Origin of the sequence: Sphingomonas sp. (assembly GCF_017745215.1) — a bacterium.
Taxonomy (GTDB): Bacteria; Pseudomonadota; Alphaproteobacteria; order Sphingomonadales; family Sphingomonadaceae; genus Sphingomonas.
Window position 1 is genome coordinate 110121 of sequence record NZ_JAGHZV010000006.1, and the last position, 57671, is coordinate 167791.

Annotated in this window: 48 protein-coding genes and 1 tRNA gene (2 of these 49 cut by a window edge); 21 read left to right on the top strand and 28 right to left on the bottom strand. The window is 68.7% G+C overall.

Going from position 1 to position 57671, the window contains the following annotated elements:
• Both J7495_RS08050 and J7495_RS08055 read right to left on the bottom strand, forming a co-directional pair.
• A protein-coding gene (locus J7495_RS08050) for a hypothetical protein (protein ID WP_294055962.1) crosses the window boundary here: on the bottom strand, positions 1–335 show its 5' portion. 58 nt of this gene lie to the left of the window's left edge; 335 of the gene's 393 nt are visible here — the first part of the coding sequence; its start codon is at positions 333–335; its stop codon lies beyond the left edge, outside the window.
• On the bottom strand, positions 332–2311 hold the full coding sequence (locus J7495_RS08055) for a GGDEF domain-containing phosphodiesterase (protein ID WP_294055963.1): 1980 nt from the start codon (positions 2309–2311) through the stop codon (positions 332–334). The genes J7495_RS08050 and J7495_RS08055 overlap by 4 nt, the downstream gene beginning before the upstream one ends.
• Positions 2312–2388: 77 nt before the next feature.
• Between J7495_RS08055 and moaA the strand changes: the two genes are divergently transcribed.
• The 3 genes from moaA to J7495_RS08070 all read left to right on the top strand — a co-directional run bounded on the left by moaA (position 2389) and on the right by J7495_RS08070 (position 4296).
• Positions 2389–3387 (top strand): GTP 3',8-cyclase MoaA, encoded by a 999-nt coding sequence (gene moaA, locus J7495_RS08060; protein ID WP_294055964.1) that lies wholly within the window; start codon positions 2389–2391, stop codon positions 3385–3387.
• Positions 3384–4154 carry an NAD kinase gene (locus J7495_RS08065; RefSeq protein WP_294055965.1) on the top strand — a complete coding sequence of 257 codons (771 nt, stop codon included), beginning with the start codon at positions 3384–3386 and terminating at the stop codon, positions 4152–4154. The genes moaA and J7495_RS08065 overlap by 4 nt, the downstream gene beginning before the upstream one ends.
• A gap of 67 nt (positions 4155–4221) precedes the next feature.
• Positions 4222–4296: transfer RNA gene (locus J7495_RS08070), tRNA-Asn, on the top strand.
• Between the two features lie 36 nt (positions 4297–4332).
• Here the strand turns inward: J7495_RS08070 and J7495_RS08075 are convergent.
• Together J7495_RS08075 and J7495_RS08080 are read right to left on the bottom strand one after the other, a co-directional pair.
• Complete coding sequence (locus J7495_RS08075; protein ID WP_294056068.1) at positions 4333–4770, bottom strand: fructosamine kinase family protein; 438 nt, start codon at positions 4768–4770, stop codon at positions 4333–4335.
• Between the two features lie 513 nt (positions 4771–5283).
• Positions 5284–5934 carry an ATP-binding protein gene (locus J7495_RS08080; protein ID WP_294055966.1) on the bottom strand — a complete coding sequence of 217 codons (651 nt, stop codon included), beginning with the start codon at positions 5932–5934 and terminating at the stop codon, positions 5284–5286.
• A gap of 409 nt (positions 5935–6343) precedes the next feature.
• Here J7495_RS08080 and J7495_RS08085 point away from each other — a divergent pair, with 409 nt between their 5' ends.
• From J7495_RS08085 to J7495_RS08100, 4 genes are all read left to right on the top strand, one after another.
• Positions 6344–7408, top strand: coding sequence for an AraC family transcriptional regulator (locus J7495_RS08085; protein ID WP_294055967.1), 1065 nt, complete (start codon positions 6344–6346; stop codon positions 7406–7408).
• 125 nt (positions 7409–7533) lie between these two features.
• Complete coding sequence (locus J7495_RS08090) at positions 7534–8547, top strand: adenosine deaminase (RefSeq protein ID WP_294055968.1); 1014 nt, start codon at positions 7534–7536, stop codon at positions 8545–8547.
• A gap of 1 nt (position 8548) precedes the next feature.
• Positions 8549–9067: a phosphoribosyltransferase gene (locus J7495_RS08095; RefSeq protein ID WP_294055969.1), complete on the top strand. Its 519-nt coding sequence runs from the start codon at positions 8549–8551 to the stop codon at positions 9065–9067.
• A gap of 138 nt (positions 9068–9205) precedes the next feature.
• The gene (locus tag J7495_RS08100) at positions 9206–9775 is read left to right on the top strand and encodes a hypothetical protein (protein ID WP_294055970.1); all 570 of its coding nucleotides are present in this window, start codon (positions 9206–9208) and stop codon (positions 9773–9775) included.
• Positions 9776–9844: 69 nt separating this feature from the next.
• On the opposite strand, the gene secA is transcribed toward J7495_RS08100, so the two are convergent.
• The 4 genes from secA to J7495_RS08120 form a co-directional block, all read right to left on the bottom strand.
• Entirely contained in the window at positions 9845–12586 is a 2742-nt protein-coding gene (gene secA / locus J7495_RS08105; protein ID WP_294055971.1) for a preprotein translocase subunit SecA, read from the bottom strand.
• A gap of 131 nt (positions 12587–12717) precedes the next feature.
• Positions 12718–12975, bottom strand: coding sequence for a hypothetical protein (locus J7495_RS08110; RefSeq protein WP_294055972.1), 258 nt, complete (start codon positions 12973–12975; stop codon positions 12718–12720).
• A 99-nt stretch (positions 12976–13074) separates the two neighbouring features.
• Complete coding sequence (locus J7495_RS08115) at positions 13075–13935, bottom strand: energy transducer TonB (protein ID WP_294055973.1); 861 nt, start codon at positions 13933–13935, stop codon at positions 13075–13077.
• A gap of 55 nt (positions 13936–13990) precedes the next feature.
• Positions 13991–14785 (bottom strand): kinase, encoded by a 795-nt coding sequence (locus tag J7495_RS08120; RefSeq protein WP_294055974.1) that lies wholly within the window; start codon positions 14783–14785, stop codon positions 13991–13993.
• A gap of 23 nt (positions 14786–14808) precedes the next feature.
• Here J7495_RS08120 and argJ point away from each other — a divergent pair, with 23 nt between their 5' ends.
• The gene (gene argJ, locus J7495_RS08125; protein ID WP_294055975.1) at positions 14809–16071 is read left to right on the top strand and encodes a bifunctional glutamate N-acetyltransferase/amino-acid acetyltransferase ArgJ; all 1263 of its coding nucleotides are present in this window, start codon (positions 14809–14811) and stop codon (positions 16069–16071) included.
• Positions 16072–16080: 9 nt separating this feature from the next.
• On the opposite strand, the gene J7495_RS08130 is transcribed toward argJ, so the two are convergent.
• The 10 genes from J7495_RS08130 to J7495_RS08175 form a co-directional block, all read right to left on the bottom strand.
• Positions 16081–16911 (bottom strand): hypothetical protein, encoded by an 831-nt coding sequence (locus J7495_RS08130; protein WP_294055976.1) that lies wholly within the window; start codon positions 16909–16911, stop codon positions 16081–16083.
• Positions 16912–17138: 227 nt separating this feature from the next.
• A complete protein-coding gene (gene trxA, locus J7495_RS08135; RefSeq protein ID WP_294055977.1) occupies positions 17139–17459 on the bottom strand; it encodes a thioredoxin TrxA in 321 nt (106 codons plus the stop codon).
• A 56-nt stretch (positions 17460–17515) separates the two neighbouring features.
• A complete protein-coding gene (gene addA, locus J7495_RS08140; RefSeq protein WP_294055978.1) occupies positions 17516–20935 on the bottom strand; it encodes a double-strand break repair helicase AddA in 3420 nt (1139 codons plus the stop codon).
• On the bottom strand, positions 20922–23849 hold the full coding sequence (addB, locus tag J7495_RS08145) for a double-strand break repair protein AddB (RefSeq protein ID WP_294055979.1): 2928 nt from the start codon (positions 23847–23849) through the stop codon (positions 20922–20924). The genes addA and addB overlap by 14 nt, the downstream gene beginning before the upstream one ends.
• A gap of 125 nt (positions 23850–23974) precedes the next feature.
• Positions 23975–24673, bottom strand: coding sequence for a nucleotidyltransferase family protein (locus J7495_RS08150; protein ID WP_294056069.1), 699 nt, complete (start codon positions 24671–24673; stop codon positions 23975–23977).
• A 74-nt stretch (positions 24674–24747) separates the two neighbouring features.
• Positions 24748–25719, bottom strand: a complete 972-nt coding sequence (locus J7495_RS08155) for a phosphotransferase (RefSeq protein WP_294056070.1) — start codon at positions 25717–25719, stop codon at positions 24748–24750.
• Positions 25716–26171, bottom strand: coding sequence for a tRNA (adenosine(37)-N6)-threonylcarbamoyltransferase complex ATPase subunit type 1 TsaE (gene tsaE / locus J7495_RS08160; protein ID WP_294055980.1), 456 nt, complete (start codon positions 26169–26171; stop codon positions 25716–25718). Before tsaE ends, J7495_RS08155 begins: the two co-directional genes overlap by 4 nt.
• Entirely contained in the window at positions 26168–28516 is a 2349-nt protein-coding gene (locus J7495_RS08165) for a PAS domain-containing sensor histidine kinase (RefSeq protein ID WP_294055981.1), read from the bottom strand. Before J7495_RS08165 ends, tsaE begins: the two co-directional genes overlap by 4 nt.
• 87 nt (positions 28517–28603) lie before the next feature.
• Positions 28604–30409 carry a tetratricopeptide repeat-containing sulfotransferase family protein gene (locus J7495_RS08170; protein ID WP_294055982.1) on the bottom strand — a complete coding sequence of 602 codons (1806 nt, stop codon included), beginning with the start codon at positions 30407–30409 and terminating at the stop codon, positions 28604–28606.
• A gap of 169 nt (positions 30410–30578) precedes the next feature.
• Entirely contained in the window at positions 30579–33725 is a 3147-nt protein-coding gene (locus tag J7495_RS08175; RefSeq protein ID WP_294055983.1) for a TonB-dependent receptor, read from the bottom strand.
• A 753-nt stretch (positions 33726–34478) separates the two neighbouring features.
• Between J7495_RS08175 and J7495_RS08180 the strand changes: the two genes are divergently transcribed.
• Both J7495_RS08180 and J7495_RS08185 read left to right on the top strand, forming a co-directional pair.
• A complete protein-coding gene (locus J7495_RS08180; protein ID WP_294055984.1) occupies positions 34479–37550 on the top strand; it encodes a TonB-dependent receptor in 3072 nt (1023 codons plus the stop codon).
• A 107-nt stretch (positions 37551–37657) separates the two neighbouring features.
• Complete coding sequence (locus J7495_RS08185; RefSeq protein WP_294055985.1) at positions 37658–38443, top strand: hypothetical protein; 786 nt, start codon at positions 37658–37660, stop codon at positions 38441–38443.
• Here the strand turns inward: J7495_RS08185 and J7495_RS08190 are convergent.
• Positions 38434–39504, bottom strand: coding sequence for a TIGR03032 family protein (locus tag J7495_RS08190; protein ID WP_294055986.1), 1071 nt, complete (start codon positions 39502–39504; stop codon positions 38434–38436). The two genes, J7495_RS08185 and J7495_RS08190, sit on opposite strands and share 10 nt — an antisense overlap.
• Before the next feature lie 70 nt (positions 39505–39574).
• Positions 39575–42808, bottom strand: a complete 3234-nt coding sequence (locus J7495_RS08195; RefSeq protein ID WP_294055987.1) for a TonB-dependent receptor — start codon at positions 42806–42808, stop codon at positions 39575–39577.
• Between the two features lie 205 nt (positions 42809–43013).
• On the opposite strand from J7495_RS08195, the gene J7495_RS08200 reads away from it, so the two are divergent.
• Positions 43014–43568, top strand: coding sequence for a DUF922 domain-containing protein (locus J7495_RS08200; RefSeq protein ID WP_294055988.1), 555 nt, complete (start codon positions 43014–43016; stop codon positions 43566–43568).
• 105 nt (positions 43569–43673) lie between these two features.
• Here J7495_RS08200 and ahcY read toward each other — a convergent pair whose 3' ends face one another.
• Positions 43674–45077, bottom strand: coding sequence for an adenosylhomocysteinase (gene ahcY / locus J7495_RS08205; protein ID WP_294055989.1), 1404 nt, complete (start codon positions 45075–45077; stop codon positions 43674–43676).
• 221 nt (positions 45078–45298) lie between these two features.
• The gene (locus J7495_RS08210; RefSeq protein ID WP_294055990.1) at positions 45299–45472 is read right to left on the bottom strand and encodes a hypothetical protein; all 174 of its coding nucleotides are present in this window, start codon (positions 45470–45472) and stop codon (positions 45299–45301) included.
• 166 nt (positions 45473–45638) lie between these two features.
• Between J7495_RS08210 and J7495_RS08215 the strand changes: the two genes are divergently transcribed.
• The 4 genes from J7495_RS08215 (at position 45639) to J7495_RS08230 (ending at position 48595) form a co-directional block, all read left to right on the top strand.
• Positions 45639–46313: a response regulator transcription factor gene (locus J7495_RS08215; protein ID WP_294055991.1), complete on the top strand. Its 675-nt coding sequence runs from the start codon at positions 45639–45641 to the stop codon at positions 46311–46313.
• Positions 46310–47668: a HAMP domain-containing sensor histidine kinase gene (locus tag J7495_RS08220; RefSeq protein ID WP_294055992.1), complete on the top strand. Its 1359-nt coding sequence runs from the start codon at positions 46310–46312 to the stop codon at positions 47666–47668. The genes J7495_RS08215 and J7495_RS08220 overlap by 4 nt, the downstream gene beginning before the upstream one ends.
• Positions 47669–47780: 112 nt before the next feature.
• Entirely contained in the window at positions 47781–48257 is a 477-nt protein-coding gene (locus tag J7495_RS08225) for an SRPBCC family protein (protein WP_294055993.1), read from the top strand.
• Between the two features lie 2 nt (positions 48258–48259).
• Positions 48260–48595: a metalloregulator ArsR/SmtB family transcription factor gene (locus J7495_RS08230; protein ID WP_294055994.1), complete on the top strand. Its 336-nt coding sequence runs from the start codon at positions 48260–48262 to the stop codon at positions 48593–48595.
• 2 nt (positions 48596–48597) lie between these two features.
• On the opposite strand, the gene J7495_RS08235 is transcribed toward J7495_RS08230, so the two are convergent.
• Positions 48598–49158 carry a YqgE/AlgH family protein gene (locus J7495_RS08235; RefSeq protein ID WP_294055995.1) on the bottom strand — a complete coding sequence of 187 codons (561 nt, stop codon included), beginning with the start codon at positions 49156–49158 and terminating at the stop codon, positions 48598–48600.
• A gap of 94 nt (positions 49159–49252) precedes the next feature.
• Here J7495_RS08235 and J7495_RS08240 point away from each other — a divergent pair, with 94 nt between their 5' ends.
• The 4 genes from J7495_RS08240 to J7495_RS08255 all read left to right on the top strand — a co-directional run bounded on the left by J7495_RS08240 (position 49253) and on the right by J7495_RS08255 (position 52613).
• On the top strand, positions 49253–49735 hold the full coding sequence (locus tag J7495_RS08240; protein ID WP_294055996.1) for a peroxiredoxin: 483 nt from the start codon (positions 49253–49255) through the stop codon (positions 49733–49735).
• Between the two features lie 90 nt (positions 49736–49825).
• Positions 49826–50065, top strand: a complete 240-nt coding sequence (locus J7495_RS08245) for a hypothetical protein (RefSeq protein ID WP_294055997.1) — start codon at positions 49826–49828, stop codon at positions 50063–50065.
• 192 nt (positions 50066–50257) lie between these two features.
• Positions 50258–51700 (top strand): AMP nucleosidase, encoded by a 1443-nt coding sequence (locus J7495_RS08250; protein ID WP_294055998.1) that lies wholly within the window; start codon positions 50258–50260, stop codon positions 51698–51700.
• A 7-nt stretch (positions 51701–51707) separates the two neighbouring features.
• Positions 51708–52613 (top strand): ornithine cyclodeaminase family protein, encoded by a 906-nt coding sequence (locus tag J7495_RS08255; protein ID WP_294055999.1) that lies wholly within the window; start codon positions 51708–51710, stop codon positions 52611–52613.
• Positions 52614–52694: 81 nt separating this feature from the next.
• Here the strand turns inward: J7495_RS08255 and J7495_RS08260 are convergent, their stop codons facing one another.
• From J7495_RS08260 to J7495_RS08280, 5 genes are all read right to left on the bottom strand, one after another.
• Positions 52695–53264, bottom strand: a complete 570-nt coding sequence (locus tag J7495_RS08260) for a hypothetical protein (RefSeq protein WP_294056000.1) — start codon at positions 53262–53264, stop codon at positions 52695–52697.
• 18 nt (positions 53265–53282) lie between these two features.
• Entirely contained in the window at positions 53283–53975 is a 693-nt protein-coding gene (locus tag J7495_RS08265) for an SIMPL domain-containing protein (RefSeq protein WP_294056001.1), read from the bottom strand.
• Positions 53972–55819, bottom strand: a complete 1848-nt coding sequence (locus tag J7495_RS08270; RefSeq protein WP_294056002.1) for a M2 family metallopeptidase — start codon at positions 55817–55819, stop codon at positions 53972–53974. Before J7495_RS08270 ends, J7495_RS08265 begins: the two co-directional genes overlap by 4 nt.
• A gap of 62 nt (positions 55820–55881) precedes the next feature.
• The gene (locus J7495_RS08275) at positions 55882–56649 is read right to left on the bottom strand and encodes an alpha/beta fold hydrolase (RefSeq protein WP_294056003.1); all 768 of its coding nucleotides are present in this window, start codon (positions 56647–56649) and stop codon (positions 55882–55884) included.
• Positions 56630–57079, bottom strand: a complete 450-nt coding sequence (locus J7495_RS08280; protein WP_294056004.1) for a GFA family protein — start codon at positions 57077–57079, stop codon at positions 56630–56632. Before J7495_RS08280 ends, J7495_RS08275 begins: the two co-directional genes overlap by 20 nt.
• 89 nt (positions 57080–57168) lie before the next feature.
• Here J7495_RS08280 and J7495_RS08285 point away from each other — a divergent pair, with 89 nt between their 5' ends.
• Complete coding sequence (locus tag J7495_RS08285) at positions 57169–57618, top strand: MarR family transcriptional regulator (RefSeq protein ID WP_294056005.1); 450 nt, start codon at positions 57169–57171, stop codon at positions 57616–57618.
• A protein-coding gene (locus J7495_RS08290; protein ID WP_294056006.1) for an HlyD family secretion protein crosses the window boundary here: on the top strand, positions 57611–57671 show its 5' portion. 1022 nt of this gene lie beyond the right edge of the window; the window shows 61 of its 1083 coding nt (coding positions 1–61); it begins with the start codon at positions 57611–57613; the stop codon falls past the right edge of the window. Before J7495_RS08285 ends, J7495_RS08290 begins: the two co-directional genes overlap by 8 nt.

Here is a 57671-nt window from a genome sequence, read left to right on the forward strand (position 1 = left end):
TCGCGCTGCATCACGAAGCTGCCGGTGCTGCGCACGATCACCCATTGGCCGCTGATCTCGGTCGCGTCCTCGTTGACCGTGCCCGCGTAGAGCACGGCATGGACCAGCGCCGGTCCCTGATATTGCTTGACGAAGCGGATCGAGGAGCCGTCGCACCGCCCGGAGACGAGGGCGCGGCGGATCTCGGCATAGCCGGTCGTGTCGGGCTCGCTGATCACCCCGCTCAGCGCGCCTTCGCGGTCCTCGATCTGCGCGATGAAGCTGTTGGTCTCCGAGCGCGTCGTCGCGGCGTAGCGGCCGTACCAGACGCCGCTGAGGTCCCTGGGATCGCTCACCGCGTCGCCACCAGCCGCGCGAGCGTCATCCCGTCGACCGGCTCGGAGCAGAGATAGCCCTGGAAATATTGGCAGCCCTCCTTGGCGAGTAGGTCGAGCTGCGCCTCGGTCTCGACGCCTTCGGCCACCACCGCCAGCCCCAGCGAGCGCGCCATGTCGATCACGCCGCGGACCACCACGCGATCGCGCACGCTGCCGGCGATGTCCTGGCTCAGCCGCTTGTCGATCTTGAGATAGTCGAGCGGCAGCGCCTTCAGATAGGCGAGGCTCGAATAGCCGGTGCCGAAATCGTCGATCGCGACGCGGCAGCCGGCGGTGCGCAGCTCGGCGAGGAGGCGGGCGGCGTCGCCCAGGTCCTTCATGATCCCGCTCTCGGTGACTTCGACGGTGAGCCGCGCGCGCGGGAAGCCGCTCGCGTCGATCCGCCCGAGGAGACCATCGACGAAGTTGGTCCGGCCCACGTCGGCGGCAGTGACGTTGATCGAGAGCCTGAGCTTGATCAGCGCCGCGGGCCAGGACGCCGCGGTCGACAGCGCGACCGACTGGACATGGTCGCTGAGCGCGCCGGCGATCCCAGCATGGTCGGCGGCGGCGAAGAGCGTCTCGGGGCCGATCTCGCCGTAATCGCGGTGCCGCCAGCGCGCGAGCGCCTCGGCACCGACGATCGCGCCTGTCGCGATCGCGACCTGCGGCTGGAACACGACTTCGATCTCGTCGCGGTCGATCGCGCGGCGCAGGTCGGCGGCGAGGATGGCGACCGAGGGCCCTTCGGCCTCGGGGATCGGCACGTCGAACAGCGCTTCGCTCGCGCGGCGGAGAAGGCCAGTGGCGCCCTCGCCTGCATTGCTCAGCGCCGTCGCGATCCGCGCACCGAGCGGGAGCAGATCGCCTTCGACGACGAACGGCCGCGCCATCGCTTCCTCGAACGCCGCCTCGGCGCGCGCGAGGCCCTCGGCGTCGCAGCCGTCGCTCGCGACGAGGAATTCCGAGCCGCTCATCCGCGCGACCACCGCCGTCCGCCCCAGCGCCTCGCGCGCGATATCGGCGATCCGGCGCGACGCGGCGCGGAGCAGCCGGTCCCCCGCCTCGCGGCCGTATGCCGTGTTCACCGTCTCGAAGCCGAGCAGCCCGATCAGCACCGCGCCGACCTGTACGCCCTCCTCGAGCCGTCCGCCCAGCCAGCGCCGCGCGCTTGGCCCGTCGCGCGCGCCGGTGAGCGCGTCGTGCACCACCGCCTCGGCATCGGGCGCCGCGCCGAGCCGCTCGATCAGCGCGCTCAGCCGCCCGGTCACGGGGTCGCGCTGGAGATGCTGCACGACGCGGCCGATCCCCGGCAGGTCGTGCGCGAAGGCCGTGGTCGGCCGTTCCTCGCTCAGCCGGCGCACCGCCGCGCGCATCAGCTTGCGGTCGGCGCCATCGAGCCTGGCGAGCGCAGGACGAAGCGCCGGCGCCTCGGGCAGCTCGAGCTGCGCGGCGAGATCGGGGGTGAGCTGGAGCGAGCGCAGCGCGCTGTCGTAACGCCAGCCCAGCGCCTCGCCCTTGGTCTCGACGCCTTGCCGCCCCAGCCGCTCGGCATGGCGCTGGGCGAAGCGCATCGCCTGCGCGATCGTCGCCACCGACGCGGGGCTCGACAGGAAGTGCGTCGCCCCGGCATCGTGGAACTCGCGCAGGTGCAGCGTGTCGCTTTGCGAGACGAGGATGAGCAGCGCCGCCCGGCTCGCCTCGACCACGCCGCCGAGCGCGCGCGCCGCCATCAGCCCTTCGCTCAGCGCCCCGCGCGCATCGATCACCGCGACCTGCGCGCCGCTCGCGAGGAAGCGCCGCTCGACTCCTTCCGCGCGCCGCGCCGCGACCACGCCCCAACCCGCGCCGGCCGCCGCCGCCGCCATCTCGTCGCGCTGGCGGAAGGAGAGGACGAAAACGGGGGCCTGGGCCGGCGGTGCCTCGGTCTCGGGCTCCGGAGTCGCAAGGTTCATCGGCGTATCGATAACCGTAAGTTTGTGTCACCGCCATCCAGGCTTGTCAGGCGAAGCGGAAGTGCTAGGCCAGCCGCATGCACGGCTCGCCAGCCCTGATCGACAGCCATGGCCGCACGATCCGCTATCTGCGCATCTCGGTGACCGATCGCTGCGACCTGCGCTGCCGCTATTGCATGGCCGAGGCGATGAGCTTCCTGCCGCGCGATGCGCTGCTCGCGCTCGAGGAGATCGCCCTGATCGCCGAGCGCTTCATCGCACGGGGCGTCACCAAGATCCGCCTCACCGGCGGCGAGCCCCTGGTGCGCCGCGACCTGGGCGAGCTCGCGCGCCGGCTGGGCTCGCACCTCGGCAACGGGCTGGAGGAACTGACCCTCACCACCAACGCCACGCGCCTCGCCGACCATGCCGGGACGCTGGTCGCAGCGGGGATGCGCCGGATCAACGTGAGCCTCGACAGCCGCGATCCCGACACCTTCCGCCACATCACGCGCCACGGCGACGTGAGCCAGGTGCTCGCCGGCATCGCCGCCGCGCGCGCCGCGGGGCTGCGCGTCAAGATCAACATGGTCGCGCTCAAGGGGCTCAACGAAGCCGAGATCGCGCCGATGCTCGCCTGGTGCGCCGCCGAGGGCATGGACCTCACCCTCATCGAGACGATGCCGCTCGGCGCGATCGACGAGGATCGCGCCGACCGCTTCCTGCCGCTGACCGAGGTCTTCCCCGCGCTCGACGCGCAGTTCGATCTCGTCCGCGACACGCACCGCAGCGGCGGCCCGGCGCGCTACTGGCGCGTGAAGGGCAGCGAGACGCGGCTCGGGCTGATCTCGCCGCTCACCGCCAATTTCTGCGACGGCTGCAACCGCGTGCGCCTCACGACCGAGGGCAAGCTCTATATGTGCCTCGGCCATGACGACCAGGTCGACCTCAAGGCCGCGATCCGTGCGGGCGGGCTCGCCGCGGTCGACGAAGCGATCGACGAGGCGCTCCGCCTCAAGCCCGCGCGGCACGACTTCCGCATCGCCAGCGGCGCCGCGCCTGCCGTCCGCCGCCACATGAGCGTCACCGGCGGATGAGCGAGCTTCGCGCGCTGGTCGCTTCGCCCACGCCGCCCGCCCAGGCCGCGGCCGAGGAGCTGCGCGAGCGCTATTCGTGGGTGCCGATCGAGGAAGCCGAGGTCGTGGTCGCGCTGGGCGGCGACGGCTTCATGCTCCAGACGCTCCACGCGATGATCGACCGCGAGCGCACGCTCCCGGTGTTCGGGATGAACCTGGGCACGGTGGGCTTCCTGATGAACGACTGGGGGTTCGAGAAGCTCGACGAGCGGCTGGTGAAGGCGCGCCCGTTCCGCGTGAGCCCGCTGCGGATGAACGCGGTGACGATCGAAGGCGACAGCTTCCGCTCGCACGCGATCAACGAAGTCTCGTTCCTGCGCGAGACGCGCCAGACCGCGAAGCTCGAGATCGCGGTCAACGACCGCATCGTGCTGCCCGAACTGGTGTGCGACGGCATGCTGGTGGCGACGCCCGCGGGATCGACGGCGTACAACCTTTCGGTCCAGGGCCCGATCCTGCCGCTCGGCTCGGCGATGCTGGCGATGACGCCGATCAGCCCGTTCCGCCCGCGGCGCTGGCGCGGCGCGATCCTGCCCGACAAGGCGCGCATCGCGATTCGCGTGCTCGAGGCCGAGAAGCGCCCGGTGAGCGCCGTCGCCGATCAGCGCGAAGTGCGCGAAGTCGCCCAGGTCGACATCGCGATCGACCATGAGCACGACCTCACTTTGCTCTTCGACCCCGAGCATGCGCTCGACGACCGGATCACGATGGAGCAGTTCGTCGCTTAGCCCCTTAGGGAATTTGACGGGTTGCATCGCCGGAATTCGGGGCTATAGAGCCCCCCTCACCGGCTATTCCCTGATAGCTCAGCGGTAGAGCTCTCGACTGTTAATCGAGCGGCCGTTGGTTCGAATCCAACTCAGGGAGCCAGCCTTTCCGGCCGACGGGCGCATCGGCGCCACGGGCTCAGGCCCCCAGCGAATCGAGTGCGCCGAGCGTCGGGGCCAGGTAGCTCGCGCCGAACAGCCGGACGTGCACCAGCAGCGGCCAGAGCCGGTACACCGGCTGCCGCTCGCGCCAGCCGGGCGCGAGCCCCAGCGCATCGTGGAAGCGCGCGGGCGGATGGTCGAACAGGCCGAGCATCGCCACGTCGACTTCGCGGTCGCCATGGCAGCAGGCCGGGTCGATCAGCCCATTCACCCTCCCACCGGCGACGAGGATGTTGCCGCCCCAGAGGTCGCCGTGAAGCAGCGCCGGATACGGATCGCGCGGGAGATGCTCGGCGAGGCGGTCGGCGAGCGCTTCGACGCGGCGCGCGACGGGCGCGGGCAGGTGCGGCAGGTGACAGCGCAGGCGGTTGTCGGCCCAGAAGCGTGGCCAGTCGTTCGACCAGCCGTTGGGAATCGCGACGCGGCCGAAGCGATATCATGGTGCCAGCCATAGCGCTCGCCCACGGCGCCGTGCAGCCGGTTCAGCACCGAGGCGAGATCGTCCCAGGCGGAGGTGCCGTCCGCGGCCAGTTCCGCCATCACCAGCAGCCCCTCGCCCACGCCGAGCACGTCGGGCGCGGGCGCGCCCGTCGCGGCGATCGCGGCGAGCATCTCGCTCTCGGCCAGCACATCCGGACCCGGCTTGGCGATCACGCGCCGGCCATCGGCGAGCGTCAGTCGATAGACCGTGGAAAGGTCGCCGCCCGAAAGCGGCACGGCGCCGCGGACCTCGGTCGCGAGCAGCCTGGCGGCGGTGTCGGCAAGCGCCGAAGCGTTCATGCCTCTGGTTTAGGCCGGCGCCTCGACCAATCAATCGTCATCCCGGCGAAAGCCGGGACCCAGGGCCGCAAGCGATGTCCTCTGTAACTCTGGGTCCCGGCTTTCGCCGGGATGACGGGTCGGGATTGTCGCGCTTCCTTCCCTGACCTCAATCCTGCGCGCCCGGCAGCGCGAAGACGAAGTCGGCGCCGCGCTCCGCCACCGGCGTCTCGAGCCACAGCGCGCCGCCATGCGCCTCGACGATCGTGCGCGAGATCGGCAGGCCCAGCCCGCTGCCGCGCGGCTGGGTGGTGAACAGCGGCTCGAACAGCCGGTCGGCGATCTCCGCCGCGACGCCAGGGCCGCTGTCGGCCACGCGGACGAACACCATTTCGTCCTCGCGCCACGTCGCCACGCGGATGCGCTTTTCGGCCGCGCCGTCCATCGCCTGCACGGCGTTGCGCAGCAGGTTGGTGAGCACCGTCTCGATATGGATGCGGTCGGCGAGCACCGCCGCGGCATCGGGCTGGAGGTCGAGCTCCAGCGCCACGTCGCTCCCGGCGCCGATCGTGGTCCAGGCGGTCGAGATCATCGGCGCGAGCGGCTCCGCGCGCGTCTGCACCGCACCCGAGACGACGAAGTTGCGCATGCGGCGCACCAGATCGATCGAGCGGTTGTTCTGCCGCGCCGCGCTCTCCAGCGTGCCGGCGAGGTCCTCGAGCGCCTCGACGCAGCGGCGCACCGCTGCGATGCTCGTCTCGAGATAATTGCTCGCCGCCGTCAGCGGCTGGCTCAGCTCGTGCGCCATCGCCGAGGCCATGGCGCTCGCCGCGGTCAGCCGCGCGCGGGCCGCCGGATCGGCGTGGCAGAGAAACGAGTCATGCGCGTCCTGGGCTGCTTCAGCAGGATTGTTGCGACCGATATCCCCCTGGGGCCCCGATAATTGCTGTGCACGATTCGAAGGTCGATTGAAGGTCAATGCGTGTCTCCAACGGCGCGTCATGACGCAAAAAGCCCCGATTTTTCGGGTCGTTGAGTTGATCGATCTGAAATTCCCGCTATCTGCACGGTGCGGAATGTTACCGTTAACGGCCGCGCGCTCTACGCCTGCGTTAACCTTTTCTCTTTGCAAATCGCGACAAGGCCTTTGCAATTGACGTCGCGAGGCATAAATTCATTCCGCTGTCGCAAAGTCGACCGAGTCTTGCGGCGGCGGAGGAGCTGTTGCGTTGACCTGGGCGCGTGCCGCCACCCTGCGTACCTATGTCGAGCTCGCGCGCAACGTTGGGCTTGATCCCTATCGGATGCTCGCCAAGGTCGGGATCGACGCCTCGCAGCTCGCCGACCCTGAATCGCGGATCAGCGCCAAGGCGCTCGCCCAGCTGCTCGAGGACAGCGCGGTCACCGCCAAATGCCCCGAGTTCGGCGTGCTGCTCGCCGAGGGGCGCAGCTTCGCGTCGCTCGGGCCGCTCACGCTGTTGCTCGAGCACCAGCGCACGCTGCGCGACGCGATCGAGACATTCATCCGCTACCAGGGCATCCTCGGCGGCACCCTGCTCGCCAGCCTCGAGGAGCACCAGGACAGCGCGATCATGCGCATCCAGATCCTCTCGCAGCTCAGCTATCCGCCGCGCCAGTCGATGGAATATGTCGTCGCCAATTGCGCGCGGGCGCTGCGTTCGCTCGGTGGCGAGGCGTGGACGCCCGAGTCGGTGCATCTGATGCACCGCACCCCTGTCGATCCCGCGCCCTATCGTCGCGTGTTGGGCACGCGCGTCGAGTTCGAGAGCGGGTTCAACGGCCTCGTCTACACGCGCGAGGCGCTCGCCCGCGTCAATCCGAACGCCGATCCCGGCATGGCCGACTATGCCCGCGACTATGTCGAGACCTTCCTCCAGGACGTCGAGGCGCCGTCGGTGGTCGAGCGCGTGCGGCGCGCACTCTACATGCTGCTCTCCTCGGGTCGCGGCACGATCGACCAGGTCGCGCTCCACCTCGGGGTCGGCCCGCGCACGCTCCAGCGCCTCCTCGGCACCGAAGGCGAGAAATTCTCCACCGTGCTCAACTGCGTGCGCCGCGAGCTGGTGGTGCGCCACCTCAACAACCCCGCCCAGCCGCTCGGCACGATCGCCGAGTTGATGGGCTATTCGAACCTCAGCTCGTTCACGCGCTGGTTCACCGGCGAGTTCGGCGTGTCGCCCGGTGCGTGGCGCAACGGCGCGGGCGTGGCGGCGAGCGCGGTCGCACCACCCGCGCTCAACGACACCGGCGCGATTCCGCTGACGGCGGCGTGATGCCACTTCCCGTTCGCTGCCACCTTCCTTCTTCGTCATCCCGGCGAAAGCCGGGATGACGGTTGTAGGGGCCTGGATTGCCGATCCCGCCTTGCACCCATCCCGACGCCCTGCGATCATGGGCCATGAGCGACCTCGACGCCTTCATCACGGGCCTGCCCAAGGCCGAGCTCCACCTCCACATCGAAGGCAGCCTCGAGCCCGAGCAGATGTTCGAGTTCGCGCGGCGCAACGGCGTCGACATCCCGTTCAAGAGCGTCGAGGAGGTCCGCGCGGCCTATCAATTCTCGAACCTCCAGGACTTCCTCGACATCTATTACGCCGGCGCCAACGTGCTGCGCACCGAGGACGATTTCCGCGAGATGGCGCTGGCCTATTTCGACCGGGCGGCGGCCGACGGCGTCGTCCATGCCGAGATCTTCTTCGATCCCCAGACGCACACGCACCGCGGCATTCCCTTCGGCGTCGTCGCGAACGGCCTGCTCGCAGGCATGGCCGAGGCCGAGGCGAGGCACGGACTCACCTCGAAGCTGATCCTCTGCTTCCTGCGCCACCTCGACGAGGAGGATGCGTTCAGGACGCTCAACCAGGCGCAGCCGTGGATCGAGCAGATCGAAGGCGTCGGGCTCGATTCCTCCGAGGTCGGCCATCCGCCGTCGAAGTTCGAGCGCGTCTTCGCCGCCGCCGCCGCGATGGGGCTCAAGCGCGTCGCCCATGCCGGCGAGGAGGGCCCGCCGGAATACGTCCACGAAGCGCTGGACCTGCTCCAGGTCGACCGCATCGACCATGGCAACCGCAGCCTCGAGGATCCGGCGCTGGTCGCCCGGCTCGCGCGCAGCTCGATGACGCTCACCGTCTGCCCGCTCTCCAACGTCAAGCTGTGCAACGTGCCCTCGATCGACGCGCACCCGATCGACCGCATGCTGCGCCTGGGCCTGCGCGCGACGATCAACTCCGACGACCCCGCCTATTTCGGCGGCTATGTCGGCGAGAACTACCGCGCCGTGGCGCGCGGCCGCGGGCTCGGCCGCGACGACTTCGTCACGCTGGCGCGCAACAGCTTCCTCGGCTCCTTCCTTCCCGACGATGTCGTGGCGGCGCACCTCGGCCGGCTCGACGCCTATTGCGAGACGCATTGAGATGGCGATCAAGTTCACGCCCTTCACCCATGACGAGATGGTCGCCGGGGTCCATGCCGTCGCCGAGACGATGGATGCCGAGGGCTGGCGCCCCGACCTGCTCGTCGGCGTGGGGCGCGGCGGGCTCACCCCCGCGGTATTCCTCTCGCACCGCATGGGGCTGCCGCTCGTCTCGATCGACCATTCGACGCGGATCGCCCAGTTCGGCGAGGAGCTGGTCGCCGTGCTCGCCGCGCGCACCCGCGAGGGCCAGCACCTTCTCTTCGTCGAGGACATCAACGACAGCGGCAAGACGATCGGCGAGCTCCGCGCCGGCCTCGCCGCGCATGGCGCGGTGGCCGAGCACGTCCGCTTCTCGGTGCTGATCGACAACAGCCGCTCGCGCCAGCAGGTCGACTATCGCTTCCGCCGGATCGACCGTGACATCGACAAGGACTGGTTCGTCTTCCCCTGGGAAGCGATGGCCCCCAAGGAAACGCTCGCGGAGGAAGCGCTCGAAGTGCCCGAGCGACTCGGCTGACCGCACGTGCAGGGCGTTTCGTCGCGGCGCCCTCCGGAAAGCAGCTCCCGTTCAGCCAGTTGGCGCGATCTGGTATAATGGAGGCACTTCATGTCCACCCTTCTCCAGTCTCCCGGAGGAACCATGCGGAAAACAGTAATGAAACGCGGCGTCGCGATCGCCGCGCTGGTCGCAGCAGGGCTCGCGGTCGCGTCGTGCGCTACCCCGACTCCCTATCAGCCCGCCACCGGCACCGGCCAGTATCGCACCGGCTATTGGGACGAGCGGATCGACACCGACCATTTCCGCGTCACCTTCGCGGGCAACAGCCTGACCTCGCGCGAGACGGTCGAGCGCTACCTCCTCTACCGGTCGGCCGAGCTCGCCGTGCAGAACGGCTATGACTATTTCATCCTGGTCGACCGCGACACCGAGACCAAGACGAACACCTATACCGATCGCGGCTTCGGCGACGGGCCGTTCGGCTATTGGCACCCCTATTGGCGCTGGTATGCGCCGCGCTGGGGCTGGCGGAGCTACGACCCGTTCTTCGACGATCCCTTCTGGCGTGGCAGCGACTGGGACGTGCGGACGGTCCAGCGCTTCGAAGCGAGCGCGAACATCGCGGTGGGCAAGGGCGCCAAGCCCGGCGACAACCTGCGCGCCTTCGATGCGCACGAGGTGCTGACGCGGCTGGGGCCGAACATCGCGATGCCGGCGGCGCACTAGGACTTCTTCTCTCAGGCCCTCTCCCGCTTTTGCGGGAGAGGGCTTAGCGCATCGAACGCCTGGACCCTCTCAGGCCGTCAGCGCCCCGTGGCAGTGCTTGTACTTCTTGCCCGAGCCGCACGGGCACGGCTCGTTGCGGCTCACCCGGCCTTCCCATTCCGAAGGATCGGCACTCAGCTCGTCGCCGACCAGCTCGGGGATCTGCGGCGCGATCCGCGTCGTCACCAGCCCGGCGCTCGCCGCATCCCAGTCGCGCGTGTCGTCGTCGCCGGTCAGCGGGTCGATGTGCGAGGTCAGGAAGTCGGGCAGCTCGGGAAGCGGCGGCGGCGCGGCGACGCGGAACTGGGCGAAGGCCAGCGTGCGCGTCACATCCTCGCGGATATGCTCGAGCATGCGCTCGAACATCGCAAAGGCTTCCTGCTTATATTCGTTGATCGGCGTCTTCTGCGCATAGGCGCGCAGGTGGACGACCTGGCGCAGCGCGTCGAGCATCGCGAGATGCTCCTTCCAGTGATGGTCGAGGTTCTGGAGCAGGATCGACTTCTCGACCTGCGCCCAGGTCTCGGGATCGAGGTCCGCCGCCTTGGCCGCGACCATCGCGTCGGCCGTGTCGCGCAGGCGAGTCTCGACGATCTCGGGCTCGATCGATTCCTCGGTCTTCACCCATTCGTCGATCGGCGCCTCGATGTTGAGCGTCTCGAGCACGCGGGTCTTGAGCCCCTCGACGTCCCATTGCTCGGGGTAGCTGTTGGGCGGGCACCCCTCGCCGACGATCGCATTGACCGTCTCGGCGCGCATGTCGGCGACGACTTCGCCCACCGTCTCCGAATCCATGATGTCGGCGCGCTGCTCGTAGATTACCTTGCGCTGGTCGTTCATCACGTCGTCGTATTCGACGACCTGCTTGCGGATGTCGTAGTTGCGCGCCTCGACCTTGCGCTGCGCGGTCTCGATCGCCTTGCTCAGCCACTTCGAGCCGATCGCCTCGCCATCGGCGATGTTCGAGCGCATCATCTTGGCGAACAGCGTGTTCGAACCGAAGATGCGCAGCAGGTCGTCGTCGAGGCTCAGGTAGAAGCGGCTGAGGCCCGGGTCGCCCTGGCGGCCCGAGCGGCCGCGCAGCTGGTTGTCGATGCGGCGGCTCTCGTGGCGCTCGGTGCCGAGCACGAACAGGCCGCCGGCCTCGAGCACCTTCTGCTTCTCGATCGCGATCTCTTCCTTGATCCGCTCGATCGCCTTGTCGCGCTCGGGCCCCTCGGGCATCTCGCTCAGCTCGTCATGCAGGCGGAACTCGAAGTTGCCGCCCAGCTGGATGTCGGTGCCGCGACCCGCCATGTTGGTCGCGATCGTGACCGTCCCGAGCCGGCCGGCCTGCGCGACGATATGCGCTTCCTGCTCGTGGTAGCGGGCATTGAGCACCGAATGCGGCACCTTCTCCTTCTTGAGATAGTCGGAGAGCAGCTCGGACTTCTCGATCGAGACGGTGCCGACCAGTACCGGCTGGCCCTTGGCGGCGTGCTCCTTGATCTTCTTGGCGATCGCCGCGAACTTGTCCTCGATGTTCTTGTAGAACTCGTCCTCCTCGTCGACGCGCTTGACGGGGACGTTGGTGGGGATCGATACCACGTTCATCTTGTAGATGTCGTAGAATTCCGCCGCCTCGGTCGCCGCGGTGCCGGTCATGCCCGAAAGCTTGGGGTACATGCGGAAATAATTCTGGAAGGTGATGGAGGCGAGCGTCTGGTTCTCGGGCTCGATCTGCACGCCCTCCTTGGCCTCGACCGCCTGGTGGAGCCCTTCCGACCAGCGCCGGCCGTCCATCATGCGGCCGGTGAACTCATCGATGATGATGATCTTGCCGTCCTTCACGATATAGTCGATGTCGCGCTTGAACATCACGTTCGCGCGCAGCGCCTGGTTCAGGTGATGGACGACCTGGGTGTTCTCGAAATCGTAGAGGTTCGCGCCGATCAGCAGTCCGGCGGCCTCGAGCATGCGCTCCACCTTCTCGGTGCCGTCCTCGGTGAGGACGATGGTGCGCATCTTCTCGTCCATCTCATAGTCTTCGGGGACGAGCTGCTTCACGATCGCGTCGACGCCCATGTAGAGCTCCGACTTGTCGTCGGTCGGGCCCGAGATGATCAGCGGCGTGCGCGCCTCGTCGATCAGGATCGAGTCGACCTCGTCGACGATCGCGAAGTTGAAGGGGCGCTGCACCATCCGCGAGCGCTCGTACTTCATGTTGTCGCGCAGATAGTCGAAGCCGAACTCGTTGTTGGTGCCGTAGGTGATGTCGGCGCCATAGGAGGTGCGGCGCTCCTCCTCGTCGAGGTCGGGGATGATCACGCCGACGGTGAGGCCGAGGAACCTGTAGACCTGGCCCATCCACTCGGCGTCGCGCTTGGCGAGATAGTCGTTGACCGTCACGACATGGACGCCGTCGCCCGGCAGCGCGTTGAGGTACGTCGCCAGCGTCGCGACGAGTGTCTTGCCTTCGCCGGTGCGCATCTCGGCGATCTCGCCGCGGTGGAGCACGATGCCGCCCACCATCTGCACGTCGTAATGGCGCTGGCCGAGCACGCGCTTCGCCGCCTCGCGCACGGTGGCGAAGGCCTCGGGCAGGAGGTTGTCGAGCTTCTCGCCGTTCGCCAGCTGCTCGCGGAACTTCGCGGTCTGGCCGCGCAGCTCGTCGTCGCTCATCGCCGAGATCGTCGGCTCGAAGCTGTTGATCCGCGCCACGATGCTGCCGAGCGAGCGCACGTAACGATCGTTCGAGGAACCGAAAAGGGTCTTGGCAATGCCGCCGAACATGGGAATTCCTGTCTGTCGATTGCGTTGGATGAACCGGCGCGCCGGCCGTTCAACGGTTCGCGCGCCTGCCTGTGCCATCACGGCACCAAAGGATCGGCCGGCGCCCGGAAGGCGTCAGCCTCGCGCGAAGCCTATTCGAGCCGGCGCTCGGGCGCGGCGCGCCCCTGGCCGACCGGCAGCGCCTCGGGCCGCGGCGTCGCCGCCCGCGCCACGCGCATCGTCGGCAGCGCCGCCGCGAGCGGCATGCTGCGCGAAGGCTGGACCGCGGCCTGCGCGGCTTCGATCGCCTGCACCACCGCGACGCCCTGCACCTGCCGCGCCGACGCGCGATCCCCCGCCGCGCCGGTCAGGCTCGCGAGCAGGGCAGTGAGGAGCAGCAGCAGTTCCAAGGGTGAGGCAGTCTCTGTGGAAGCTGCGTTCAAGCGCAGCAGGGGAGCGACATAGTGTGTCGCAACCGGTTCGCCAATCGAAAACGCAGCACCGCTTCGTCAGCGCGACTTGCCGGGCGCCGTGGAATCGCCGCCGCGCACGAACGTCATCGTGTAGCGCGCGTGCGCCGTCTGCTCGCCACCACCCGAAACGGGCTCATATTCTAGGCCCGGGATGCAAGTGACGAACCACGACGGTGCGATCTGCTCTGCGCCGGCGAGCTTGCACGCCGTGATGAAGCCCTGGGCATCGAGCGCGAACGCGCTTTCGGTCCGATACACGGCCTCGCCGGCCGGCGGGGCATAGCGCGGCAACGGCATCGTCTCGAACTGCTGCGTGTCGATGCGCGTGACCAGGCGGATGCCTTCGCCTTCGCCGTGGAGAAGCACGCCGATGTAATCGGGCATCCCCCGCGCCAGCTCGCACGGATCAGCCGGTTCGCTCGGAACCGCGCCGAAGCGCCGCACCTTGCAATTGCTGATCCCGCCCCGCTCGTCGACCAGGAAGCTTGTGACGACGGCCCAGGACGCGCGCGGCGACACGGCCATGTCGGGCATCCGCCAGGTGAAGCGCGACGACCAGGTCGACGGGATCGCGGCGCCCTGCGAGTCGGTCGCCGGGTAGAATCGCGCGCGCCGGCGCAACAGCGCACAAGTGGTGACGTCGAGCAACGGCCAGCCCGAGGATCGCGTCAGCGTGCAGCGGCTCACACGGCCGTCGGCTTCGATATCGAGCCGGAAGCCCACGCTGCCCTGCTCATATTGGCGGATCGCGCCGGCCGGATAATCGTCGTTGGTCACCCAATTCTGCGGCGCGTCGCGCGGAGAGACCCTTGAGTTCGGCGGCGGCGGCGATTGCGGCGCCGTCTGGTCCATCGGCGCGGTCCGGACCGCCACAAGTGCGAGCAGCAGTTCGATCATGAGCTTCCCCTTGCCGGGCGTTGTCGCAAGCTTGCCGGCCAAGCGCAACGGAAGGCTAACGACGTTGGACCACGCTCCGGTCCGCGCCGAGATCGGCGACGACATCCGCACGCACCCCGCCCGCCAGCATGTGGCGCGTGATCCGCTCGAAACAGGCGACGAAGCCGGCGATCTCCGCGCGCTCGGCCTCGCCCAGCGCGCGGCCGAGCAGCGTCGCCTGCTGCTCGCAGCGCCAGCCGACCACCGTCTCGAAACCCGGCGCGCGCAGCAGGGCGATCGCGTCGAAACGTGCGAACAGGGTCGCATAGGGCCCGGCAAGCTGGTCGTTGACCCAGCGCCGCCAGCCCCCCTCGGCATCCTGCTCACGCTCGAGCGGATTGATTGGTTCGGCAAGCGCAGTCGCCTCCTGCGGGGTGGCGCCGAGGCACCAGCCTTCGATCAGCACGATCTCTGGCCGCCCGGCGAATACCGGCCAGCGTTCGCGCGGCAGCCGGTCGTCGGCGAGCTTGTCGAAGGCGGGGAGCGGCGTCCGATCGTCCTCGCCTGCCGCCGCCAGCGCAGCCAGCGTCGCGTCGAGCAGCGCCAGGTCGTGCGTGCCGGGCACGCCGCGGATGCGGAGCAGCGGATGCACCTCCGCCGCCAGCCGCTGGCGCGCAGAAGCGCCGAGGTAGACATCGTCGAGCGAGAATGCCGCCACCCCGCCCCGCGCCTCCGCCCAGGCCTTCGCCAGCGTCGACTTGCCCGAGCCTTGCGAGCCCGCGAGGCCGATCAGCGGCGGTCTGCGATGCAGCCCCTCGGCACCGGCCAGTGCCAATGCACGGTCGAGCAGCGCCATCGGAGTCAAAGCCATTGAATTCCGCCTCGCCTTACCCGATGCGGGCCGAACCTAGAGAGGAAAGGCTGTCCGTGTCCATCGCCCGCTCCCCGCTCGCCCCCGCCGCCTTCCCGTCGCTGCCCGGCATCGCAGGCGTCACGCTGCGCGTCGCCCGCGCGCGCTACAAGGCGTGGGACCGCTGCGACCTGACCTTCGCGACGCTCGACCCCGGCACCAGCGTCGCGGGCGTGCTCACCAACAGCCGCTGCCCCTCGCCCGAAGTCGAATGGTGCCGCAAGGCGCTTGTGCTCGGCCGCGCCCGTGCGCTCGTCGTCAATGCCGGCAACAGCAATGCCTTCACCGGCAATCGCGGCCGCGCCGCGGTCGAGGCGATCGCCGCGCGCGCCGCGGGCCACCTCGGCTGCGAGCCGTCGGACATCTTCGTCGCCTCGACCGGCGTGATCGGCGTGCCGCTTCCCGTCGACAAGGCCGAGGCCGGGCTCGACGCCGCCTTCACCGCCGAGCCCTGCGGCTGGGAAGATGCCGCCGCGACGATCATGACCACCGACACCTTCGCCAAGGCCGCGGCGACGCAGGCCGTGGTCGACGGGCGCACGGTCAGCCTCGTCGGCATCATCAAGGGCTCGGGGATGATCGCACCCGACATGGCGACGATGCTCGGCTTCATCTTCACCGACGCCGCGGCCGAGCCCGGCTTCCTCCAGCACGCGCTCGCCGAGGCGAACCGCCGGACCTTCTCGTGCATCACCGTCGACGGCGACACGTCGACCAGCGACACCGTGCTCGCCTTCGCCACCGGCGCCGCGGGCAACGCACCGCTCGCGAGCGAGGACAGCAACGGCGCCGACGCCTTCCGCGCCGCGCTCGCCGACCTATGCCGCCAGCTCGCGCTGCTCGTGGTGCGCGACGGCGAGGGCGCGTCGAAGCTCATCACCATCGACGTCGACGGAGCCGAGAGCGACCGCAGCGCACACGTCATCGCGATGTCGATCGCCAATTCGCCGCTGGTGAAGACCGCGATCGCCGGCGAGGACGCGAACTGGGGCCGGGTGGTGATGGCGGTCGGCAAGGCCGGCGAGCCCGCCGAGCGCGACCGGCTCGCGATCCGCTTCGGCGACACCCAGGTCGCGCGCGACGGCCTCGCGGTCGAAGGCTATGACGAAGCGCCGGTCGCCGCCCACCTCAAGGGGCGCGAGATCGAGATCGGCGTCGACCTGGGTCTGGGGGAAGGCCGCGCGACGGTCTGGACCTGCGACCTCACCCACGGCTACATCTCGATCAACGCCGACTATCGGAGCTGACGCCGCGGCCTATTTCACCGTGAAATCGAAGATCCTCGCGGTGAGCGCACCCCCGGCGTTGGCGCCGCCGACCGAATAGAGGAAACCATATTCTCCCGGCGCGAGCGGCTGGAGGATCACCACTTCGAACACGCCGGGTCGGACCATCCTATAGTCGAAGCCGATCCGGTCCTTGTCCATCACGCCGACTTTCGAGCCGGCGATGTTCATGCTGCCGACGCGTGCCTCGCGCGTGCCTTTCTTGCGCACGAGCCGGACGAGGGAGAATTCGTTGGGCGAAGTCACCGTGGCCGCGGTGCCGGCGAGCCAGGTCCCGCTCGGCGCGCCGGTGGCGGCGTTGGATTCGTCGAAGAAGAAGTAGAATTTCGGCTGTTTCTCGCCAGTCTGGACGCGCGCCGTCTCGTTCGCGATCGAAGCCTTGACGCTCATCGAAGCGAGGCCGCCGGTGAGCGCATAACCGAAGATGCCGCCCGTCTTGGCCTGGCTCGACACGGTCGGATCGATGCGGCGCATCCGTGCGCCTTCGGCATCGGCGGCGAGCAGATAGACACCCGAGGGATGCGGCACCGCGGGATCGGGCGAGTCCATCGAGAGCGCCGGCGCGGCCGTACCGCCGCCATTGCCGGAGGCGGCCGAGATCATCGCGGCGATGACCGGCCCGCTGACGTTCTTCTGCTTGAGCGCGATCAGGTCGTCCGTAGTGAGCGAGAACTGCACCTTCGACGACCGGATCTTCGCGATGATCGCCTCGTCGCCCAGCCCCGCGCCGGTAAGCGCGACGACGGTGTCGTTGGTGAGCGTCTCCTCCGGCGCGAGCGGCGGCGATGCGGCCAGAAGCATTACGCTGGCGAGTGCGGCCAAAAACACGTTCGTCCTCCCCCAAGGATCGCTCAACCCAGCCATGGTTGCGCCCCGCGCGCTGGCCTGTCAACGCAAAGCAAGTCCGCGGCGGAGCGGCCATCCGACGGCAGGATGACGCTCTCGTGACAGTCGCCCGAACGCAAGGAGCCCCGGGGCGGCATCGCCTGCCGCCCCGGGGCTCCTCCGAATGCGTCGGTCGCGCGAACTCAGATGCCGCGCTCGATGAACTGCTTGATCCCGCTCTTGGGCAGCGCGCCGACCTGAGTCGCGGCGACTTCGCCGTTCTTGAACAGGATCATCGTGGGGATGCCGCGCACGCCGTACTTGCTCGGCGCGTCGGGATTCTCGTCGATGTCGAGCTTGACGATGGTCACCTGCTCGCCGAGCTCCTCGGCGATCTCCTCCAGCGCCGGCGCGATCATCCGGCACGGACCGCACCACTCCGCCCAGAAGTCGACGAGAACGGGCTTGTCCGAATTGAGGACGTCGGCCTGGAAGCTGTCGTCGGTGATTGCCTTGGTCGCCATGAGTCATACTCCGGAAGAAACGTCGGGGCGGAACTTAGGAAGCCCGGTGCCGCTGCTCAAGCGCGCGAAGCCAAGCTTTGCTCCGCGCCCGCAAAGCGCGGCTTGTGCTCCGCGAGCAGCTCGGGAGGCAAGGGGTGGAAGACCGGCCCGGCCGAATAGAGCAGCGCCGCCTCCACCGTGCGGCCGGGGAAGATCACCTGGAGCGCGGCGGCATAGGCCGACATCTGGCGCAGGTGATAGGGCGGGATATCGTCCAGCGTCGCCGGCGCGCGGCGGCCGGTCTTGAAGTCGGCGATGCGGACAAGGCTGTCGGTCACCAGCAGCCGGTCGACCGTGCCCGACACCACCGTGCCGTCGACCACCGCCGCCACCGGCGCCTCGGCGAGCGCATCCGGGCCGAAGAGATCGGCGAAGCGCGGGTCCTCGGTGACGCCCAGCGCGACGGCGGCGAGTTCGGCGCGCGCGGCGGGATCGCTCACCCCGCCGGCGCCGGCGAGCCAGCGGTCAGCCGCAGCGGCGCGATCGGCGGGCGGAACCGACGGCAGCCGCTCGAACAGCGCGTGGAGCAGCCGCCCGCGCTCGGCCGCGGCGCGCATCGCGGCGCTCGGCGGCGGATCGGCGACGAGGTCCTCGCCCAGCGACGACGGCGCGAGCGGGCGCGGCGGGCGTGCTTCCTCGGGCGCCGGCCGGGCAATCCACTCGGGCAGCGGTGCCGGCGCCTCCACCAGAGCTCCGGCTCGAGGCTCGGGCGCCACCGGAAGCTGGGGCTTGAGCCCTCGGAACTCGTGCTCGGTCGCCAGCGCGGCAAAGGCCCGCGCCGAGGCGGCATACCAGCTCGATTCGGGCGCTTCGCCCTTCGCCTGGGGGCCGAGCGCGCCGGTGATCACCAGCCGCTCCTCGGCGCGCGTCGCGGCGACGTAGAACAGCCGCCAATGCTCCTGGAGCTCGCGCGCTTCGGCTTCGTCCACCGCTTCGGCGAGCGGCCCGCCCCGTTCCTCCTTGCGCGGGCGGAACACGGGGAGCGCGGGGCCTTCCTCGCCCTCGGGCTTCCAGGTCAGGAAGTCGCGCGGGCTGCGCCTGGGATCGGCGGTCGCGTCGGCGAGGATCACCAGCGGCGCCTGGAGCCCCTTGGCGGCGTGCGCCGTCATCACCCGCACCGCGTCGCGCGGCTGGGCGGAGTCGCGCACGATCTCGACGTCGCCGCGATCGAACCAGTCGAGAAAGCGCTGGAGCGACGGCGTCGCCACCGTCTCGAAGTTCAGCGCGGCGTTGAGCAGCTCCTCGATCGGGTCGCGCGCTTCCTCGCCCAGCCGCAGCAGCAGCTTGCGCCGCCCCTGCATCGGGCCCGAGAGGATCTCCTCGAGGAAGCGATAGGGCGTGGTGAAGTCGGCGCGGCGCAACAGTTCGTCGAGCGGGGCGAGCCGCTCCGCCGGCTGGGTAGCGCGGAGGTGCCGCCAAAGCCCGCCGCGCTCGCGCAGCGCACCGACCATCAGCTCGTCCTGGCTCCACCCGATCAGCGGCGAGACGAGCAAGCTGGCGAGCGAGAGGTCGTCCTCGGGCTGGAGCGCGAAGCGGATCGCGGCGAGCAGGTCCTGCACCGCCAGCGGCGCGTTGAGCCGCAGCCGATCGACCCCCGCCACCGGCACGCCCTCGGCATACAGCCGTGCGACGATCAGCGAGGCGAGGTCGCCGCGGCGCTTGACCAGGATCATCACGTCCTCGGGCCGGAGCTTGCGGCCCTTGCTCTCGAGGTCGAGCGTGCCGATCCAGCCCTTGATCGCGCGCGCGATCTTGGCGGCATGCTCGCGCACCGGCTCGCCGATCCAGCCTTCCTCGCCCGCCTCCTCGACTTCCTCGCCGGCGATCGCGAGCGGCCAGAGCGTGACGCTGCCCGGCCCCTTCACCCGGCTCGCATGGGCCTCGAGGTCGCTGAGATCCCCCATCCCCGGCTCGGGCAGCACCGCGAGCGCGGCATCGACGAACTCGAGCACCGGCGTGGTCGAGCGGAAGCTGTGGGTGAGCGACAGCGCGTCGAGCGCCTGCGCGTCGACGTCGTAATCGGCCTGGATCCGCGACTTTTCGAGGAAGCGCCGGAACGCCCAGCGGAAGAACACCGGGTCGGTGCCCTGGAACCCGAAGATCGCCTGCTTGTAGTCGCCCACCGCGAACAGGGTGCGCACGCCTTCGGGCCGGACGCCTTCGCCGGTGAAGAAGTCCTCGACCACCGAATCGACGATCGACCATTGGCGGAGATTGGTATCCTGCGCCTCGTCGATCAGGACGTGCTCGGTCGCCTGGTCGAGCTTGAAGCGCACCCACTCGCCCATGCCCTCCTGCCCGAGCAGCGCGACCGCGGCGCGGATGAGGTCGTCGAAGTCGACTGCGCCGGCGCGGCGCTTCGCCTCGGCATAGGTGCGGGCATAGTCGCGCCCCGCCGCCAGCCCGCGCGCGAGCAGGTCGCAATAGGCGGCACGCACCCGCATCCCGAGCAGCTCGGCGCAGCGCCCGCCGATCGCTTCGGCCAGCCCGGCATAGCCCGGATCGGCGTCGAGCAGCTTGGCCGATACCGCGCGCGGCTCGCCGTCCTTCTTGAGGAACACCAGCCGAAGGTCGTCGAGCAACTCCGCGCGGCCGGCGGGCGAAGCGCCCAGCCATTGCCGGATCAGCTCGGCGTTCTTCTGCCCGGTCGCCGCGCTCCACGCCGAATTTGCTGCACCCAGCCGGCGCAGCGCCGCAACGTCGAACGCAGCATCGCCGCAGCATTCGACGATCTCGGCCTCGATGTCGCCGCCGGGCAGGTCCATCGCGCGCCGCAGCCAGGGCTGGACGCCCGAGGGCAGCGCCTCCAGCGCCTCGCCCGCGCGCGCGCATTCGCGCAGGAACGCTTCCGCCCCGCCCTCGCCCAGCCTGAGGCTCAGCGCGCCGACGTCCTCGACCAGCCCGCGCCGCCCTTCGCGCTCGGCGTTCACCAGCATCTCGGCCAGCGCCTCGCGCGCGAGCCCATATTCCTCGCGCGCGTCGAGCGGGCGGAAGCCGGGGACCAGCCCCGCCTCGACCGGGAAGGCGGCGAGCAGCCCCTGGCAGAAGCTGTGGATCGTCTGGATGCGCAGGCCGCCCCCCGGCGCGTCGAGCACCTTGGCGAAGAGCTGGCGCGCACTCTGGATCATCGCCGGCGTGGCGCTCTCGCCGAGCGCTGCCAGGTCCTCGCGAATGTCGGCCTCGGGCGCGCGCACCCAGCGCGCCAGCCGCCCGGTGATCCGTGCCGCCATCTCGGCCGCGCCGGCCTTGGTGAAGGTGAGGCACAGGATCGCGCCCGGATCGGTGCCGCGCAGCAGCAGCCGGAACACGCGCGCGGCGAGCACCTGCGTCTTGCCCGTCCCCGCCGAGGCCGAAAGCCACACGTGCCGCGCCGGATCGCTCGCGCGCCCCTGGTTGCCGGCGAGCGGCGGCAGGGTCCTGAGCTCAGTCGCGGCCATACCATTCGTCCCGCCGCATCAGCTGGTCATATTCGGCATAGGGGGCGTATTCGGGCACCAGCTTGGCGGTGAACGGCCGGTCGCCGGTGAGCCAGTCCTGCACCGCCTCGTGGAAATTGCCGCCCGCCAGCGCGACGAACTCGTCCGCCACGATCGGCTCGCGCTTGCGCGACGAGACCGGCGAATCGACGAAGCCGAAGCTGCCGTTCTTCCGCGCGAGCGACCAATATTCGAACCCGCGCGCGCTGCCCGAAATCCCGGCGAACCCGCCCTCCTCGGCGATCAGCCCGAGCAGCCCGAGCTGGAGGCTGTACCCCGCGCGCACCGCACGGTTCGAGGGCGGCTGGCCGGTCTTGTAGTCGACGATCGCGAGGCTGCCGTCGGCGAGCCGGTCGATCCGGTCGAAAGTGCCGCTCAGCTCGACGCCGGCGAAGGACACCACGCCGCGCCGCTCGACCGCGAGCACCTGGCGACCCTCGGCATTGAGCCGCGCCATCTCCCCCGCGATCCAGTCGACCGCCTCGATCAGCCGCGGCTGCCACAGCGCGCGCATCATCGGGTGGGTGCGCTCGTCCGCCAACATCGCCTCGGCGCGGGGACGCAGCTTCTCCGGCGCGCAGCCGTCGTGCTCGAACCATTGCTGGAGCACCGCGTGCACCGCCGTCCCGCGCCACGCCGCGCTCGGATCGGCATCGACCGCGTCGAGCGGCGCGAGCCCAAGCATCCGTCGCGCGTAAAAGGCATAGGGGTCGGCCTTGAGCCGGTCGACCTCGGTGACCGAGATCGCCTTGGGCCGAAACGTCACGGGGGGACACGGCGCAGGCTGGCGCTCCGGCTGGAAACCGCCGGGATCGTCGATCGCGCGCAGCCACGCCGCGAGGTCGCTCGCCTCGGCCAGCCCGCCCGACAGCGCTTCGAGCCGCAGCCAGAAGCGGGAGGCGATCGTCGGCGCCGACGCATCACGCCGCGCGCGGGTTAGCAGCACCTGCGGTGCGCCCAGTGCGCCGGCAAGGTCATGCGCGGCGAGACCGATCCGGCGGTCGAGCCCGGGGAGCCCCAGGTCGGCCCGGATGCGCGGGGCAAGCCACGGATCGGGCGCGGGCAAGCCCGGCCAGACACCTTCGTTGAGCCCGCCGAGGATCATCAGGTCGGCGGTCTGCAGCCGCGCCTCGATCAGGCCGAGGATCGCCAGCCTCGGATGCCCGCCCTGCGGCGGCCGCACCGCGACCTCGTCCATCAGGTTGCGCAGCATCGGCGCGAGCGAGGCCGGCTCGATCGCCGCGGGGCCGTGCACGGCCTCGCGCTCGAGCCCGCCGAGCAGATCCGCCGCCGCGCGGCCCTCGGCGCGCGCCCAGAGCGTGTCGCCGCACAGCGCCTCGGCCGCTTCGCGCAGGGCCGCGAGCAGCGTCGGCAACGGCTGCGCGCCCGCGGCGAAGGCCGAGTCGAGCGGCGCCAGCCGCCCCCGAGCCTCCGCCCACCAGCCCGCGGCCGCGCGCCGGACCGCGGCCTCGCGCTTGTCGCCCTCGGCGAGATGCCGGTCGACACCTTCGAGCCCCGGCGCCGGCCGCGGCCCGCGCAACGCCCGGTCGAGCGCCCGCGCGCCTTCGAGCCACGCCAGCCGGTCCTCGCCCGCGACCAGAGGGTGCTTGAGCAGCGCGAGCAGCGGCACCGGCGCGAACCCCTGCGCCGCCGCCTCGGCCAGCGCGAGCAGCAGCGTCCCCGGCGCGAGCAGCGAGAGCGGCTGGCCGGCAGAATCGTCGATCGCAATGTCCCAACGCGCGCAATGCGCCGCGACACGCCGGGCGAGCGCGCGGTCGGGCGTGACCAGCGCCGCGGTCCGCCCCGGCGTCTCGAGCACCTCGCGCAGCGCCAGCGCGATCGCCTGGGCTTCCTCGGCGGGGTTGGCCACCTCCAGCGCACGCACGCCGTCGAGCCGCCGCTCGGCGGCGGGCAGCGCGGTCCAGCCATGGGTGAGCGGCGGCGGCTGCATCGCCGAAGCGATCGCCTTGCTTCGCGCCGGCGCGGCGTCGTGCTCGCTCCGCCCCGCCCAGGTCTCGAACTCGCCGCGGCGCACGCCCATCCGGTCGAGCAGCAGCTTGAGCTGGTATTGCGGATGCGTCTCGATCGCGCGCCGGCGCCCGCCGGTGACCGGATCGGGCTTGTGCGGCCCGAGCGAGTCCCATTCCTCCTCGGAGATCCCGGTCGCCAGGCCAGGGAGCACGACCATCCCCTCGCCCAGCCCCGCTACCACGCGCAGCAGCCGCGCGATCGCCGGCGAGGCGGCGGTGATGCCGGCGGCGCAGACGAAGCCGGCGGGCGGCGCCTCCTTCCAGCGCCTCGCCACGCGGTCGATCAGCCGTCGCCGCCGGTCGGCAAGGTCGATCCGGCCGAACGCAGCGAGCTCGACGGGCCATCGATCGAGGACGATCTCGAACAGCGCGAGCGACTTCTCCCAATGCGCCGAGAGCCCGCCGAGGTCGAGCTCGCGCAGCCGGCGCGGGTCGACTTCCTCGACGAGCAGCTGGTCGAGGGTGTTCGCCAGTTCGCCAGCGAGCCGCACCGCCTCGGCGCCGTCGATCCGCGCGGCCTCGACGATCAGGCGCGCGAGGATCAGCCGCCGCTGGAGCGGATCGACCGCGGGCGGCACCGGCTCGGCCTCGTCGGCGAGGTCGAACACCGCTTCGTCGAGCTCGGGATCGCCCACCGCGACCAGCCGCGGCAGCAGCAGCCCGCCCTCGCTCGCGCGGACGAACGCATCCTGGATCGCGCGCTTGGCGCGGTTGTTGGGCAGCAGCACCACGCCGCGCGCCAGCCCGAGCGGATCGCCCCCGAACCGCCGGATCAGCCCCGCCGCGAGCGCGTCGCCGAACGCACGGTGCGGGGGGATGGTGTAGAGGTGGAGGCGGGTGGACATGGAGGGGGAGACCCTAGAACCATCCACTCCATCCGTCATCCCGGCGAAAGCCGGGACCCAGGGCCACGAGCGATGTCCTCTGCGGCCCTGGGTCCCGGCTTTCGCCGGGATGACGGCTGATGGGACTACATCTCGCTCAGGCTCGCCTCGGTCGCGCCGATCGCCATCGGGGTGCCGACGTCGAACCACAGCCCCTGGTGGACCACGCCCCACATCCGCCCCGCGGCGATCGCGCGCTGCCAGAAGAGCATCGTCGAGAAGGGCCCCTCGGGCCACGCCTCGATCACCCGCGGCGACAGGATCTGCACGCCCGTATTCACGAAGGGCGCCAGCCGCCCGGGCTTGCGGTGCTCGGTCACGCGACCGTGCGCGTCGATCCGCCAGTCGCCCTTGCCGCCATGGTTGTTCGCCCGCGCAAGCGGCACGACCAGCTGGAGCACGTCCATCCGCGCATCGTCCCATAGCGCCGCGAGCTGGCGGATCGCATCGACCGGCCCGTCGACCCAGAGATTGTCGCTGTTGACGCAGAGGAACGGCTTGTCGCCGATCAGCTCGCGCGCCTGCACCAGCCCGCCGCCCGTCTCCATCAGCTGCCTGCGCTCGTCGGAGATGACGATCTCGATGTCCTTCACCCGGTTGCGCAGATGCGCTTCCATCGCGTCGGCGAGGTAATGGACGTTGACGACCGCGCGCTTCACCCCCGCGGCGCGGAGGCGATCGAAGACATGGTCGATCAACGGCTTGCCCGCGACTTCGACCAGCGGCTTGGGTCGCGTCGCGGTGAGCGGGCGCATCCTTTTGCCGAGGCCGGCGGCCATCACCATCGCGGTCTCGGGCACCTCCGCCTCTGGATGCGGGCGCAGCGAGAGCGTGCGCGAAGCGGCGGGATTATGGGCGTTCACTCGGTCACCACCATCGGGTCGCCGCGAAGTTCGGCGGGAACATTGGCGGCGAACCAGTCCGCCACCGGCCTGAGCGCGGGATGCGCGAGGTCGCGCTCGAGATAGGTCCAGACGAGCGGGCAGAGCCCGGCGTAGCGCGGCTTGCCGTCGCGCTTCCACAGCCGCGTGAAGATGCCGATGATCTTGGCGTTCCGCTGGCCGCCGAGCACGTGATAGGCGACGTCGAAGGCGTCACCCGCGCCGGTGATCCGCTTGTAGCGGTCGAGCATGGCGGTCTCGAGCGCGGAGTCGACGTCGCGCCGCGCGTCCTGCAGCAGCGAGACGAGGTCGTAGGCGGGATGCCCCGCCAGCGCGTCCTGGAAGTCGAGCAGGCCCAAGGTCTCGCTGCCTTCGATCAGCATGATGTTCTCGGCATGATAGTCGCGCAGCACCGTGACCGGCGCGTGACTCGCCTGGAGCGGCGCCAGCGCCGCGTCCCAGGCCGCGGCATAGCCCTCGACATCGACGTCGAGGCCCACCGCGGGGCAATACCATTCCGTGAACAGCGCCGCCTCGCGCTGGTAGACCGCCCGGTCATAGGGATCGACCGGCGCCGCCTCGTGCTTGTGGAGCTCGACGAGCAGGTCGATCGCGCTGGTGTAGAGCCGAAGCTCGCTCTCGGGCGCGGCTTCGGCGGTCTCCTTGAGGCGGGCGTCGCCGAAGTCCTCGAGCAGCACGAGCCCCTGGCCCAAATCCTCGCCGTAGATGCGCGGCGCCGCGAAGCCGCGGTCGGTGAGCCAGCGCGCGATGTCGAGGAAGGGGCGCGGGTCCTCGTGCGGCGGCGGCGCGTCCATCAGCACCGCTTGGCGCCCTTCGGCGAAGACGCGGAAATAGCGGCGGAACGAGGCGTCCCCCGCAAGCGGCACGATCTCCGCCCCTCCCCAGCCGTTGGCGGCAAGGAAATCCGGAGCGGACGGCGGCGGGTTCATGTCGAAGACGGCCATCGGTCCTTCCAGCCCGGCGGCACTTCGGCTGTCAAGGCGCGGCCGCCTTCGGCCCCATCTTCGGACGGCCCCAGAGTGAGACGAAGCGCGTCGGGCCAGGCGCCTTCGCCCGCGCGCTCGGGCCATTCGACGACCAGCAGCGAATCGCTCCGCGCCTCGTCGAGCCCGAGCTCGTCGATCTCGGCGGGATCGTCGATCCGGTAGAGATCGACGTGGAGCACCGGAAAGGCGACCTCGGGCGGGTCATAAGGCTGGACGATCGCGAAGCTCGGCGACGGTGCCTCTTCCTCCAGCCCCAGCGCCGCGAGCAGCCCGCGCGCGATGCTGGTCTTGCCTGCGCCGAGCGGCCCCGAGAGCAGGATCGCATCTCCCGGCCGCGCGACTGCCGCGAGCCGCGCGCCGAGCGCCAGCGTCGAGCCGAGGTCGGGCAGGATCATCCGCGTGGCAACTCGACGGTGACCATCGTCCCCTGCCCCGGTTCCGAGACCATGCGGATCGTGCCGCCATGCGCCTCGGCGAACTGCTTGGCGAGCGGCAGGCCCAGCCCCAGCGCGCGCTCGCCGCCGCGGGCGATCTCGTGCTGGGCGAACCGGTCGAACGCCGTCGCGACCTGGTCCGGCTGGAGACCCGGCCCATCGTCCGAGACGATGATCCGTGCGATCTTCTTGTTGCCGTCGAGGTGGAGCAGCACGCGGCCATGCTGCGGCGTGCCCGAGATCGCGTTGCGCAGCAGATGCTCGACGAGTTGGCGGATCCGCGCGGGATCGCCGGTCATCGTCCCTGCGCTTCCCTGCACCTCGACCGCGAGATCGATCGACTTCTCCTTCGCCAGCGGCCGCACCACTTCGGCCGCGGCATGTGCCGACAGCTCGAGATCGACCCGCTCGCGCTCAAGCGGCGCGCCTTCGTTCTGGGTCAGGTCGAGCACGTCGTCGATCAGCGCCCCGAGCCGCTCGACCGCGACGAGGATCGCATGCGTATATTCCTGCCCGCCCTCGCTCAACGGCCCGGCGAAGCCGCCGCCCAGCATCTCGGCGAAGCCCTTGATCGTGGTGAGCGGGGTGCGCAGCTCATAGCTCATGTTCGCCACGAACGAGGTCTTGACCCGATCCGCCGCCTCGAGCGCGTCGTTGCGGTCCCTGAGCGCACGCTCGACACGCTGGCGATCGGTGGTGTCGAGCATCGTCAGCAGCGCATTGCCGTCCGGCAACGGTACCGCGGCGAGGTCGTAATGCCGCCCGTCGGCGAACTGCAAGGTGCTGCCGCGCTGCTGGCGCTCCTGCCCCGCCGAGCGGACCAGCGCCTTGAGCACTTCGGCCTGATCGGGCCGCGACAGCTTGCGCCCGGCCTCGCGCGCCAGCGTCGCGACCTGGGGATGCTCGCCGAGGAATTCGTCCTCGAACCCCCAGGTGCTCTGGAACTTGCGGTTCCACAGCTGGAGCCGCCCCTTGCCGAACACCGCCACCGCTTCGGACAGGCTCTGCAGCGTCGCGGTCTGGACGAGTTGCATCTCGCCATGCTCGCGCTGCAATTCGAGCTGCTGGGTGCGGTCCTCGAAGATCAGCATCAGCCCGCCCTCGGGCAATGGCTGGGCGACGACACGGAGGTGGGTGCCCTTCAACACCCAGGTTTCCTCGACCGGCTCGGGCGAGACGAACCATTCGCGCCGCTCGACCTTCCAGGCCGGGAAGTCGCGCACGTCGGGCAAGCGGTTGGCCTCGCGCATCCGCTCGAGCACGCGGTCGAACTCGGGGCGGTCGGCGAGCCATTCGTTCTTCATCGAGAACATGCGGCGAAACGGCTGGTTGGCGAAGACGAGCCCGCGATCGCTCGCGAATTGCGCCACGCCGGCGGAGAGCCGGTCGAGCATCGCGCGCTGCGCCTCGGCGAAGCGCTTCAGTCCCGCGCGCGCCTGCTCGAGCTCCTCGACGTCGATCGCAAAGCCCGCGACGCCGCCGGTGGGCAGCGGCATGTCGTGGAGCTTGAGCGTGCGCCGCTTGCCGCCGATCGTGGCGGGCATCGCGGCGGTCTGCGGCTCCTGCGTGTCGCGCGCGATCGCGGCATTGGCGAGCGGCCCGCCCAGCCCCGCGCCTTCGACCAGCTCGAGCCCGCGCTCGACGACGTCCTCGGCGTCCTTGCCTTCGACCGCGCGGACATAGGCGGTGTTGACCATCAGCAGCTTGAGGTCGGGCCCACGATACCACATCGGCATCGGCGCGGCCTCGATCAGCGCGGTCAGCGCGTCGAACGCCGCGCGCAGCCGCGAGGATTCGCGCTGGAGCCGGCTGATCTCGTCACGGCTCTCGGTCGCGTCCAGGAACCAGAGCTGCACCGCGCCGGGCAACCGAGTCTCGGGCGGAGCACGGTCGCCCACCACCAGCAGCGCGCGCTCGGAGCCCTTGGCACGGACCGAGATGGCGAAGGGCCGGCCGGCCTTCTGCGCCGCGGTGATCCGCGCGTTGAGCGTCGCGGCGTCGTCCTCCACCAGCCCGCCGGCGCTGCTCTCGTCACCGGTCAGCTCGGAAAGGTCGCGCGGGATCGTCTCGAGCCCCAGCCAATCGGCGATTCGCCGCGTCGCCTGGATCGTGCCGTCGCCGCGCACCAGCATCGCCTGCGCGGGCGCAGCGGCGAGCAGCGCCTCGAGCCGGGCATTGTCGTCGCTCGTCTCGCGCGCCGCGATTCGCGCGCGCAGCCCCGCGAACAGCGCCCAGGTCGCGCCGATCACGAGCAGCGCCGTCACCGCGCCGGCAATCGCCGCCGCCGATGCGGAAATCTCGATCAAGCGGGCGCTCCTTCGGAACGGCGGGTACGCATGACCGTCCCTTAGGCAATCAGGTCGCGCACGGGAAGCCGCGCGGCCGCGCTTTCCTCAATCGTCCCAGCGATCGGGCGCGCGGGGATAGTCGGCCAGTACCGGGCCGAGCGCCCGCTTGAGCGGGTCGAGCCAGGGCTCGTACGCGCGCCAGCGGTCCATGCCGTCGCGGTTGATCGGCTGGCGGACCTGCTCGGAGCTCGGCGTATGGACCGCGCGCTTGTTCTCGTGGAAGCGCAGGCAGGCCTCGTCGAACGGCAGTTCGAGATAGTCGAGCAGGCGGCGGACCTCCTGCTCGGGATCCTCGACCAGATCCTCATAGATCACGCGGTGAACGCGGCCGGGCAGCACCCGGTCGAAATGCGCCATCTGCCGCACATAGTCAGCGTAAAATCTGCCTATATGATTGAGATCATATGAGAAATTTAGGCCCCAATTATAGTGTTGGGCGAAGTTCGCGAAGCCGCAGCCGAGCGGGTGGCGGCGCACGTCGACGATCTTGGCGTTGGGCAGGATCAGGTGGATCAGCCCGGCGAACACCCAGTTGCTCGGCATCTTGTCGGTGAAATAGGGCCGATCGGTGTGGCGATGGCGGCGCGTCGCCTCGATATAATGGTCGCCGCGCTCGCGAAGCTGCGCGGGCGTCAGCGCGCCGATCGCATCGAGATAGCCGCCGGGCGGCGTGCCGGGCGCAAGCTCGGCGGCAATCCGCTCGATGTCGTGCAGTTCCTCGGTGCCCTCGATCAGCGGGTGGCTGCCGAGGATCTGCTCGACCAGGGTCGAGCCGGAACGCGGCATGCTCACCACGAAGATCGGGTCGCGCGCGGGCGATCCGGCGCCCGCGCGGGCGGCAAGGAAGTCGGGCGTGAAGACCTTCTCGACCTTGAGCACGTTCGCATGGACGCGCTCGGGATCGTGCGGCGCCCCCGCGCTGCGGATCGCGCTGCCCAGCTCGATGTGACGAAAGGCCTCGGCATGCTCGCCGTCATCGCCCAGCGCCTTGCCGAGCGCGAAGTGCAGATGGATCCGATCCTCGTCGCTCAGGCCATCGCGCTCGATCACCTCGCGCATCCGCGCGATCTCGTCGGGCTCGAACTTCAGCGTCTTGAGATTCGACATGCCGAACCAGGCCACGCCATTCTGCGGCTCGATCGCCACCGATTTGCGATAGGCGCGGATCGCTTCGTCGCGCTGGCCCACGGTCTTGAGCAGAAAGCCGTAGTGCATCCAGCCGCGGGCTTCGCGCGGATGCGCGTGAAGCATTTGGCGATAGACGACGCCGGCATCGTCGAGCCGTCGCAGCTTGACCAACAGCGCCGCCTTGTGGGTCAGCGCAGTGAGGTGCGACGGATCGCGCGAGAGCGCCGCGTCGAGCATTTCGAGCGCTTCGTCGTGGCGGCCCTGCGTGTTGAACAGCTTGGCGAGCGCCACGCGCGCCTCGGCATAGGCGGGAACGAGCAGCACCGCACGGCGATAGAGATTCTCGGCCTCGCGAAACGCTTCGCAACGTTCGGCGACGGTGCCCAGGATCAGCGCGGCGCCGGCATCCTCGGGATTCTCGCGCAGATAGGGACGGATCAGCTGCTCGGCATCCTCCAGCCGATCCTCCGCCAGCGCGGACTCGGCTCCGGCGACGGCGGGACGGCCCAGCCCGACGGCGACGGCCTGGAGCTCTACGATCTCGGCTTCGGCGATCCTCCCCTGGTGCCGCAACCCGCGCGCCATCAGGCGCCGCGCGGCGATCGATTCCGGATTCTTCCCCACGAACCCGCTCGCGCGCGCGACGGCCTCGCCCGCATCGGTGTCGAGCAGGGCGGCGATGGCGTGCAGCACCGTCTCCGCATCGCCGGCAATCGACACCATTTCATTCTCCGGTCACGAGCTTCCGCTCGCCGCGTTGCGAGCGGGGCCAAGGATACAGGCGAGCCGTCCTGGAAAGGAACCCGCGGCGCCCGAAAAAGAAACGGGCGGAGCTCGCGCTCCGCCCCAAGTCCCCCGGACCGCCGCGAACGGCGGCCCGAAGTCGTTCCGATCAGAACGAACGCGTGACGTTGATGAACAGCGTGCGCCCGAGCAGGTCGTAGTTGCTCGAATTATAGTAGTTGCCCACGCGCGTGAACTGTCCGCCCGAAGTCGGGTAGGAGCTCAGCGTCGGCGGCAGCGCGTTGAACAGGTTGTTGGCGCCCATCGTGATCTGGCCGACATCCGCCCAGCGGAACTGGATCGACACGCCATGCTCCCAATAGGGTTCCGCATGCAGGTCGGTGAGCACGTTGCCGACCAGCGGCGCCGCCACCGTTTCGCCATCGCCCGAATTCTGCGGACCGACGTACTTGATCCCCCAGCGGACGGTCACGTTGTTCGAAGGCAGCGTGTAGCGCAGGTCGACGTCGCCGACCCACTTCGGACCCGAGCCGGCCCCCTGAACGCCCAGCGTGCCGTTATAGTCGTTGACCGGATCGGTCGCGAACAGCTGGAAGGTCTGGTGCAGCATGCGCGTGGCCTGCGCCGCCAGGCGGAACTTGCCGCCGAACAGCGGCGTGCTGTAGCGCAGGTCGAAGTCGATGCCCGAAACGCCCTGCTGGGCGACGTTGAGGTACGGGTTCAGGAACGACGACAGATTGCCCTTCTGCGGATCCGAGGCGGGAAGGCGCGGAGCGATCAGGGCGCAGTACGGATTGTTCGGACCGAAGTCGTCGGCTTCATAGCAGCGGTCGAGGATCAGGTTCCCGAGCACCGAGACCTCGTCCTTCACCTTGATATGATAATAGTCCACCGCGAACGAGAAGTCGGCGATCGTCTTCGGCAGCGTCAGCACGCCGCCGACGCCCCAGGAGGTCGAATGCTCGGCCTTGAGGTTGCCGGCGCCGCCGCGCGTGGTGACCTGCGGGCCCGCCGTCGCGATGAAGCCCTGCGCACCCTCGATCTGAGGCGTCAACGGATTGTCCGTTCCGAGGATCGGAGTCAGCTCCGTGATGCAGTTCTTATAAACAGTCGAGCTATGGTCGAGCGTTCCCACATTGGCGCAAGGATCGACCGCCGAGCCGTAGAAGCCCGTCTGGTCCGCGACATACTGCTCATAGAGGTTCGGCGCGCGGAAAGACGTGCCGTAGTTGCCGCGGAAGCGGATGAACTCGGCCGGCGCCCATTGCGCGTTCAGATGGTAGGTCGTGTCCGAACCATAGGAGCGGTAGTGGGTGTAACGCACCGAGCCGTCCAGCTCGAGGTCGTAGAAGAACGGCTTTTCCTTGACGATCGGGATGTTGAGCTCGCCATAGACTTCGTTGACGATGTCGCTGCCCGTGGTGATCCCGGCCGAGCTGTAGTTGTACAGCGTGCCGTTCTGCGCCGCCTCGGACGGGACGTCGTTGATGAAGTCGTAGCGGTGCTCGAAGCCCACCGCCGCCCGCACCGGACCCGCCGGCAGGTTAAACAGCGTGCCGTCGAGGTTCAGCGAGAAGGTCTGCTGGCGGAAGGTGGTGTGGCCGACATTGTCCACGAACAGATAGTCGAAGACGTTGCTCGGGATGTGCCCGCCCAACATGATCGCCGGATCGTAGAGGTTCAGCGGAACGCAGCTCGCGCCCGAGACCAGCGTACCGCCGCTGTAGTTCGAAGCGCACGTATAGCGCCCGCCCGCACCGGCCTGGCCCGGAAGCGCCACGGTCACGAGGTTGTCGGGCGTGCCCGCCGGCGCCTCGATCGTCTGCAGCGCATTGTTGAGGCGGGAAACGTCGATCAGCTCGAGCTCGTACCGCGACTTGGTGAGCGAATATTGGAAGTTCGCGTCATAATGCCAGTCGCCCAGGCCCAGGCTGCCGCGCAGGCCGCCGTTGGCGCGGACGAAATCGATCCGCTGGCTGCTGCGCGTCGTGCGGTCGGGCACGACGAAGGGCGTAAAGACCTGATAGCCCGCTGCGGCGACCGCGTTCGGGTAGAAGGGGCTGGTCGGGAAGCCGTAAACCGAGAGCGGCGTGCCGTAATAGTCACCGCCGTAGATCTCGTTGTTCGGCGACAGGCCGCCGCCGCTCAGGTTCAGCTGATAGGTACCGTCCTGATGCGATTCACGACGGGTGAACAGGCCTTCGCCGTAGATCTCGGCGTCGCCCAGCATGCCCAGCTCATAGGCGCCGTTGACATAGCCGGTGTAGGTCTTGACCGGCGACAGGAGGTGATCCTGGAGCTGCGTCGGGCTGGCCGAAGTGCGGTCGAGGCCATTCACGGCCTTGATCTGGTTGATATCGCCGTTGTTGTAGGTGATGCGGCTCGCAGGCTGCGGATAGAAGCTCTGCGCGATGCCGTAGCCGCTCGCGATGCCCGAGCCGCCGTTGGTGGTGTACGGGAAGCACATCAGCTGGCCGGTGACCGGGTCGTGCTGGCCGACTTCCGCACCGGTGGTGGGATCGAAGTACAGGTCGCGCGGGCAGGAGAATTCCTTGCGGTCGCCGACGCGCAGGCCGGTCTGCTGGCGATATTCGAACGACGCGGTGATGTGGCCGCGGTCGAACACCTTGCCGCCCGTCGCCGACAGGCGATAGCTGCGGCCGCCGCCGCCATGCTCGATCGGCTGGTCGGTGAAGGCGTCGAAGGTGAGGCCGTTGACCTTGTCGTCGGTGATCACGTTGACCACGCCCGCGATCGCGTCCGAGCCATAGACCGACGAGGCGCCCTCGCGCAGCACTTCGATCCGCTGGACCATCGCCGTCGGCAGCGTGTTGAGGTCGGCCGAGACGAGCTGCGGACCGACGCCGGCCGGGGCGAGACGGCGACCGTTGAGCAGCACCAGGGTGCGCGACGAGCTGAGGCCGCGCAGGCCGACGGTGCTCGCGGCCGCGCCGCCTTCGGACACATAGCCGAGGAACGAGCCGTTGATCTGCGACGTACCCGACGTCACGGCCGGGCTCTGGAGAATTTCCGCGGTGGTGCGCGAGCCGGCAAGCACGCGGTCATCGCGCGTGTAGACGTTCACCGGCGACGGCGTGGTGAAATTGTCGCGGTGGATGCGCGAACCGGTGACGATGATGGGTGCATCGTCGGCTTCGGTCGAGTCCGTGCTCGGGAGTTCGACGGACTGGTTGTTATCGGCCGGCGCGTCCTGCGCGGCGGCGGCGGTGGCGACAAGCATCGAGCCGGCGAGCAGCGTGGATGCGAGAAGCTTCTGTCGGAAAACGTTGGCCAACGGGAACCCCCAATTGTTGTTCAAATGCATGCGCCCTCGAATTTCGGGCGCCTGATTTGGAAGCTCCTTCACGCCGATTTTACTGCGATGTTTCCGGTTTTACTGGCGTGTTTCCAGCGGCCTGGAAGGCCCGAACAAGGCGCCCCGAACGTACGGTTCCTCGCCAGTTGTGGCATAAATGTCGCAATTTTTGCGCCGAACCGTCATCTGGATGCTGCATCGGGCGTGGCTCGTGCGAATCGCTACGCAAGCGTCGCAACTTCGGCGCGGCGGCCATTTGCCGCATTTCGTCGCTGGTCCTCCGGCCGACAGGGCATCTAGCGCCCGCCGCTCGCGCAAGCCCGCGAGAAGCCTCGAAGGCGCGCCCATCGTGCGCCGCTCGCGACGGGCGGCCACCCCCTCCCACCGTCGCGGGCGCCGCTTCCTCCCACATGCCGGATACGGCGCGAGTCTCCACGGCGGGCGGTCACACGCCGGAAACGAGCGGCAAACGTTTCCAGTTTGTGTCCAGAAAATTGCCCGATTGCACGAATGTGCGCGTAATAACGCCAACGTTACAATTTTTATCAATAACTGTTGCTGCAACGCGACATTTTCACGCGATCGTCTCTTGAGCGGGCGCGAAACCTCGTTCAGCATCCCCTCCGCATATGGGCGAAAAAGGGGACGACCATGCGTAAAATGTCACTTCTTGGCGCCACCGCGCTTCGATCGGTGGTGGTGATTGGTTTTGCCGCGTTCGCGCAACCCGCGATGGCACAGGATACGGCCGAACAAAGCGCCAGCCCGGACACGCAGCGTGTCGAACTGCCCGAGACCCAGCCCGAGGAAGCCGAGGGCAAGGCGATCGTCGTTACCGGTTCCCGCATCAAGACGAGCACGTTCAACAGTCCGTCGCCGATCGCGGTGATCGATCCCGAGATCGCCGAGAAGCGCGGCGTGATCGACACTGCCGAGATGATCCAGGCCAGCCCGATCGCTTCCGGCTCGGCACAGGTGACGAGCGCGATCTCGTCGAACTTCGTGACCGACGGCGGTCCCGGCGCCTCCACCATCTCGCTGCGCGGCCTGGGTGCCAACCGCACGCTGGTGCTGCTCAACAGCCGCCGCGCCGGCCCGGCCGGCACGCGCGGCGCAGTGTCAGCATTCGACCTCAACGTGCTGCCACAGTCGATCATCCAGCAGGTGCAGATCGAAAAGGACGGCGCCTCGTCGGTCTATGGTTCGGACGCGGTGGCGGGCGTGGTCAACATCCTGACCAAGACGCATACCGAGGGCCTCGAGCTTTCGGCGACGGCCAACGTGTCGCAGGACGGCGGCGCCGACCAGTTCCGCATGAGCGGGGCCTGGGGCACCGAATGGGGCGGCTCGCTGGGCGGCCACGTCATGATCGCCGCCGACTATTACAAGCAGACCGAGCTTGCGCAGGGGCAGCGCAAATATCTCGATTGCCCCGAAGACTATATCTTCGACAAGAGCGGCAGCCGGATCGACCTGGTCGATCCGCGCACGAACAGCCAGCGCTGCGCGCAGCTCAGCTGGGGCCAGGTCTATCTCTACGACTATTCCTACCTCTACGGGGTCGACTCGAACACGATCGGCACGAACGGCCGCCGCATCGGCCGCATCGGCTATTCCTATCCCGGCGAGAATCTCGGCAACTACGTGCCGGGTATCGTCGCCACCAACCCCTGGCAGCTGAACGCGCCGGGCTTCTACGGCATGGGCTACAGCCCGGCATCGGGCGCGATCGACCATCTCTACAAGAACCCGATGTACGGCGCGGCGACGGTGATCCCGCAGACGAAGCGCCTGACCTTCTACGGCGACGCCTCGGTCCATCTGGGCGAACATGTCGAAGCCTATGTCGAAGGGTTGTGGAACCGCCGCGAGACGTATCAGAACGGTTTCCGCCAGTTCTGGAACTACACCTACACCGGCAACTTCGACGGCGGCGGGTTCGGCGATCCGCGGATCACCAACATCACCGGTGCCTATATCCTCAGCCCGACGCCGATCACCGACCATGCCGATTCGAGCCAGCGCGTCGATTATTGGCGCGCGGTCGGCGGCTTGCGCGGCGACTTCGGATCGTTCCTCAATGGTTGGACCTGGGACGGCTATGTCCAGTACAGCAAGTCGAAGGGCAGCTACACGAACGACCAGATCTACAAGGATTCGGTCGACCAGCAGACGTTCCGCACCGACTTCTGCACCGGTGAATTCAGCGCCGTGCGCCACGCGCCCTGCGTGGACATGAACTGGACCGACCCGGCATTCCTCGCCGGCGAATTCACCCAGGCCCAGCGCGATTATCTGTTCGGCGTCGAGACGGGGCACACCGATTACAGCCAGTTGAACGGCGAATTATCGGTCACGGGCAGCGTGATCACCCTGCCCGCGGGCGATCTCGGCGTGGCCGGCGGCATCACGGTGCGCCGCGACTCGATCTACGACCGCCCCGGCGACATCACCTATGCGCTGATCTACGGCGAGGATCCGAACGACCCCGATTCCTACATCAACAACAGCTGGGGCAATACCTCGTCGGGCATCACGGCAGGCAACGCGGTCACGAAGGAGGTGTTCGCCGAGCTGGACGTGCCGCTGATCTACAACACGCCGTTCGTCCAGCAGTTCACGGTCTCGGGCTCGGCGCGACTGACCAACTACACCGCTACCCGCAAGTCGGACGGCGCGAAGGCCAGCGACAACGGCAACTGGACCTACAAGGTCGGTGCGAACTGGCAGGTCAACGACTGGCTCCGCTTCCGCGGGACCTATGGCACTTCCTACCGCGCTCCGGCGCTGTTCGAGCAGTTCCTCGCCAACCAGTCGAGCTTCATCGGCCAGCGCTCGATCGATCCGTGCATCAACTATGGCACGGCGCTCGCGGCGGGCACGATCTCGCAGCTGGTGGCGGACAATTGCGCGTCGGACGGCATCGGACCGACCTATCCGGGCGGCGCGGCGACCGCCACCGTCCTGTCGGGCGGCGGCCTGGGCGTGGTGAAGGCCGAGACTTCCACCGCGAAGAGCGTGAGCCTCATCCTGACGCCGCGCTTCGACTTCCTGCCGGGGACGCGGATCAATCTCGCGGTCGATTATTTCGACATCCGGGTGAAGGGCGAAATCAGCCAGCTCGGTGCCGCGAACATCGTGTTCGGCTGCTATAATTCGAACTTCTTCGCCACGGACCCGCTATGCAGCCTGTTCACGCGCCAGACGACGGCGCCGGTGAATGCCATCTCGGTGGTGCACGACAGCTTCATCAACGTGAACGAGCAGGAGAACGAAGGCGTCGACGTCACCGCGAACGTCGCGCAGGACCTGGGTAGCTGGGGCCGGGCCGAGTTCACGGCCGAGATGACCTGGCAGATGAAGGACACCAAGGCGCTCTACGCGGGCACGTTGGAGGACTTCAACGGACGCGCGGGCGAGCCGATCTGGACGGGCGGGTTCAACCTGCTGTGGACCAAGGGAACCTGGTCCTTCTACTATGGCCTGAACGTCATCGGCGGCACGTCCGACGTCGACGCCTTCATCCAGGACAACGGCGCGACCTGCCTCACCAGCGCGCTGTTCCCGAGCGGCTATTGCGAGAAGCTGCGGGTCAGCCCGGTCTATTACCACAGCCTCTCGATCACCAAGGAGCTGGCGAACCTGAACATCACGCTGGGCGTGACCAACCTGTTCAACACCAAGCCGCCGCGGGTCTCCGTCTACGGCAATGGCGAGATCAGCACCTTCGGCCAGAGCGTGTTCTCCTCGCAATACGACCTGATCGGCCGGCGCGGCTTCGTGACCGTCAAGGCCAAGTTCTGACGACGAGGTCCGGGGCTTCCGCGAGGAAGCCCCGCCTTGCAGCAAAAGGGGTTTGACGCCAAACCGGCAGCGCGCCCGTGCTGCCGGTTCTTTTTTCAAGGAAGCCCATGCCCGTCATTCGGATGATCCCGGACACGCTGAACGAAGAGAATCTCCGGTTCGAACAGGCGCCGCTGCGCGAGCCCGTCTTCCTCAACAGCGTGCCCAAGTGCGGCAGCCACCTGCTCCGCAACATCCTGCGGATGTTCGTGCCGGTCGAGCAGCAATATCACGCGCAGTTCATCCAATGGGCGCATCTCGGCAGGCATCTCGCGGCGTTCGACAAGGGGTCGCCCAAGATGAGCTGGGGCCACCTGTTCTTCGCCGATGATTCGGCGATGGAGATGGCCGGCGTGCGCAAGATCCTGCTCGTGCGCGACCCCTATTCCTGGGTGCTCGCGCGCGGCCGCTTCTTCCTGTCCGACGAGTTCCAGGGCAATGTCGAGCGGCTGAAGGAAGGCTCGCTCAGCGTCGAGGAACTGCTCAACCTGATGATCTTCGGTATCTACCAGAAGGCCCCGCCGATGGTGGACATCTTCACCAACAATGCCGTGGCGTGGCTCGGCACCGGCGTCCATCTCGTCCGCTACGAGGAGCTCGTCGGCCATCTGAAGGCGCTCGACGGCCGCCCCGCCGAATATTTCTTCGCCACCTTGCTCGACGCCTGCGGCATCGCCATGCCCGCAGATTGGCGCGAGCGGGTGGCGATCGGATCGGATCGGAAGCAGAGCGGGACGGCGCGAGAGAACCTCACCGGCCTGTCGCTCCAGTTCCCGGATGCGCTTCCCGACACGCAGAAGCGGCTGGTCGACTATGCGGCGCCGGGCCTGCGCGCAATCCTGGGCTACGCCTGAGACGGATCGATCGGGGCGAAGTCGGGCGCGAAGCGGACCATCCGGAGCATCTCGTCGGTCGACGGACCGACCGACATCGGATTGCGCACGCCGGGCAGCAGCGCGACGTCGTAGAGCTCGGTGAAGCCCTGCTCGATACGGACATGCTCGATGATGCGGCGCTCGGGGAGGCTCACCACCACCAGCCCGCACCACGCCGACTCGCCGCGCGCTTCGAGCTCTGCCTGGAGCGGCAGGCTACCGAAATCGCCATGCCGCGCCTGCGAAAGCGCGATCACCGCATGGTCGCCGTGAAGCGCCAGGCCGCGTGAGAAACCGGGGCAGAACACCACATCCTCGCGCGCGCCGCTCGCCGGATCGACGCGGACCAGCCAGCCGCGGCCGGAATCGAGCAGCCAGACCGCGCCCTGGTGGATGCGCGGGCTGTGCGGCATCCAGAGCCCCTCGGCGATCACTGCGTCGGTGGTCACGTCGATCAGCTGGCCCTGGTCCTTGGGCGCTTCGCGCCACGCCTCGGCGGTGTCGAGCGGCGCGACGAGCGTGGCGTAGCGCGGGGCGCCGTCCGCCATCGCCAGCCCGTTCAGGTGGCAGCGATCCTCGGGCATCAGCGCCGAGATGCAGCGGGGCTTCCAGACGGGTCTGAAGGCGAAACGCTCGTCGAGCGTCGCGAGGCACGAGAAGCGCGTGTTGACGAACACCACGCGCCCCGTCCGGTCGACCGCGAGGTCGTGCGCGTCGAGATAGCCGGTCTGCATCGCGGCGCGCGGCACGAACATCGCGTCGTAGAGGCCATGGGCGTATTCGCCCGGCATCAGGCCGTTCTCGAGCCGCCAGACCTGCGAGACCGCGGCGAGGTGGAGGACGCCGCGATCGTAGTGCAGCCCCATCGCCCGCGTGTAGTTCTGCTTGTTGAACGAGAGCCGCCCATCGGGCCCCACCCCCATCAGCAGCAGCCGCCCGGTCTGGTACGAGGTGAAAGCTACCGACAGTCGCTCCGCCACCAGCCAGCGCGAGATCCCCGGCGAAACCGAGAGCCGCGGGTTGATCGCCGTGTCGTTCATTGCCCGCTCCGGCGACAAAGCCGGCGGGGCGCCGCGGAGAGCGCCCCGCCGGACCGGCAAGGGGTGCCGGTCAGAAGTGCACCGCGGTCAGCACGCGGAAATAGCGTCCCAGCACCGCGGGGAAGTAGGTCACCGTGCCGCCATTGCCGTTGCCCGGGCTCGGGAAGCCCTTGTCGAACACATTGTCGACCGCGAAGCGCAGCGTGAAGCGCTTGTCGACTTCCCAGGAGAGGCCGAGGTTGAAGAAGACGTTCTGCTTGATCAGCGGATCGGGATAGGCGTTCGACGCGGCATTGGCGTCGACATAGACCGAGCTGGTGTAGACCGCGGTCATCTGCGCGAGGAAGCCGCTGTTGGCGTAGGAGACGGTCGTGTTCGCCGACCACACCGGATAGCCGATGTCCTTCTTGAGCTGGGTCGCGGCGCCCGCTCCCGAGGCCTGTTCGAGCTTCTTGAGATATTGCGCCGAGACCTTCAGCCCGACCTGGCTGTCGGCGCCGAGGAAGGGCGTGCGCGCGAGATATTCGAGGTCGCCGAGCACGCCCTGGTAGTCGAGCCGGTCGGCGTTGAAGAAGGAGGTCTTCACGAAGGTGAGCTGGTTGAAGCTCGTCCCCGGCGTGGTGCTGCGCGTGAAGCTCGAACAGAATTCGTTGTTGGGATAGTTGGGCGAGTCATAGCAGCTCGCGAGCACGGCGTTGGAGCCGAAGAAGCTGATCGCGTTCTGCAGGTGGATGTCGATATAGTCCGCCGACAGCGTCAGGCCGGGCACGAAGCGCGGCTTGAGCACCGCCCCGACCGACCAGGCACGCGCCTTCTCGTTCTCGAGATGGTCGTTGCCGATCGTGACGCCCGGGAAGCTCGCCTGGTTCGAGCGCGACTGGAAGGTGCCCGGGATGCCGGCGGCGGCGCAATTCTTCTGCCGCGTCGTCGGATCGGGGCCGTTGGTGAGCTCGTCGGCATCGCAGGGGTCGACCGCGAAGAAGAAGGCGGCGCTGCGCGGCACTGCGATCTCGGTCACCGCCGGGCTGCGGATCGAGCGAGTGAAGTTGCCGCGGAAGGTGATGTCGCTCACCGGCGCCCAGCGGCCGCCGATCGTCCAGGTCGGGTCGCCGCCCGCGACCGAATGGTCGACCCAGCGGAACGCGCCCTGCAGCTCGAGCAGGTGGACGAACGGCACGCCGTTCGACGGCGAGACCACCGGCGCGCGCACCTCGGCGAAGAATTCGTCGGTGTTGAAGCTGCCGACCACCGGCTCCACCGCGGCGTCGCGGGTGTAGCTGTCATGGTCGTTGGCGGGGTTGCCGTCGCCGTCGCTGTCCACGGTCGGGTCGATGTCGCCCGGCCCGCGGAGCAGCGCGCCGGGGTCGAAGTCGAACTTCTCCCAGCGATGCTCATAGCCCGCGGCGATGCCCAGCTCGCCGCCCGGCAGGTCGAACAAGGATCCGGTGACCGCCGCGGTGAACACCATCTGCTGGTTGAGCGAGCGCGGGTCCGAATAGGCAGTGACATAGTCGCGCGCCGCCTGGCTGACGTTCTGGCCGAAGGGATTGAGCGGCGCGCAGCTCGTGTTGACCGTCGGGAACGGCGAGCTGGTGTAGCCCGGGCGGCAGACGATGTTGCCGTTGCCGTCGCGCACTGCGTCGATCGCATTGTTGAAGTTCTGCTCGATGATCTCGGGGTTGTGCCCCTTGGTGAGCGATCGGCCGTAGTTGCCGGTCACCGACCAGTTCCACTTGCGCGCGCCGACCTCGAAATCGCCGTCGAGCCCGCCGACGAAGCGGTAGACGTCGACCCCGCCGCTCGCCTCGCGCGTCGAGATGTCGGTGTTGGCGCGCGCGAGGTAGAAGGTGCCCCCGGTCGCCTGCGCCTGGATGATCGATCGCGCCTGGACGCTCAGGAACGGGTTGTCGACGCTGAGGATCATGTTGCCGCCGGGCTGGCCGGCGTCGCCGAACGCCTTGGAATTATAGACCGGCTGGTCGACGAGGTTCTCGCCCTCCGAATGCGTCAGCCACGCCTCGCCGCTGAAGTGGATGCCGTCGGTCAGGTCGTAGTTGAGCAGCGCGACACCGCTGTAGCGCTCGACCGGGGTGACGAGGTTGGTGAGCTCGGCGAAGTCGAGCCCGCTGCCGCCCGAAGTGAAGAAGGCGAGCTCGAGCGGGTTGCCCGGGCGCTTGCCGAAGTCGATGGGCACGAGATTGCCCGACTTGTCGAACTGCAGCGCCTTGCCCTGCGCGTCGGTGAAGTTGCCGCATTGACCGAAGCCACCGCAATAGAGCGCGTTCTGGCTGGGATATTGGGTGCTGAGGAACTGGGCATAGGCCGCGTCGCCGGGATTCGCGAGATCGAGTCCGAAGAGATCGGCATAATAGGCCGGCGTCGCCACCGGCGAGGGATCGAGCGGGAAGAAGTCCGAGGTGAGCGGGATGCCGTATTTCGAGACGATCCCGACGCGCTCATGGTCATAGCGCTGGTTGAGGAACGGCGAGTTGAGGTCGTTCGGGCTGCCGTAGAACAGGCCGCGCGCGGTGGCCGCCCGGTCGGTGTAGATCAGGCCGGCGGACTTGTTGTACTCCGCCGCGATCGTGACGTTGCCGCGCCCGCCCGCGAAGTCGGTGCCGGCAAGCAGCCGGAAGCGATAGTCGGGATAGTCGCCCTGGTCCGAAATCCCGTATTGCGCGTCGATCGTCAGGCCCTTGAAGTTGCGCTTCAGGATGACGTTGATCGTGCCCGCGACCGCGTCCGAGCCGTAGATCGGCGCGCCTCCCACGGCGATGGTCTCGACGCGGTCGATCAGCTCGGTGGGGATGAGGTTGAGGTCGACCTGGCTGCCTGCGCCGGTGGGGCCGAACAGCGACGAGGTGTTCGAGCTGACGAAGCGGTTGCTGTTCACCAGCGTCAGCGTGCGCTGGTCGCCGAGGCCGAGGAAGTTGACGAAGCTCTGCCCCGGCCCGAACGGCGATTGCCCACCGCCGACCGGCGAGGAACCGGGGACGCCGAACGCCGGCAGCTCGTTGAGCGCCTGGCCGAGCGTGGTGAAGCCGCGCCGTTCGATATCGTCCGAGGAGAGCACCACCGACGGCTCGACCGTGTCGAAGTTCGCGCGGCGGATGCGCGAACCGGTGACGACGATCGCGCCCTCGTCCTCGGGTGTCGTCTCGGTGGCGACGCTGGCGTCGCCCTGGGCGGCGGGTTCGACGGGCGTGTCCTGCGCCTGCGCGGGCATTGCGCTGGCGAGCGCGAGTGCGGCGAGCGAGGCACCGGCGAAACTCCGGGCGACCCAGGGCCGTATAATATTGCGCATCATCATATCCCCTAAGTTGGTCGAAGCACCCTTCCCTGCCCGGAAGGACGTGTTCCGTGCTGCCATTCAGCGTTTCCAACTCACTCGTGTCAACATACGATTCGCAATATCATTTCGCACTGCGTCCTTTGTGCAACGGCGGGACCGCGGTTGCGCTGTGCCGCGGGGCGTGCGAGCCAACCTCGGAGCTTCGGGGGACTCGCCCATGTGTCCAGTTCGTCTGTCGGCCGGTCTCGCGCTGCTGTTGCTGCTCGCTGCGGCGCAATCCTCGCCCGATCCCTTCGGCGGGATCCCCAACCTCGACATCGGTGCCTACGAGGTCGCCGGCACCAGCCCCGCGGCGATCCGCAAGGACATGGACGCCAAGCGCCCGGCCGATCCGAACGACGGCACGCCGGTCGATTCGGTGGCGCATTGGAACTATCGCTGGCGGCTCCAGTGGCGGCCCGATGGCGGATGCGCGGCCGAAGTGACCTTTAGCGGCACGGTGCGGCTGCCGCACTTGGTCGACGATCCGAAGCGCGCGGGGAGCGTCACGGCACGCTGGAACCGCTACATGGCGGCGCTGCGTACGCATGAGTCGGGCCATGTCCGCTTCGCCTGGGACCAGGCCGGCCGGCTGCGCGCGACGCTCGAGGCGGGGAGCTGCGATGTTGCGAATGCGGCGGGCCAGCGCGTGCTGGAGGATATCCGCCGGCATGATGTCGAATACGACCGCGAGACCGGGCATGGGCGGAAACAGGGGGCGGTGTTTCCCTAGGTGCTCCCATTTCCGCGCAATTCGGTCGTCGTCGGTTGGGGAGCAAACGAAAAGGCCGCGCTCCCTCGCAGGAACGCGGCCTTTCGAACTTCGGCGAGGCCGAACTCAGTAGCGGTAGTGATCCGGCTTGAACGGCCCTTCCACGGGCACGCCGATATAGTCCGCCTGCTTCTGGGTGAGCTTCGACAGCTTCACGCCCAGCTTCTCGAGATGGAGCGCCGCGACCTTCTCGTCGAGATGCTTGGGCAGGACATAGACTTCGTTCTTGTACTCGTCGGCCTTGGTCCACAGCTCGATCTGCGCGAGCACCTGGTTGGTGAACGACGAGGACATCACGAACGAGGGGTGGCCGGTCGCATTGCCCAGGTTCACCAGCCGGCCCTTCGAGAGGACGATGATCTTCTTGCCGTCGGGGAACTCGACCTCGTCGACCTGCGGCTTGATCTCGGTCCACTTGTAGTTCTGCAGCGCGGCGATCTGGATCTCGCTGTCGAAATGGCCGATGTTGCACACGATCGCCATGTTCTTCATCTCACGCATGTGCTCGACGGTGATTACGTCGGCATTGCCCGTGGCGGTCACGAAGATGTCGGCGCGCTTGGCGGCCTCTTCCATCGTCACGACCTCATAGCCTTCCATCGCCGCCTGCAGCGCGCAGATCGGGTCGATCTCGGTCACGATCACGCGCGCGCCGCCGTTGCGCAGCGACGCGGCCGAGCCCTTGCCGACGTCGCCGAAGCCGGCGACCGCGGCGACCTTGCCCGCCAGCATCACGTCGGTGCCGCGGCGGATCGCGTCGACCAGCGATTCCTTGCAGCCGTAGAGATTGTCGAACTTCGACTTGGTCACGCTGTCGTTGACGTTGATCGCCGGGAAGGGAAGCTTGCCCTTCTTGGCGAGCTCGTAGAGGCGGTGGACGCCGGTGGTGGTCTCTTCCGAGACGCCCTTGATCGCGGCGACGGTCGCGGTGAGATAGCCCGGCTTCTCGGCGAGGAACTTCTTCAGCGTCGCGACGAAGATCTCCTCTTCCTCGTTGGTGGGCGTGAACAGCGCCTCGCCTGCTTCGACGCGCGCGCCCCACAACGCGAACATCGTGGCGTCGCCGCCGTCGTCGAGGATCATGTTGCAGGGCGTGTCGCCCCAGTCGAAGATGCGCTCGACATAGGCCCAATACTCCTCCAGCGTCTCGCCCTTGACGGCGAACACCGGGATGCCGCGCGCGGCGATCGCGGCGGCGGCGTGGTCCTGGGTCGAGAAGATGTTGCACGAGGCCCAGCGGATCTCGGCGCCGAGCTCGGCGAGCGTCTCGATCAGCACCGCGGTCTGGATCGTCATGTGGAGCGAGCCGGTGATGCGCGCGCCCTTCAGGGGCTTCGACGCGCCGAACTCGTCGCGCAGCGCCATCAGGCCGGGCATCTCGGTCTCGGCGATCTCGATCTCCTTGCGGCCGAAGTCCGCGAGCGAAAGGTCCTTGACCACATAATCGGCAGTGTCGAGCACGGTAGCCACGAGAGAGTCTCCAGGTGTGAGCGGGTCCGCCGCGGGCGCAACTCGCCCCCGGCCATGCCGCGGCCCCTAGCTCCTCGGGCGCGACGGGTCAAATGGAATATAAAGATATCTTTATATGACTTCGGAAAGGTAAAGTTCCGGCGCAGGGAACGACCGAAGCCGCCGTGCGCTCCCGCCCGGCGGCTGGCATGACCAGCAATGGATCGATCGTTGAAGGCGCCTCAGCGCCCCGGCAGCTGCCGCGCCTTCACGGCGACCAGCGGAACCACGCCCGCGCGAAGCTGCGCTGCTTCCTGCCGGCGGCGCGCACGGCGCATCGCCCAGAGGAGCACGCCGACACAAAGGCCATAGCCCGAGTCACCCTCGTGGCGGCCTGTCTGCACGCTTCCTACCATCGAAACTCTCCCCAATCGCACCATTCACTCCATGGACGCGATCGATTGCACTCACATTGCACTTATGAGGAACCAGGGTTGCAATGACATTGCAGGAACATTTGGATCGCTCCATCTTCGCTCCGGTCGATTACTTAGCGGGTCCGAGCGAGGCAGAAGCGGGGGCATGCAGATATTGTTGATCGAGGATGACGACCGCGTCGCCGGCTTCGTCGAAAAGGGGCTGGCCGAGGCGGGCCACAGCGTCGTGCGCGCGCGCGACGGTCGCGAGGGGTTGATCGACGCCGCCTCGGGCCAGTTCGATCTCATCATCCTCGACCGGATGCTGCCGCACGTCGAGGGGATGACGATCCTCCGGACGATCCGCGCGACCGGCGACCTCACGCCCGTGCTCGTGCTGAGCGCGCTCGGCGACACCGACGAGCGCGTGAAGGGGCTGCGCGCCGGCGCCGACGACTATCTCGCCAAGCCCTTCGCGATGACCGAGCTGGTCGCGCGCGCCGAAGCGCTGAGCCGCCGCGGCGGCTCGCCGCCGCCGCCCTCGACGATGGCGATCGGGGGGCTCGAGATCGACATCGCCGCGCGGATCGTGCGCCGCGGGGGCAAGCGGATCGAGCTCACCGCGCGCGAGTTCCGCATCCTCGAATACCTGGCGCGCAATGCCGGCCGCGTCGTCACCCGGTCGATGCTGCTCGAGCATGTCTGGGACTATCACTTCGATCCCCAGACCAACATCATCGACCAGCACGTCAGCCGCCTCCGCCAGAAGATCGAGCGCGGCTTCGACGAGAGCCTGATCGAGACGGTGCGCGGCGCCGGCTATCGGCTGAAACGCGCATGATGCGGCTCACCGGCAGCTTCTCCTTCCGCGTCGTGCTGATCCAGCTCGGCGTGTTCGTGACCGCGGTGACAGTGCTGCTCGGCCTGTTCTACTGGCTGGCGCACATCCGCCCGACCGCCGAGGTCCAGCAGTCGATCATGGCCGAGCATGCGCAACTGACCCGGCTCTACAACGAGCACGGCATCGATGCGCTGCGCCAGGCGCTCGAGCATCGCGCCGCCGCCAAGTCGCGCCGCCAGGCCTATCACATGCTCGCCGACGCGCAGGGCCATGTGGTCACCGCCAACCTGCCGAGCTGGCCGCGCGTGGCACGCGACCAATGGCTTCGGCTGGATGCGGACGTCTATCGCGACGGCGTCGAGGACGATCACGAGGCACTGTCGCTGGACCAGCCGTTGCCCGGCGGCGCGCGCTTGCTGGTCGGGCGCGATGTCGAGGATCTCGACCGGATCGAACGCGCGGTGCGGCGGGCGCTGGTCTATGGCCTGCCCGCGCTGCTGCTGCTGGTGATCGGCGCCGGCGCGCTCAGCAGCCGCGCGATCGGCAAGCGCATCGAAGTGATGAGCGAGACCGCGCGGCGCGTGATGGAGGGCGACCTTTCCGAGCGCGTGCCGCTGCGGGCGCGCGACGACGACTTCAACCAGCTCGCGCGCACGCTCAACGCCATGCTCGATCGGATCGAGGCATCGCTCGAATCGGTGCGCCGCGTGTCGGACAGCGTCGCGCACGAGCTGCGCACCCCGCTCGCGCGGCTCCAGGCCGAGCTGGCCGAGCTCCACGACGCGCCGCCCGAGCGCATCCCCAAGCTCGCCGAGGATGCCGCCGAGGAAGCTGCCCGCGTCGCGCGCATGGCCGATGCGGTGCTGCGCATCTCGCGGATCGAGGCGGGCCGCCACCGCGGCGACATGCGCCGCGTCGACCTGAGCGAGCTGCTGATCGACGCCGCCGATTATCACGCCCCGCTCGCCGAGAGCCGCAACCAGCGGCTCGAGACGGACATCGCCGCCGGGCTCAGCGTGCGCGGCGACACCGACCTGATCTTCCAGGCAGTGAGCAATCTGCTCGACAATGCGATCAAGTTCACCCCCGCAGGCGGCCGGGTGACGCTCGCCGCCGAGCCGCGCGGCGGCGCGGTAGTGGTGAGCGTGACCGACACGGGCCCGGGCATCCCCTCCGAGTTGCGCGCGAAGACCGGCGAACGCTTCTTCCGCGCGCCCGAGGCCGAAGCCGTTCCGGGCTTCGGCCTCGGGCTGGCGCTGGTGAACGCGGTGGCGACGATGCACGAGTCCGCGCTGACGCTGGCCGATGCGTCGCCGGGGCTGCGGGTGGAGTGGAAGCTGGCGCGGGCGGGCTGAAGGCGCTCCTGAAATCGTCATCCCGGCGAAAGCCGGGATGACGGTGGTATTTGTTGACTTGCCCGGCCCCCTCCAATATTGAAGTAATAACTTCACTATTGGAGCCTGCGCCATGTCCGAAACCCCTGCGGTCCACAGCACCTTCGTCGTCGAGCGCCGCTACCCCAAGCCCCCTGCCACGGTCTTCGCCGCCTTCGCCGACGAAGCCACCAAGCGCCGCTGGTTCGCCGACGGCGGCGGGCACGAGGTCACGCGGTTCGAGACCGACTTCCGTCCCGGCGGCTATGAGCGGCTCGACTATCGCCTGGGCGAGAGCACGCCCTTTCCCGGCGCCGAGATCGCCAATGAGGAGCGGTTCTGCGACATCGTCCACGACCGTCGCATCGTCACGAGCTCGGTGATGGCGTTCGGCGGACGGACGATTTCGGTGCTGCTCGTCACCACCGAGCTGATGCCCGAAGGCGACGGCACGCACCTCGTCTGCACCGTCCAGGGCGTGTTCTTCGAAGGTTCGGACGGCCCCCAGATCCGCGAGCACGGCTGGAACGTCCTCCTCGACCTGCTGGGCAAGGTGCTGGCCGACGCCTGAGGATGCCCCGCCCCCCGGCCCCCGAAACCCTCGCCCCCATCGATCGCGTGCTCCGCGCGCTGGCCGATCCGTCGCGCCGGCGGATCGTCGAGCGGCTGGGCCAGGGGCCGGCCTCGGTGTCGAGCCTCGCGGAGCTGCTCGGGGTCAGCCTCACTGCGGTATCGCAGCATCTCCAGATTCTCGCCGAGGCCGGGCTCGCCGCCACCGAAAAGACCGGCCGAGTCCGCACCGCTCGGCGCGATCCCGCCGGCTTCGCGCTGCTCGAGCAATGGCTGGGCGACAGCCGGACGATCTGGGAGCGCCGCCTCGACGCGCTTGGCGAGCTGATGAAGGACTGACCTCAGGCCGTGCCGGTGCTGTTCGCGAGCAGCCGCGCGTCGATCCCTGCGGCGGAGAAGGCCATCGACCAGCGCAGGTCGGCCGAAATGTCGTAGAGCAGCCCGGTGCTGCCCTCGGTGTTGAACCAGCCGTGACGGCTCATCTCGGCATCGAGCTGGCCCTCGCCCCAGCCTGCATAGCCGAGCGCGACGAGCCATTTGGACGGGCCGCTCCCTTCGGCGATCGCCTTGAGGATGTCGATCGTGCCCGAAAGCGCCCAGCGCCCGGCGACATCGATCGTGTCCTGCCCGCCCCAGTCGGGCGCGTGCAGCACGAAACCGCGCTGCGGCTCGACCGGTCCGCCGAAATGCACGGGCGCGTCGGGCGCCTCGCCGGGATCGATGTCGAACTGGCGGAGCAGGTCGTGCAGGCCCAGCCCGTCGATCGTCGCGCCCACGCCGATGCCCAGCGCGCCTTCCTCGTCGTGCGCGCACATCGCGATCACGGCATGGTCGAACCGTGAGTCGCCGATGCCGGGCATCGCCAGCAGGAACTGCCCGGTCAGGTAACGCGCCGAATCCATGCGTCGATCAACATACTGGCGCGTTGGAAGCTCCGCCATGCTTGAAAATCGTCCCGTCCTCGCCAATTGGGGCGCACCAGAGAGGGAGACCCCAATGACGATTGCGATCGGTGACCGCCTGCCTAGCGCCAAGCTCATCAAGACGACCGAGATCGGCAACGAGCCGGTCGATACGGCAGACTATTTCAAGGGCCGTCGCATCGCGCTCTTCTCGGTGCCGGGTGCCTTCACCCCCACTTGCTCCGCCAAGCATCTGCCGGGCTTCGTCGACAAGGCGGACGCGATCAAGGCCAAGGGCGTCGACGAAGTCGCCTGCACCGCGGTCAACGACGCCTTCGTGATGAAGGCCTGGGGCGCCGCCAACGACGTCGCCGGCAAGGTGACGATGCTCGCCGACGGCAATGGCGATTTCGTCAAGGCGCTGGGCCTTGAGATGGACGGTACCGGTTTCGGCCTGGGCCATCGCGGCAAGCGCTTCTCGATGGTCGTCAACGACGGCATCGTCGAACAACTCAATGTCGAGGCGCCGGGCGAGTTCAACGTCAGCTCGGCCGAATATCTGCTCGAGCAACTCTGAAGCGTCTCAGGGGCGTAACGGCCCGCCGCTGGGCGGGGAAACCGTTTCGCCCGTATGGCGTTGAGAATGGGTAGATGGAAAGGGAATGCAATGACCGACACCCCCGGTAACGATACGACCCCCGCCACCACCGCGACTGCCGAGAAGTCGTTCCTCGAACAGGCTCAGGAAGCGATCGGCGACGCGATCGAGGCGACCGTCGAGGCCGCGAAGGAACACCCCGTCGCCGCCGCGGCGATCGCCGCGGGCGCGACTGCCGCGGTTGCCGGTGCGGCCTATGGCATCAGCCAGCTGCTCGGCAGCGACGAGGACGACGGCAAGAAGGGCTGATCGGGAGGGCGGGGTCCTTTCCGAGAAGGCTCCGCTCCACACTCAACCCGCCATCCCGGCGAAAGCCGGGACCCAGGGCCACAGGCGATGTACTGCTTGACCCTGGGTCCCGGCTTTCGCCGGGATGACGTTTATGGGGAGCGGCGAGGCGCCCCCCTTGCATCCTCGAAAACCCCGGCCTAGCGCTGGTCGATGACTCAAGCTGCAGACATCGTCGCCGAGCTCGACCGGCTCTACACTGCCTCGGTCGAGCGCCTGCAGACCGCCTTGGCCCGCTACCTCGATGACGGCACCCCGCCCGACCGCCAGGCGCGGCTCGACGGCTCGTTCGCCTATCCCGAGATCCACCTGCGCTACCGCGGCGGCAACGAGCAGCGCCCCGCTCCGCCGCGATCCTTCGGCCGGCTGATCGATCCCGGCGAATATCGCATCAGCGTCACCAAGCCGGGCATGTTCGCCGACTATCTCACCGAGCAGCTGACCTTCCTGATCGAGGACTACGACGTCCAGGTGCAGGCGCGTCCCGGCCGGCAGGAAATCCCCTTCCCCTATGTCCTCGATCCCGGCCACGCCTGGAGCCTCGACGAAGTCTCGGCCACCGAGCTCGCGCGCTTCTTCCCGGCGACGGAGCTCGCGCACATCGGCGACGAGATCGCCGACGGCCTGTGGATCGCCAGCGACGAGACCCGCCCGCTCGCGCTGTTCGACGGGCTGCGCACCGACTTCAGCCTCGCGCGCCTCAGGCACTACACCGGCACCCCGGTCGAGCATTTCCAGCAGTACATCCTCTTCACCAACTACCATCGCTACGTCGACGAGTTCGTCCGCTATGCGATCGGGCAGCTCGGCGAAGGGAGCCGCTTCACCGGCGTCTCGGGCGCGGGCGGCATCTATGTCGAGGCGGGCGACGACACCGACCGGCTGCTCAACGACACCTCGGCGTGGCGCCGCCACCAGATGCCTGCCTATCACCTGATCGCGCCGAACCGCACGGGCATCACGCTGGTCAACATCGGCGTCGGCCCCTCGAACGCCAAGACGATCACCGACCATCTCGCGGTGCTGCGCCCCGAAGCGTGGCTGATGATCGGCCATTGCGGAGGCCTCCGCCCCAGCCAGCGGATCGGCGACTATGTCCTCGCCCACGCCTATCTGCGCGACGACCATGTCCTCGACGATGTGCTGCCCCCCGAGATCCCGATCCCCGCAATCGCCGAGGTCCAGCTCGCGCTCGCCCGCGCCGCGGCGACGATCTCGGGCCAGTCGGGCGACGAATTGAAGGCGCGGCTGCGCACCGGCACGATCGTCACCACCGACGACCGCAACTGGGAGCTGCGCTACTCGACGACGGCGCTGCGCTTCTCGCTGAGCCGCGCGGTCGGCGTCGACATGGAGAGCGCGACGCTCGCCGCGCAGGGCTATCGCTTCCGCGTGCCCTACGGCACCTTGCTCTGCGTCTCGGACAAGCCGCTCCACGGCGAGCTAAAGCTCCCCGGCCAGGCCAACCGCTTCTACGAGCGCGCGATCGCCGAGCACCTCAAGATCGGCATCGAGACCTGCGAGGAGCTGCGCCGCGAGGGCCCCAAGCTCCACTCGCGCAAGCTCCGCGCCTTCAACGAGCCGCCGTTCCGCTGAGCCGCCGATGCGCCTGATCGACCGCGAGGAAGTCGCCCGGCGGCTCGATCATGCGACCTGCATCGCCCTCGTCCGCGAGGCGATGATCGCGCTCGCCGAGGGGCGCTCGGCGCAGCTGCTCCGCGGCATCCTCGATCTAGGTAGCGGCGACCTGTTCGGGGTGATGCCCGGCGCGCTCGGCGCGGGATTCGGTGCCAAGCTGGTGAGCGTCTTTCCGGGCAAGCCTCGCTCGCACCAGGGCGTGATCGCGATGTTCGACCGCGAAACCGGCGCGCCGACCGCAGTGATCGAGGGCGGCGAAGTCACGGCGATCCGCACCGCCTGCGCTTCGGCCGCGGCGACCGATGCGCTCGCTCGCCGTGATGCGCGGACGCTCGCAATCCTCGGCACCGGCGAACAGGCCTGGCAACACGCGCTTGCGGTGCCGCTGGTCCGGCCGATCGAGGAGATCCGCATCTGGGGCCGCGATCTCGCGCGTGCCGAGGCGCTCGCCGCACGCATCGGCGGCCACGCCCGGGCTGCCGCCACGGCCCGCGAGGCAGTGGCCGGCGCCGACGTGGTCTGCACCACCACCGCCGCCGCCGAGCCGATCCTCTTCTCGGACGACGTCGCCGACGGCACGCACCTCAACGTCATCGGGTCGAGCCATGCCGGGCCGTGCGAGATCGACACCGCGCTCGTCGCCCGCGCGCGCTTCGTTCCCGATCACCGCGCCGGCGTGCTCGCGCAGGGCGCCGAGTTCCTCCGCGCCAGGGCCGAAGGGCTGGTCGGCGACGACCATGTCCTGCCGGAGATCGGCGCGGTCTACGCCGGTACCGCGCCCGGCCGGCTCGGCGACCGCGACGTGACGATCTACAAGTCGCTCGGCTCGATCGTGCAGGACCTCGCCTGCGCGCAGTGGCTCGTCCGGTAGAGGAAGGGTCTACTCTCCCCCCCAACGTCATCCCGGCGAAAGCGGGATGATGGTAGTGGCTAACCCAAATCCGATGGCGAGCTAGTCGAGGCTCGCGCCCGGGCACTCGGGAATCGGCACTGCCCGCCCCTGCCGCAGCTCGATCCGGAAGGCATGAGCGCGCGACACGAAGCTCCCCGCTTCGCGCCCGGGGGGCAGCCCCGATTCCTCGACGAGCACGCAAGGCACGACGCCGAGGCTGCCGAACGCCATCCGCCGGTTCTCGATCGTGCCGAGCCGCGGCGCCTGGCCGCGCAACGCGGCTTCGATGTCCTCCTCGACCCGCTCCTCGGCCCCGCGTTCGCGTGGACCCAGCGTGAAGGCGCGGATGCGGCTGAAGTGCGTGGTCCGCTCGACGAGGAGCACCTTGGGCGCCCCGCGCGTCCAGATCACGTCGATCGCGCGCTCGAACCGCATCAGCCGCCGCTGCGGCACGCCGGGCCCGCGCAGCCAGGCGACGGTCGACACCGCCGCGTCGCCCGCATCGATCGCCGGCGCCGAGATCGTCCAGGCGCGATCGGGCGAGCGCACCTGCCCGCCCTGGACACCGTCGATATGGTCGGCGGCCGGCACCGCTAGGACCAGCACCAGCGCAGCCATGAGCTTCATCATTTCGTCAGTGCCCTGCGATCAGCGATCGAGCAGATAGGTGACCTTGACGGGCACCACGAACCGCACCTTGTTCGCCGGCGCGGGCACGGCTTGCGTCGTCATCGCAAGCTGGAGGCTCTCGAGCGGATTGTCCCCGCTCGACTGGACGATCCGGCGAACACCCAAGACCCGCAGGCCGAGCTGCTGCGCATAGGCTTCGGCATCGGGCCGCCCCCGCGTGAGCGCATCCGCCTGGGCCGCACGGCGCGCCGCGGCGCAGTCGAACAGCACGCCCGAAGGTCCCTGGATATTGCGGGCACCGGCCTGGCGCAGCGCCGCCGCTGCACGCTCCGCGCTCTGGCGGTCCCGGAAGACCGCCTGATAGGTCTCGAACTGCGGCACGACCGGCTCGTCGGCGTCTTGGGTGTCGGGGTCGGGGCCGCCCACGGCCTCGTTCCCGACGAAGCCCAGCTTATAGGGGTCCGGCGCACAGACCGGCTGGTCGATCGGCCCGAGCGGCCGGATCGCGGCGACCGCCGCAGTCTTGGCTGAGGCGACCTGGGCGCCCGCTTCCTCGGGGGATACGCCGGGCGCGAAGAAATAGCCCGATACCCGATAGCCCTGCGCCGGCACCTCCGCGGTGCCTGCGACGCCGATCTCGACCTCGACCGGGCCGGGCGCCGCCGCTGCGGCATCCTGCCCGGCAAGCAGCAGCGCGAGCAGCGCGGTCACCACCCCTGCGCCTCGCCCTTGTTCTGCTCGTCGAGCCAGGCCTTCAGCGGCGCGAAATATTCCATCAACGCCTTGCCCGAGATCTCGCGGCTGCCGGTGAACGCCTCGAGCGCGTCGGGCCAGGGCTTGGAGGCGCCCATCTCGAGCATCTTGTTCAGCCGCGCGCCGACTTCCTTGTTGCCGTAGAAGGAACAGCGGTGGAGCGGGCCCTTCCAGCCGGCCTGGTCGCACGCCGCCTTGAAGAACTGGAATTGGAGCAGCCGCGCGAGGAAATAGCGGGTGTAGGGCACGCTAGAAGCGACGTGATACTTCGCGCCCGGATCGAACCTGGTCTCGTCGCGCGGCTCGGGGGGCACGATGCCCTGGTACTGGAGCCGCAGCGCGTTCCACGCCGCTTCGTAATGTTCGGGCTTGATCTGGCCGGAGAAGACGCCCCAGCGCCACTTGTCGATCAGCAGGCCGAAGGGCAGGAACGCCACCTTGTCCATCGCCTGGCGAAGCAGCAGCCCGACGTCCTTGTCCTCGCTCGGCACCTTCGAGGGATCGAGCAGCCCGATCTGGACGAGATAGTCGGGCGTGATCGACAGCGCGATGAAGTCGCCGATCGCTTCGTGGAAGCCGTCGTTGGCGCCGTTGCGGTAGAGCAGGGTCTGCGCCTGGTACGCGCGCTGGTAGTAATTATGGCCCAGCTCGTGGTGGATCGTGACGAAATCGTCCGAATTCACCTTGATGCACATCTTGATGCGCACGTCGTTCTTGTCGTCGAGATCCCAGGCCGAGGCGTGGCAGATGACTTCGCGGTCGGCGGGCTTGAGGAACTGCGAGCGCTGCCAGAAGCTCTCGGGCAGCTTCTCGAAGCCGAGCGACGAGTAGAAGCCCTCGCCCGTCTCGACCATCTTCTTCCAGTCGTATCCCTTGGCCTTGAGCAGGTCGCCGGTGTCATAGCCCAGGTCGCCAGCCCCGGCGGGGGCGACGATGTCGTAGATGTTGCCCCATTCCTGCGCCCACATGTTGCCGAGCAGGTCGGCGCGGATCGGCCCGCTGCGGTCCTGCACCGCCGCGCCGTACTTCTCCGCGAGCTTGCGGCGGACATAGGTGTGGAGCGACTCGTAGAGCGGCTTCACTTCCTCCCAGAGCTTGTCGGTGAGCTTGGCGAACTCCTCGGGGGGCATGTCGTAGCTCGAGCGCCACATCGTGCCGACGTCCGAGAAACCCAATTCGCGCGCGCCTTCGTTGGCGATGCCGGTCATCCGCGCGAAATCGTTGCGCATCGGCGCGCCGACATTGTCGTGCCAGCTCGTCCACATCTCCTTCAATTCTTCGGGGTTGCGGCTGGTGCCCATCGCCGCCTCGATGTCGCTGCCGCTGATCGGCTTGCCGTTCAGCGTGCCCTTGCCCTTGCCATAGGCCGAGCTGAGCCGCGTCGAGATTTCCGAGAGCGCCGCGGCAGCGCCGTCGCGGGTCGGCGCGGGCAAGGTGATCGCGCTCCTCAGCATGTCGAGCTTGCGCCTGGTGTCGGGCGAAAGGTCCTTGATGGCCTGGTACTTCGCCGCCTCTAGCGCGTAGCGCACCGCCATCTCGGTGCCGCGCGCGCCATATTCGGCGGCGAGCGCATCGGTGTCGTCGGTGATATAGGTGGCGTTGATCCAGGCGACGCGGTTCGCGGTCAGGTTGAACTCGTAGAATTCCTTCTCGACCTTGGCGACGAAGGCGTCCGCATCAGCCGCGGTCGGCGCGGGGGCGGGAGCAGCAGCCTTGCGCGACTGCGCCGCGGCGGGCGACGCGACGGAGGGCAGGACGAGAAGCGCGGCGAGCGCGAGCAGCGAAGTGCCGGTACGGAGCATGGGACGAGACCCTCGGAACGTTTGCGGAATGGGCCGGACAGTGCAGTCGGCCCGCGCCGGGGTCAAGCGGCGAGGAACTCGGCGATCGCCTGGCCCAGCTCGGGCTTGATCACCGCGCTCATATGCCCGCCCGGCACGTCGCGCGCGGTGGCGTTGGGAAGCCAGGCGGCGAGCTCGGCGTGGCTACCATTGTCCTGGTCCTCCTCCCCCGACACCACAAGCACCGGCTGGGTGATCGCCGCAAGCTGCGCGCGCGTCGTGTCGACGAAGCTGCCGATCAGCAGGAGCAGCGCTTCGGGATCGCCCTTGGTGGTCTTGAGGAACGCCTCGGCATTCCATTCGGGGGTGCCGCGCTCGTGCTTGCCGAGGTTGGTGAGGATGTTGCGGAAGTGGCTCGAGCGCTTGCCGGTGTTGATCAGCCCCTCCAGCCCCATCCCGCCCAGCACCACGCGGCGCGGCGAAGCACCCGTCAGCAGCATCCGCACAGTCGTGCGCGCGCCGAGCGAATAGCCGCCAAGATCGTAGTCCGTCAGGCCGAGGCGCGCGAGCAGCGCGTCGCCGTCCTTCGCGAGCACGTCGGGCGGATAGGCGGCCGGGTCGTGCGGCGCGGCGCTTTGGCCGTGCGCGCGGAGATCGGGCATGATCACCCGGAAGCCCTTGGCCGCGATCGCCGCGGCATGGCCATAGCGGATCCAGTTGGTCCAGGCGTTGGAGAAGAGCCCGTGGAGCAACACCACCGGCCTTCCCTCCCCCAGCTCGTGCCAGGCGAGCTCGACGCCGTCGAAGCTCTGGAACCGGTGCGTCGCGAAATCAGTCGGGGAGGTTGCCAATGGCCTTGATCCAGCGGTCGACGAGGGGCTGATACTCGTCCACCCGATGCATCGGCAGATCGCGCGTGTCGAGCCAGGATTCGTGCAAAATCGCGTCCGCCGCGAAGTGCGAGATCGGCCGCAGCCCGGAGGGATCGTCGAAGCTGCCCACCGTGAGGTCGATCTTCGGACTGTCCGGATAGCGGAAGGTCAGCGGCGTGCCGCAGTCCTTGCAATAGCCGCGCATCGCGATCGGCGAGGAGGCATATTCGTCGGGCGGGTGCGTCCATTCGAGGTCCGCCTGGAGCACGTTCTTGAACGCCGCCGCGAAGCCGCCGGTGGCGCGCTGGCACATCCGGCAGTGGCAGAGATAAGCCTCGTCATTCTCGACGCGCACGCTGTAGCGCACGCGACCGCACTGGCATCCGCCGGTCATCACCTGCTCGCTCATGCACTTTCCCTAGCCGCATCTTCGCATGCGCACAATGCAACACCCGTTGCGAGTTGCAATCTATAACCATGCTTATTATATCCCCGCACATGACCACCGAATCGATCGGATTCCTGCTCGGCGACACCGCGCGCCTGATGCGCAAGCGCTTCGACGAGCGTGCGCGCAAGAGCGGCGCGACGGGAACGCAGTGGCGCACGCTCAAGATTCTCGAGCGGCGCGAGGGCATCAACCAGGGCCAGCTCGCCGAAATGCTCGAGGTCGAGCCGATATCAGCCTCTCGTATGATCGACCGGCTGGTGGAATCGGGCCTAGTCGAGCGGCGCAACGATCCGGGCGACCGGCGCGCGTGGCGGATCCACCTGACCGAAAAGGCCCGCCCCGTCCTCGCCGAGCTTCACGACGTCGCGACGGGAATGATCGAAGAGCTGCTTCAGGGGTTGAGTCCCCGCGAGATCGAAACCGTGCTGCATGCGCTCGACGTCATGCGCGCCAACATGACCACCGAGCATGAGAGAAACGAGGCCGCGCATGGCTGACGCAGACCCCAAGAAGATCGAAGCCGCCGCCGGCCAGCCGGCGATCGAGATTG

Coding starts and splice junctions, on each gene's coding strand:
- J7495_RS08055 (WP_294055963.1), bottom strand. CDS start 2,311: ATGAACCTTGCGACTCCGGAGCCCGAGACCGAGGCACCGCCGGCCCAG.
- moaA (WP_294055964.1), top strand. CDS start 2,389: ATGCACGGCTCGCCAGCCCTGATCGACAGCCATGGCCGCACGATCCGC.
- J7495_RS08065 (WP_294055965.1), top strand. CDS start 3,384: ATGAGCGAGCTTCGCGCGCTGGTCGCTTCGCCCACGCCGCCCGCCCAG.
- J7495_RS08080 (WP_294055966.1), bottom strand. CDS start 5,934: ATGGCCTCGGCGATGGCGCACGAGCTGAGCCAGCCGCTGACGGCGGCG.
- J7495_RS08090 (WP_294055968.1), top strand. CDS start 7,534: ATGAGCGACCTCGACGCCTTCATCACGGGCCTGCCCAAGGCCGAGCTC.
- J7495_RS08095 (WP_294055969.1), top strand. CDS start 8,549: ATGGCGATCAAGTTCACGCCCTTCACCCATGACGAGATGGTCGCCGGG.
- J7495_RS08100 (WP_294055970.1), top strand. CDS start 9,206: ATGAAACGCGGCGTCGCGATCGCCGCGCTGGTCGCAGCAGGGCTCGCG.
- secA (WP_294055971.1), bottom strand. CDS start 12,586: ATGTTCGGCGGCATTGCCAAGACCCTTTTCGGTTCCTCGAACGATCGT.
- J7495_RS08115 (WP_294055973.1), bottom strand. CDS start 13,935: ATGATCGAACTGCTGCTCGCACTTGTGGCGGTCCGGACCGCGCCGATG.
- J7495_RS08120 (WP_294055974.1), bottom strand. CDS start 14,785: ATGGCTTTGACTCCGATGGCGCTGCTCGACCGTGCATTGGCACTGGCC.
- argJ (WP_294055975.1), top strand. CDS start 14,809: ATGCGGGCCGAACCTAGAGAGGAAAGGCTGTCCGTGTCCATCGCCCGC.
- J7495_RS08130 (WP_294055976.1), bottom strand. CDS start 16,911: ATGCTTCTGGCCGCATCGCCGCCGCTCGCGCCGGAGGAGACGCTCACC.
- trxA (WP_294055977.1), bottom strand. CDS start 17,459: ATGGCGACCAAGGCAATCACCGACGACAGCTTCCAGGCCGACGTCCTC.
- addA (WP_294055978.1), bottom strand. CDS start 20,935: ATGGCCGCGACTGAGCTCAGGACCCTGCCGCCGCTCGCCGGCAACCAG.
- addB (WP_294055979.1), bottom strand. CDS start 23,849: ATGTCCACCCGCCTCCACCTCTACACCATCCCCCCGCACCGTGCGTTC.
- J7495_RS08150 (WP_294056069.1), bottom strand. CDS start 24,673: ATGGTGATGGCCGCCGGCCTCGGCAAAAGGATGCGCCCGCTCACCGCG.
- J7495_RS08155 (WP_294056070.1), bottom strand. CDS start 25,719: ATGAACCCGCCGCCGTCCGCTCCGGATTTCCTTGCCGCCAACGGCTGG.
- tsaE (WP_294055980.1), bottom strand. CDS start 26,171: ATGATCCTGCCCGACCTCGGCTCGACGCTGGCGCTCGGCGCGCGGCTC.
- J7495_RS08170 (WP_294055982.1), bottom strand. CDS start 30,409: ATGGTGTCGATTGCCGGCGATGCGGAGACGGTGCTGCACGCCATCGCC.
- J7495_RS08180 (WP_294055984.1), top strand. CDS start 34,479: ATGGCACAGGATACGGCCGAACAAAGCGCCAGCCCGGACACGCAGCGT.
- J7495_RS08185 (WP_294055985.1), top strand. CDS start 37,658: ATGCCCGTCATTCGGATGATCCCGGACACGCTGAACGAAGAGAATCTC.
- J7495_RS08190 (WP_294055986.1), bottom strand. CDS start 39,504: ATGAACGACACGGCGATCAACCCGCGGCTCTCGGTTTCGCCGGGGATC.
- J7495_RS08195 (WP_294055987.1), bottom strand. CDS start 42,808: ATGCGCAATATTATACGGCCCTGGGTCGCCCGGAGTTTCGCCGGTGCC.
- J7495_RS08200 (WP_294055988.1), top strand. CDS start 43,014: ATGTGTCCAGTTCGTCTGTCGGCCGGTCTCGCGCTGCTGTTGCTGCTC.
- J7495_RS08210 (WP_294055990.1), bottom strand. CDS start 45,472: ATGGTAGGAAGCGTGCAGACAGGCCGCCACGAGGGTGACTCGGGCTAT.
- J7495_RS08215 (WP_294055991.1), top strand. CDS start 45,639: ATGCAGATATTGTTGATCGAGGATGACGACCGCGTCGCCGGCTTCGTC.
- J7495_RS08220 (WP_294055992.1), top strand. CDS start 46,310: ATGATGCGGCTCACCGGCAGCTTCTCCTTCCGCGTCGTGCTGATCCAG.
- J7495_RS08225 (WP_294055993.1), top strand. CDS start 47,781: ATGTCCGAAACCCCTGCGGTCCACAGCACCTTCGTCGTCGAGCGCCGC.
- J7495_RS08230 (WP_294055994.1), top strand. CDS start 48,260: ATGCCCCGCCCCCCGGCCCCCGAAACCCTCGCCCCCATCGATCGCGTG.
- J7495_RS08235 (WP_294055995.1), bottom strand. CDS start 49,158: ATGGATTCGGCGCGTTACCTGACCGGGCAGTTCCTGCTGGCGATGCCC.
- J7495_RS08240 (WP_294055996.1), top strand. CDS start 49,253: ATGACGATTGCGATCGGTGACCGCCTGCCTAGCGCCAAGCTCATCAAG.
- J7495_RS08245 (WP_294055997.1), top strand. CDS start 49,826: ATGACCGACACCCCCGGTAACGATACGACCCCCGCCACCACCGCGACT.
- J7495_RS08250 (WP_294055998.1), top strand. CDS start 50,258: ATGACTCAAGCTGCAGACATCGTCGCCGAGCTCGACCGGCTCTACACT.
- J7495_RS08255 (WP_294055999.1), top strand. CDS start 51,708: ATGCGCCTGATCGACCGCGAGGAAGTCGCCCGGCGGCTCGATCATGCG.
- J7495_RS08260 (WP_294056000.1), bottom strand. CDS start 53,264: ATGATGAAGCTCATGGCTGCGCTGGTGCTGGTCCTAGCGGTGCCGGCC.
- J7495_RS08270 (WP_294056002.1), bottom strand. CDS start 55,819: ATGCTCCGTACCGGCACTTCGCTGCTCGCGCTCGCCGCGCTTCTCGTC.
- J7495_RS08280 (WP_294056004.1), bottom strand. CDS start 57,079: ATGAGCGAGCAGGTGATGACCGGCGGATGCCAGTGCGGTCGCGTGCGC.
- J7495_RS08285 (WP_294056005.1), top strand. CDS start 57,169: ATGACCACCGAATCGATCGGATTCCTGCTCGGCGACACCGCGCGCCTG.